At 73.5% G+C, this 54267-nt stretch carries 58 protein-coding genes and 1 pseudogene (2 of these 59 only partly in view); 33 read left to right on the top strand and 26 right to left on the bottom strand.

What is annotated here, in order from left to right; genetic code table 11:
- The 4 genes from ACQP26_RS16255 to ACQP26_RS16240 all read right to left on the bottom strand — a co-directional run.
- Positions 1-524: the 5' portion of a class F sortase gene (locus ACQP26_RS16255; protein ID WP_269705928.1), read on the bottom strand. Its footprint begins 118 nt before the window's first position; only the first 524 of its 642 coding nucleotides appear in the window; it begins with the start codon at positions 522-524; its stop codon lies off the left edge, out of view.
- A gap of 73 nt (positions 525-597) precedes the next feature.
- The gene (locus tag ACQP26_RS16250) at positions 598-1080 is read right to left on the bottom strand and encodes a hypothetical protein (protein WP_013286444.1); all 483 of its coding nucleotides are present in this window, start codon (positions 1078-1080) and stop codon (positions 598-600) included.
- A 240-nt stretch (positions 1081-1320) separates the two neighbouring features.
- On the bottom strand, positions 1321-1989 hold the full coding sequence (locus tag ACQP26_RS16245) for a response regulator (protein ID WP_433493252.1): 669 nt from the start codon (positions 1987-1989) through the stop codon (positions 1321-1323).
- Positions 1986-3089, bottom strand: coding sequence for a sensor histidine kinase (locus tag ACQP26_RS16240; protein WP_433493251.1), 1104 nt, complete (start codon positions 3087-3089; stop codon positions 1986-1988). The genes ACQP26_RS16245 and ACQP26_RS16240 overlap by 4 nt, the downstream gene beginning before the upstream one ends.
- Before the next feature lie 169 nt (positions 3090-3258).
- Between ACQP26_RS16240 and ACQP26_RS16235 the strand changes: the two genes are divergently transcribed.
- From ACQP26_RS16235 to ACQP26_RS16215, 5 genes are all read left to right on the top strand, one after another.
- The gene (locus ACQP26_RS16235; RefSeq protein ID WP_433493250.1) at positions 3259-3675 is read left to right on the top strand and encodes a DUF6069 family protein; all 417 of its coding nucleotides are present in this window, start codon (positions 3259-3261) and stop codon (positions 3673-3675) included.
- A gap of 198 nt (positions 3676-3873) precedes the next feature.
- Entirely contained in the window at positions 3874-4281 is a 408-nt protein-coding gene (locus tag ACQP26_RS16230; protein ID WP_269705936.1) for a YciI family protein, read from the top strand.
- 8 nt (positions 4282-4289) lie between these two features.
- A complete protein-coding gene (locus ACQP26_RS16225; protein WP_433496151.1) occupies positions 4290-5435 on the top strand; it encodes an RNA polymerase sigma factor in 1146 nt (381 codons plus the stop codon).
- 42 nt (positions 5436-5477) lie between these two features.
- The gene (locus ACQP26_RS16220; RefSeq protein WP_269705938.1) at positions 5478-6725 is read left to right on the top strand and encodes an MFS transporter; all 1248 of its coding nucleotides are present in this window, start codon (positions 5478-5480) and stop codon (positions 6723-6725) included.
- Positions 6726-6773: 48 nt separating this feature from the next.
- Entirely contained in the window at positions 6774-7958 is a 1185-nt protein-coding gene (locus ACQP26_RS16215) for a lycopene cyclase family protein (protein ID WP_433493249.1), read from the top strand.
- On the opposite strand, the gene ACQP26_RS16210 is transcribed toward ACQP26_RS16215, so the two are convergent.
- Both ACQP26_RS16210 and ACQP26_RS16205 read right to left on the bottom strand, forming a co-directional pair.
- A complete protein-coding gene (locus ACQP26_RS16210; protein WP_433493248.1) occupies positions 7955-9064 on the bottom strand; it encodes a serine hydrolase domain-containing protein in 1110 nt (369 codons plus the stop codon). The genes ACQP26_RS16215 and ACQP26_RS16210 overlap by 4 nt on opposite strands.
- A gap of 171 nt (positions 9065-9235) precedes the next feature.
- Entirely contained in the window at positions 9236-10018 is a 783-nt protein-coding gene (locus ACQP26_RS16205; protein ID WP_433493247.1) for a tyrosine-protein phosphatase, read from the bottom strand.
- A 70-nt stretch (positions 10019-10088) separates the two neighbouring features.
- On the opposite strand from ACQP26_RS16205, the gene rnhA reads away from it, so the two are divergent.
- Positions 10089-10658 carry a ribonuclease HI gene (gene rnhA, locus ACQP26_RS16200; RefSeq protein ID WP_433493246.1) on the top strand — a complete coding sequence of 190 codons (570 nt, stop codon included), beginning with the start codon at positions 10089-10091 and terminating at the stop codon, positions 10656-10658.
- On the opposite strand, the gene ACQP26_RS16195 is transcribed toward rnhA, so the two are convergent.
- The 4 genes from ACQP26_RS16195 to ACQP26_RS16180 all read right to left on the bottom strand — a co-directional run bounded on the left by ACQP26_RS16195 (position 10577) and on the right by ACQP26_RS16180 (position 12944).
- The gene (locus ACQP26_RS16195) at positions 10577-10837 is read right to left on the bottom strand and encodes a hypothetical protein (protein WP_091418334.1); all 261 of its coding nucleotides are present in this window, start codon (positions 10835-10837) and stop codon (positions 10577-10579) included. The genes rnhA and ACQP26_RS16195 overlap by 82 nt on opposite strands.
- 108 nt (positions 10838-10945) lie before the next feature.
- Positions 10946-11182, bottom strand: a complete 237-nt coding sequence (locus tag ACQP26_RS16190) for a preprotein translocase YidC (protein ID WP_269705949.1) — start codon at positions 11180-11182, stop codon at positions 10946-10948.
- A 343-nt stretch (positions 11183-11525) separates the two neighbouring features.
- Positions 11526-12410 (bottom strand): pentapeptide repeat-containing protein, encoded by an 885-nt coding sequence (locus ACQP26_RS16185; protein ID WP_433493245.1) that lies wholly within the window; start codon positions 12408-12410, stop codon positions 11526-11528.
- A 132-nt stretch (positions 12411-12542) separates the two neighbouring features.
- Positions 12543-12944 (bottom strand): SSI family serine proteinase inhibitor, encoded by a 402-nt coding sequence (locus tag ACQP26_RS16180; protein WP_269705952.1) that lies wholly within the window; start codon positions 12942-12944, stop codon positions 12543-12545.
- Between the two features lie 408 nt (positions 12945-13352).
- Here ACQP26_RS16180 and ACQP26_RS16175 point away from each other — a divergent pair, with 408 nt between their 5' ends.
- The 5 genes from ACQP26_RS16175 to ACQP26_RS16155 all read left to right on the top strand — a co-directional run bounded on the left by ACQP26_RS16175 (position 13353) and on the right by ACQP26_RS16155 (position 19385).
- A complete protein-coding gene (locus ACQP26_RS16175) occupies positions 13353-14360 on the top strand; it encodes an ABC transporter permease (RefSeq protein ID WP_269705955.1) in 1008 nt (335 codons plus the stop codon).
- Between the two features lie 58 nt (positions 14361-14418).
- On the top strand, positions 14419-16164 hold the full coding sequence (locus ACQP26_RS16170) for an ABC transporter substrate-binding protein (protein ID WP_433493244.1): 1746 nt from the start codon (positions 14419-14421) through the stop codon (positions 16162-16164).
- Positions 16165-16227: 63 nt separating this feature from the next.
- Entirely contained in the window at positions 16228-17217 is a 990-nt protein-coding gene (locus tag ACQP26_RS16165; RefSeq protein WP_281577776.1) for an ABC transporter permease, read from the top strand.
- A 15-nt stretch (positions 17218-17232) separates the two neighbouring features.
- A complete protein-coding gene (locus ACQP26_RS16160; protein WP_433493243.1) occupies positions 17233-18297 on the top strand; it encodes an ABC transporter ATP-binding protein in 1065 nt (354 codons plus the stop codon).
- Complete coding sequence (locus ACQP26_RS16155) at positions 18294-19385, top strand: ABC transporter ATP-binding protein (protein ID WP_433493242.1); 1092 nt, start codon at positions 18294-18296, stop codon at positions 19383-19385. The genes ACQP26_RS16160 and ACQP26_RS16155 overlap by 4 nt, the downstream gene beginning before the upstream one ends.
- An 18-nt stretch (positions 19386-19403) precedes the next feature.
- On the opposite strand, the gene ACQP26_RS16150 is transcribed toward ACQP26_RS16155, so the two are convergent.
- Entirely contained in the window at positions 19404-19973 is a 570-nt protein-coding gene (locus ACQP26_RS16150; protein WP_281577779.1) for a GNAT family N-acetyltransferase, read from the bottom strand.
- 59 nt (positions 19974-20032) lie between these two features.
- Entirely contained in the window at positions 20033-20737 is a 705-nt protein-coding gene (locus ACQP26_RS16145) for an SDR family oxidoreductase (protein WP_433493241.1), read from the bottom strand.
- Between the two features lie 93 nt (positions 20738-20830).
- Here ACQP26_RS16145 and ACQP26_RS16140 point away from each other — a divergent pair, with 93 nt between their 5' ends.
- Positions 20831-21070: a hypothetical protein gene (locus ACQP26_RS16140; RefSeq protein WP_433493240.1), complete on the top strand. Its 240-nt coding sequence runs from the start codon at positions 20831-20833 to the stop codon at positions 21068-21070.
- A gap of 47 nt (positions 21071-21117) precedes the next feature.
- Here the strand turns inward: ACQP26_RS16140 and ACQP26_RS16135 are convergent, their stop codons facing one another.
- Both ACQP26_RS16135 and ACQP26_RS16130 read right to left on the bottom strand, forming a co-directional pair.
- Positions 21118-21825: a B3/B4 domain-containing protein gene (locus ACQP26_RS16135; protein ID WP_433493239.1), complete on the bottom strand. Its 708-nt coding sequence runs from the start codon at positions 21823-21825 to the stop codon at positions 21118-21120.
- Positions 21826-21860: 35 nt separating this feature from the next.
- Complete coding sequence (locus ACQP26_RS16130; RefSeq protein WP_269705971.1) at positions 21861-22469, bottom strand: LysE family translocator; 609 nt, start codon at positions 22467-22469, stop codon at positions 21861-21863.
- Between the two features lie 29 nt (positions 22470-22498).
- On the opposite strand from ACQP26_RS16130, the gene ACQP26_RS16125 reads away from it, so the two are divergent.
- Positions 22499-23983, top strand: coding sequence for a PLP-dependent aminotransferase family protein (locus ACQP26_RS16125; protein WP_433493238.1), 1485 nt, complete (start codon positions 22499-22501; stop codon positions 23981-23983).
- A 51-nt stretch (positions 23984-24034) separates the two neighbouring features.
- On the opposite strand, the gene ACQP26_RS16120 is transcribed toward ACQP26_RS16125, so the two are convergent.
- Complete coding sequence (locus ACQP26_RS16120; RefSeq protein WP_433493237.1) at positions 24035-25033, bottom strand: helix-turn-helix transcriptional regulator; 999 nt, start codon at positions 25031-25033, stop codon at positions 24035-24037.
- 112 nt (positions 25034-25145) lie between these two features.
- Positions 25146-25421 (bottom strand): hypothetical protein, encoded by a 276-nt coding sequence (locus ACQP26_RS16115; RefSeq protein WP_433493236.1) that lies wholly within the window; start codon positions 25419-25421, stop codon positions 25146-25148.
- A gap of 131 nt (positions 25422-25552) precedes the next feature.
- Here ACQP26_RS16115 and ACQP26_RS16110 point away from each other — a divergent pair, with 131 nt between their 5' ends.
- Positions 25553-26008 (top strand): hypothetical protein, encoded by a 456-nt coding sequence (locus ACQP26_RS16110; RefSeq protein WP_433493235.1) that lies wholly within the window; start codon positions 25553-25555, stop codon positions 26006-26008.
- Here the strand turns inward: ACQP26_RS16110 and ACQP26_RS16105 are convergent.
- The gene (locus ACQP26_RS16105; protein ID WP_269705981.1) at positions 25983-26663 is read right to left on the bottom strand and encodes a TetR/AcrR family transcriptional regulator; all 681 of its coding nucleotides are present in this window, start codon (positions 26661-26663) and stop codon (positions 25983-25985) included. The two genes, ACQP26_RS16110 and ACQP26_RS16105, sit on opposite strands and share 26 nt — an antisense overlap.
- A 116-nt stretch (positions 26664-26779) precedes the next feature.
- On the opposite strand from ACQP26_RS16105, the gene ACQP26_RS16100 reads away from it, so the two are divergent.
- The 5 genes from ACQP26_RS16100 (at position 26780) to ACQP26_RS16080 (ending at position 32127) form a co-directional block, all read left to right on the top strand.
- Positions 26780-28276 (top strand): flavin-containing monooxygenase, encoded by a 1497-nt coding sequence (locus ACQP26_RS16100; protein ID WP_433493234.1) that lies wholly within the window; start codon positions 26780-26782, stop codon positions 28274-28276.
- Positions 28269-29291, top strand: a complete 1023-nt coding sequence (locus tag ACQP26_RS16095; RefSeq protein WP_281577787.1) for an SDR family NAD(P)-dependent oxidoreductase — start codon at positions 28269-28271, stop codon at positions 29289-29291. The genes ACQP26_RS16100 and ACQP26_RS16095 overlap by 8 nt, the downstream gene beginning before the upstream one ends.
- The gene (locus ACQP26_RS16090) at positions 29288-30127 is read left to right on the top strand and encodes an alpha/beta fold hydrolase (RefSeq protein WP_433493233.1); all 840 of its coding nucleotides are present in this window, start codon (positions 29288-29290) and stop codon (positions 30125-30127) included. Before ACQP26_RS16095 ends, ACQP26_RS16090 begins: the two co-directional genes overlap by 4 nt.
- A gap of 69 nt (positions 30128-30196) precedes the next feature.
- Positions 30197-30847 carry a GntR family transcriptional regulator gene (locus tag ACQP26_RS16085; RefSeq protein WP_269705988.1) on the top strand — a complete coding sequence of 217 codons (651 nt, stop codon included), beginning with the start codon at positions 30197-30199 and terminating at the stop codon, positions 30845-30847.
- A complete protein-coding gene (locus tag ACQP26_RS16080; RefSeq protein ID WP_433493232.1) occupies positions 30844-32127 on the top strand; it encodes an MFS transporter in 1284 nt (427 codons plus the stop codon). Before ACQP26_RS16085 ends, ACQP26_RS16080 begins: the two co-directional genes overlap by 4 nt.
- Positions 32128-32154: 27 nt before the next feature.
- Here ACQP26_RS16080 and ACQP26_RS16075 read toward each other — a convergent pair whose 3' ends face one another.
- Positions 32155-32568, bottom strand: a complete 414-nt coding sequence (locus ACQP26_RS16075; protein ID WP_269705992.1) for a hypothetical protein — start codon at positions 32566-32568, stop codon at positions 32155-32157.
- Positions 32569-32707: 139 nt separating this feature from the next.
- Here ACQP26_RS16075 and ACQP26_RS16070 point away from each other — a divergent pair, with 139 nt between their 5' ends.
- The 5 genes from ACQP26_RS16070 to ACQP26_RS16050 all read left to right on the top strand — a co-directional run bounded on the left by ACQP26_RS16070 (position 32708) and on the right by ACQP26_RS16050 (position 37542).
- A complete protein-coding gene (locus tag ACQP26_RS16070; protein ID WP_073829418.1) occupies positions 32708-33796 on the top strand; it encodes an S-(hydroxymethyl)mycothiol dehydrogenase in 1089 nt (362 codons plus the stop codon).
- Positions 33793-34422, top strand: a complete 630-nt coding sequence (locus ACQP26_RS16065) for an MBL fold metallo-hydrolase (protein WP_433493231.1) — start codon at positions 33793-33795, stop codon at positions 34420-34422. Before ACQP26_RS16070 ends, ACQP26_RS16065 begins: the two co-directional genes overlap by 4 nt.
- 117 nt (positions 34423-34539) lie before the next feature.
- Positions 34540-35640 carry a DUF3626 domain-containing protein gene (locus tag ACQP26_RS16060; RefSeq protein WP_433496150.1) on the top strand — a complete coding sequence of 367 codons (1101 nt, stop codon included), beginning with the start codon at positions 34540-34542 and terminating at the stop codon, positions 35638-35640.
- Positions 35641-35850: 210 nt separating this feature from the next.
- Complete coding sequence (locus ACQP26_RS16055) at positions 35851-36591, top strand: hypothetical protein (protein WP_269705996.1); 741 nt, start codon at positions 35851-35853, stop codon at positions 36589-36591.
- Positions 36592-36990: 399 nt separating this feature from the next.
- A complete protein-coding gene (locus ACQP26_RS16050) occupies positions 36991-37542 on the top strand; it encodes a hypothetical protein (RefSeq protein WP_269705997.1) in 552 nt (183 codons plus the stop codon).
- Positions 37543-37594: 52 nt separating this feature from the next.
- Here ACQP26_RS16050 and ACQP26_RS16045 read toward each other — a convergent pair whose 3' ends face one another.
- A complete protein-coding gene (locus ACQP26_RS16045; protein ID WP_433493230.1) occupies positions 37595-38512 on the bottom strand; it encodes an alpha/beta hydrolase family protein in 918 nt (305 codons plus the stop codon).
- A complete protein-coding gene (locus ACQP26_RS16040) occupies positions 38509-38850 on the bottom strand; it encodes a hypothetical protein (protein WP_433493229.1) in 342 nt (113 codons plus the stop codon). The genes ACQP26_RS16045 and ACQP26_RS16040 overlap by 4 nt, the downstream gene beginning before the upstream one ends.
- Before the next feature lie 71 nt (positions 38851-38921).
- Here ACQP26_RS16040 and ACQP26_RS16035 point away from each other — a divergent pair, with 71 nt between their 5' ends.
- A complete protein-coding gene (locus ACQP26_RS16035) occupies positions 38922-39479 on the top strand; it encodes a helix-turn-helix domain-containing protein (protein WP_433493228.1) in 558 nt (185 codons plus the stop codon).
- On the opposite strand, the gene ACQP26_RS16030 is transcribed toward ACQP26_RS16035, so the two are convergent.
- Together ACQP26_RS16030 and ACQP26_RS16025 are read right to left on the bottom strand one after the other, a co-directional pair.
- Complete coding sequence (locus tag ACQP26_RS16030) at positions 39452-40906, bottom strand: MFS transporter (RefSeq protein WP_281577793.1); 1455 nt, start codon at positions 40904-40906, stop codon at positions 39452-39454. The two genes, ACQP26_RS16035 and ACQP26_RS16030, sit on opposite strands and share 28 nt — an antisense overlap.
- A 71-nt stretch (positions 40907-40977) precedes the next feature.
- Positions 40978-41214 (bottom strand): hypothetical protein, encoded by a 237-nt coding sequence (locus ACQP26_RS16025; RefSeq protein ID WP_013286401.1) that lies wholly within the window; start codon positions 41212-41214, stop codon positions 40978-40980.
- 136 nt (positions 41215-41350) lie between these two features.
- Between ACQP26_RS16025 and ACQP26_RS16020 the strand changes: the two genes are divergently transcribed.
- The 3 genes and pseudogenes from ACQP26_RS16020 to ACQP26_RS16010 all read left to right on the top strand — a co-directional run bounded on the left by ACQP26_RS16020 (position 41351) and on the right by ACQP26_RS16010 (position 43121).
- Positions 41351-42496 carry a geranylgeranyl reductase family protein gene (locus ACQP26_RS16020; RefSeq protein WP_281577794.1) on the top strand — a complete coding sequence of 382 codons (1146 nt, stop codon included), beginning with the start codon at positions 41351-41353 and terminating at the stop codon, positions 42494-42496.
- A gap of 141 nt (positions 42497-42637) precedes the next feature.
- A pseudogene (locus ACQP26_RS16015) lies at positions 42638-42850 on the top strand (DUF2785 domain-containing protein); the annotation flags it as partial.
- A gap of 127 nt (positions 42851-42977) precedes the next feature.
- Complete coding sequence (locus ACQP26_RS16010; protein ID WP_281577795.1) at positions 42978-43121, top strand: hypothetical protein; 144 nt, start codon at positions 42978-42980, stop codon at positions 43119-43121.
- A gap of 10 nt (positions 43122-43131) precedes the next feature.
- Here the strand turns inward: ACQP26_RS16010 and ACQP26_RS16005 are convergent, their stop codons facing one another.
- Positions 43132-44166, bottom strand: coding sequence for an NAD(P)-dependent alcohol dehydrogenase (locus tag ACQP26_RS16005; protein WP_433493227.1), 1035 nt, complete (start codon positions 44164-44166; stop codon positions 43132-43134).
- A 90-nt stretch (positions 44167-44256) separates the two neighbouring features.
- On the opposite strand from ACQP26_RS16005, the gene ACQP26_RS16000 reads away from it, so the two are divergent.
- A complete protein-coding gene (locus tag ACQP26_RS16000; RefSeq protein WP_269706014.1) occupies positions 44257-44442 on the top strand; it encodes a hypothetical protein in 186 nt (61 codons plus the stop codon).
- Between the two features lie 39 nt (positions 44443-44481).
- On the opposite strand, the gene ACQP26_RS15995 is transcribed toward ACQP26_RS16000, so the two are convergent.
- Positions 44482-46272: a bifunctional metallophosphatase/5'-nucleotidase gene (locus tag ACQP26_RS15995; RefSeq protein WP_433493226.1), complete on the bottom strand. Its 1791-nt coding sequence runs from the start codon at positions 46270-46272 to the stop codon at positions 44482-44484.
- A 151-nt stretch (positions 46273-46423) separates the two neighbouring features.
- Here ACQP26_RS15995 and ACQP26_RS15990 point away from each other — a divergent pair, with 151 nt between their 5' ends.
- A complete protein-coding gene (locus ACQP26_RS15990; protein WP_269706019.1) occupies positions 46424-47326 on the top strand; it encodes an SDR family oxidoreductase in 903 nt (300 codons plus the stop codon).
- 63 nt (positions 47327-47389) lie between these two features.
- On the opposite strand, the gene ACQP26_RS15985 is transcribed toward ACQP26_RS15990, so the two are convergent.
- Together ACQP26_RS15985 and ACQP26_RS15980 are read right to left on the bottom strand one after the other, a co-directional pair.
- Complete coding sequence (locus ACQP26_RS15985; RefSeq protein ID WP_281577799.1) at positions 47390-48040, bottom strand: nucleotidyl transferase AbiEii/AbiGii toxin family protein; 651 nt, start codon at positions 48038-48040, stop codon at positions 47390-47392.
- Positions 48037-48363: a hypothetical protein gene (locus ACQP26_RS15980; protein ID WP_013476750.1), complete on the bottom strand. Its 327-nt coding sequence runs from the start codon at positions 48361-48363 to the stop codon at positions 48037-48039. Before ACQP26_RS15980 ends, ACQP26_RS15985 begins: the two co-directional genes overlap by 4 nt.
- A 938-nt stretch (positions 48364-49301) precedes the next feature.
- Between ACQP26_RS15980 and ACQP26_RS15975 the strand changes: the two genes are divergently transcribed.
- The 3 genes from ACQP26_RS15975 to ACQP26_RS15965 form a co-directional block, all read left to right on the top strand.
- The gene (locus ACQP26_RS15975; protein WP_281577800.1) at positions 49302-49889 is read left to right on the top strand and encodes a hypothetical protein; all 588 of its coding nucleotides are present in this window, start codon (positions 49302-49304) and stop codon (positions 49887-49889) included.
- 299 nt (positions 49890-50188) lie between these two features.
- The gene (fdh, locus tag ACQP26_RS15970; RefSeq protein WP_269706029.1) at positions 50189-53512 is read left to right on the top strand and encodes a formate dehydrogenase; all 3324 of its coding nucleotides are present in this window, start codon (positions 50189-50191) and stop codon (positions 53510-53512) included.
- Positions 53505-54267, top strand: partial view of a 4Fe-4S dicluster domain-containing protein gene (locus ACQP26_RS15965; RefSeq protein ID WP_433493225.1) — the 5' portion only. It continues 281 nt past the right edge of the window; the window shows 763 of its 1044 coding nt (coding positions 1-763); it begins with the start codon at positions 53505-53507; its stop codon lies beyond the right edge, outside the window. Before fdh ends, ACQP26_RS15965 begins: the two co-directional genes overlap by 8 nt.

Below are 54267 nucleotides of genomic sequence, written 5' to 3'. Positions count from 1 at the left end.
CGCGCGGTGGGGAAGCGCTCCTTCGGGTACGCCCCGACGCCGTCCACTGTGAACGTCGCGGTGCGCCCGTCGGCCCGCAGCACCCGGATCGTGTCGCCGGGGCGCAGCCGGCCGAGGTCGAAGAAGACCGCCGGGCCGTGCTGCGAGTCGACGTGCCCGACCAGCACCGCGTTGCCGGCCTGGCCGGGGGCGGGACCGGGGTGGTACCAGCCGGTGACCTCGGGGCGTTCCAGCGGCGGCACCTCGAGCGCACCGTCCGCGTCGGTGGCGACCGGGACGATCTCGGCGTCGACGCCGATGCGCGGGACGGTGACCCGCACCGGCGTGGACCGGGGGAGCGGCGGGCCGGCCGTACCGGGGCGTTCGGTGGCGGGCGCGGCGGAGGCGCCGGGCTGCGGTGGTGACGCCGACGTGGTGCCGAGCCCGGCCGAGACCAGCCCGGTGCCGGTGGCGGCGGCGACGGTGACGGCGGTGACCAGGACGGCGGTGTGCAGGCGCGAGCGGCGCTGCGACTCCGACAGCATCCCACCTCCGTTCGACGGGGACGCGGCGCCCGCGCCGGAGCATCCGGCGCGGGCGGACCGCTCGGCGTGCTTCTCAGGCTGCGGCGTCCGCGCGGCGGCGGCGGATGACCGCGTACGCGCCGCCGGCGAGCGCCCCGGCGGCCAGGACGCCACCGGCGATCAGCACTCCGGTGTCGCCGTCGCGTCCGCCGCCACCGGCCTGCGCGCCGCCGATCGGCGTGACGGTGAACGTGGCGCTGCCGCCGTCGCTGCCGTCGCCGCACGTGGTGGCCACGGTGTACGTGCCGAGCGTGAACCCGGCGGTGAACAGTTCGGCGCTCAGGCCACCGCCCGCGGCCGCCGTGGTGGACCGGACGTTCTGGTCCCGGTCCGGGCCGGTGACCCGGAAGATCGCGTCACCGGCGTTCGGGTTGCACGTGGTGGTCAGCACGACGGTGCCGCCGACCGGGGTGGTGGCGGGTGAAACTCTGGTGTCCGCCAGCGCGGCGGCCGGGAGCAGCAGTGCGCCGAGGCCCACGCCGAACGCCGCCGATCCGAGAAATGACTGTGCCTTCATCCGCGTCTTCCCTCACTTTTCGTCCGCTGTAGGCGTGGGACGTCGTTCGGGTGGCCAACTCCGTGACGAGCACCGGTGTGGCCAACACTAGGAGGGTTGCGGCGGTCACTGGGGGTAATTGAGAAATCTTCGTTGCCGTCCGGTGTGCTCCCTGCCGCCACCGGAGGGTGGACATGCCGGGCCAGGCCGGACGGCGTGCCGTCCCGCTTCGCCGCGTCTGGGGCCGCTGTCCGGTTCGCCCTACCGGGCCGGCGGCTCCGGCCGGACCAGGCCGGTGTCGTACGCGAGCACCACCGCCTGGATCCGGTCGCGCAGGCCCAGCTTGGCCAGGATCGCCGACACGTGTGTCTTCACGGTGGCGGTGCTCAGGTGCAGCCGGGCGGCGATCTCCGCATTGGACAGTGCCCGCGCGGTGAGCGTCAGCACCTCCCGTTCGCGGGCGGTCAGCACGGCGAGCGCGTCACCGGCAGGCGTGGCCGCGGGCAGCCGGTCGGCGTACCGGTCCAGCAGCCGCCGGGTCACCGTCGGCGCGAGCAGCGCCTCGCCCCGGGCCACCACGCGTACCGCCTCGGCGAGGTCGGCCGGGCGGGTGTCCTTGAGCAGGAACGCGCTCGCCCCGGCGCGCAGCGCGGCGTAGACGTGCTCGTCCAGGTCGAACGTGGTGAGCATGACCACCCGGGCCGGGTTGCCGGCGGCCACCAGGTCGCGGGTGGCGGCGATGCCGTCGCGGCGGGGCATCCGCACGTCCATCAGCACCACGTCCGGCTTCGTGCGGGTCGCTACCTCGACGGCCTCGACGCCGTCGGCGGCCTCGCCGACCACGCTCAGGTCGGGGCGCGCGTCGAGGACGGTGCGCAGCCCGGCGCGGATCAGCTCCTGGTCGTCGGCGACCACCACCCGCACGGTCACCGGTCCGCCCCGACCGGAAACCGCGCGTGGACCCGGAATCCGCCGGCCGGCAGCGGGCCGGCGTCGAGCGTGCCGCCGAGCAGCCGGGCCCGCTCCCGCATGCCGACGATGCCGCGCCCGGTGGACGTACCGGGCCGGCGGGCGGGTGCCGGGCCGTCGTTGACGACCTCCAGCCGCAGCACCCCGTCGCCGTAGCGGACGTCGACGTCGGCACGGGTGGCGTGCCCGTGGCGCAGCGCGTTCGTCAGCGACTCCTGCACGATCCGGTACGCCGACAGCTGCACCCCGCCGGGCAGCGCCTCGCCGTCGCCGTCGCGCCGCAGCGTGACCGGCAGGCCGACCGCCCGTACCGCGTCGGCGAGCGCGTCGAGCTGTGCCAGTCCCGGCTGCGGTCCGTCCGGATCGGATCCGTCGTCGAGGGCGAGCGCGTGCAGCATGGCCCGCAGCTCGGTGAGCGCCGACCGGGCCGCTGTGTCGATCGCGGCGAGCGCGGCGCGGGCCTGCTCCGGCTGCTCGTCGAAGACGTCCTCGGCGGCGGCGGCCTGCACGGCGATGACCGCGACGTGGTGCGCGACCACGTCGTGCAGCTCCCGGGAGATGCGCTCCCGTTCGGCCGCGCGGACTTGCCGTTCGCGTTCGCAGCGCCGCTGCGCCTGGCCGCGCTGCAACTCGCCGAGCGCCCACGCCAGGTCCAGTGCGATCACCGCCAGCAGCAGGTCCCGCCAGCCGCCGGTGAGCAGCTTCCACGGCGTGGGCGCCATCAGCAGACCGAGCGCGACGAGCGAGTAGCGCGGTGGGCGCAGCCGGGCCACGTACGCCATCGGGATGGCGACCAGGCCGAGCCAGCCGAGCTGCGGGCAGAGCGCCTCCAGGCCGACGCCCGCCAGCGCGGCGACGGTGAGGGCGTACCCCGGGTGGCGCCGGATCCACAGCAGACAGCTGGCCTGCGCGACGGCGAGGCCGACCGCGACGGCGGTCCCGCCGGTCGTGTCCGGGCCGGCGTCGGAGGCCAGCAGCGCGAGCAGGCACACGGCGAGGCTGACGGTGGCGATGCCGCCGTCGAGCAGCAGCAGGAACCGGGTCCGGGACGCGCACCTCATGTCCGGATGCTAGGCCGCCGGGTCGCCGCTTCTCATCGGTCGCCAGACGGAGATCCGGGCCGGTGCTCGGTCCGGGGACCGAGCCGGGAACCGCTCCGCGGCCCGATCCGCGCGGCGGCCCGCCGGACCTAGCGTCCCCGGTAGTCGTCCCGAAGTGGAGGAGTCACCGATGGAGACCACGATCCCGACCGTCGCCACCCGCCCGAATCGCCGCCGGGACCGTCTGCTCACCGTGCTCGCGGCGTCCGCCGCCGCGCTGCTGGGCTGGGTTCTTGCGGTGCCGGTGGCCGGCGTGGAGCTGGTCGCGCGTACCGGCTCGACCGACCAGCGGGTGACGCCGGTGGCCGTGGTGGTGAGCGCGCTGCTCGCCGGGCTGGCCGGCTGGGCGCTGCTGGCCCTGCTGGAGCGGCTGACCGCCCGGGCCCGGACCGCCTGGACGGTGGTCGCGGCCGTGGTGCTGCTGGTTTCCCTCCTCGGGCCGCTCGGCGGGGGAGTGGGCGGGGCGGCGACGCTGACGCTCGTGGCGCTGCACCTGGTCGCGGGCGCGGTGCTGATCACCGGCCTGCGGTGGACCGCCGCCGGGTGACGGGCGGCCCCGGGCCGCCGCGACGGGGGGCGGCCGGCCCGGGGCCTCCTGGAGAACTAGCCTCCTAGGACGCCCTACGGGACGTGCGGCCAGGCACCCGGAAATTTCTCCGCCACCGATGTCGAGAACGGACGGGCAGCGTCGTCCCCGGAGTGAACGCGGCCAGAATGGGCCGCACCACTGCACGAGGAGACACTCATGAAGTACCTGCTCCTGAAGCACTACCGTGGCGGCCCCACCCCGGTCACCGACATGCCGATGATCGACAAGTGGACGCCGGAGGAGATCTCCGCGCACGTGACCTACATGCAGGAGTTCGCGGCGCGGCTGCAGGAGAGCGGCGAGTACGTCGACGGTCAGGCGCTCGCCCCGGAGGGCACGTTCGTCCGCTACGACGGCGAGGGACGCCCCCCGGTCACCGACGGTCCGTTCGCCGAGACGAAGGACCTCATCGCCGGCTGGATGGTGATCGACGTGGACAGCTACGAGCGAGCGCTCGAACTGGCCGCCGAGCTGTCGGCCGCGCCGGGGCAGGGCGGCAAGCCGATCCACGAGTGGCTGGAGCTGCGTCCGTTCCTGACCGCACCGCCCACCATCACCGAGTGACCCGTCCGATGGACGAGGTCGCGCTGCGCAGCCTCATCCCGGGCGTGCTCGGTGTCCTCGTCCGCCGCGGAGCCGACTTCGCGGCGGCCGAGGACGCCGTACAGGACGCGCTGATCGAGGCGCTGCGTGTCTGGCCGGCCGACCCGCCCCGCGACCCGTTGGGCTGGCTGGTCACAGTGGCGTGGCGGCGGTTCCTGGACGCGGTCCGCGCCGACGCCGCCCGGCGCCGACGGGAGGACCTGATCGAGGAAGAGCCGCCGCCCGGCCCGGTGCCCGCCGTGGACGACACGCTGCGGCTCTACTTCCTCTGCGCGCATCCGTCGCTGAGCCCGTCGTCGGCCGTCGCGTTGACGCTGCGCGCCGTCGGCGGGCTCACCACCCGGCAGATCGCGCAGGCGTACCTGGTGCCGGAGGCCACCATGGCGCAGCGGATCAGCCGGGCCAAGCGCACCGTCTCCGGGGTTCGCCTCGACCAGCCCGGTGACGTCGCCACCGTGCTGCGCGTGCTGTACCTGGTGTTCAACGAGGGCTACTCCGGCGACGTGGACCTGGCCGCCGAGGCAATCCGGCTCACCCGCCAACTCGCCGCCGCGATCGACCATCCCGAGGTGGCCGGGCTGCTCGCGCTCATGCTGCTGCACCACGCCCGCCGGGCCGGCCGGACCGCGCCCGACGGCAGCCTGGTGCCGCTGGCCGAGCAGGACCGCAGCCGGTGGGACACCACGCTGATCGCCGAGGGCGTGGGCATCCTGCAGACCGCGCTGTCCCGCGACCGGCTCGGCGAGTTCCAGGCCCAGGCCGCGATCGCGGCACTGCACGCGGACGCGCCCACCGCCGCGGAGACCGACTGGGTGCAGATCGTCGAGTGGTACGACGAGCTGGTGCGCCTGACCGGCAACCCGATCGCCCGGCTCAACCGGGCGGTCGCGGTCGGCGAGGCGGACGGCCCGCGCGCCGGGCTGGCGGCGCTCGCGGCGCTTGACGACACGCTGCCCCGGTACACGGCGGTGGTCGCGTACCTGCACGAACGCGACGGCGACCCGGACCGGGCGGCCGCGTTGTACGCGGAGGCGGCCCGTCGCGCGCCCAGCCTGGCCGAACGCGACCACCTGAACCGGCAGGCGGCCCGCCTCAACTCCCGCCGCCCCGGATAAACCGGTCGGCCACGTACGTCGCCGCTGGTAGGTTGCCTCGCCGTGACGGGGGAACGGCTGGGCGGGCGCTTCGCCCGACTGTGGACGGCGAGCACGCTGTCCGCATTGGGAAGTGGGATGGCGACGGTGGCGGCGCCGCTGTACGTGGCGTCGATCACCGACGATCCGCTGGTGGTGTCGGCCGGGGCGGCGGTGTCGTGGCTGCCGTGGTTGCTGTTCGCGCTACCCGGTGGCGTGCTGGCGGACCGGGTGGACCGGCGGTGGCTGATGGTGGTCATCGACTGGGTGCGGGTCGCCGCGCTGGTCGTGCTGGCGGTGGCGATGCTCGCCGACCGGGCCGGGATCGCTCTGCTCTACGCGGTGCTGTTCGTGGTGAACACCGGCGAGGTGGTGTTCCGGACCGCCGCGCAGGCGGTGCTGCCGGCGGTGGTGCCGCGCTCGATGCTGGAACGCGCCAACGGCTGGCTGGGCGGCGGCACCCAGGTGATGCAGAACATGATCGCCGGCCCGCTCGGCGGGTTCCTGTTCGTGCTGGCGGCGTCGCTGCCGTTCGCGCTCAACGCCGGCACGTACGCGCTCAGCGCCGTCCTGGTGGGGTTGCTCGCCGGGACGTACCGTGCCGGGCCGGCGCCGGACGAGCGGCGGTCGGTACGGGCGGAGGTCGCGGAGGGGTTCCGCTGGCTGTGGCGGCAGCGGCTGCTGCGCACCATGACCGTGCTGATCGGCCTGCTCAACGTCACGCTCACCGCCGCGGTGGCGGTGCTGGTCCTGCTCGCCGGGGAGCGGCTGGGCCTCGGCTCGGTCGGCTACGGCGCGTTGTTCACCTGCATGGCGGTGGGCGGGGTGCTCGGCTCGCTGGTGGGGGACCGGCTGATCGCCGCGATCACGCCCACCTGGACGGTGCGGACGGGGCTGCTGGTCGAGGCGGGACTGCACCTGGCGCTCGCCGCGTCCCGCAGCGCGGTCGTGGTCGGGTTCGCGCTGTTCGCGTTCGGGGCGCACAGCGCGCTGTGGAACATCGTGGCGAACTCGCTTCGGCAGCGGCTCACGCCGCCGGCGTTGATGGGCCGGGTCGGCAGCACCACGTTGTTCGTCGCGGCGGGCGGCAACTGCGTCGGCGCGCTGCTCGGTGGCGTGGTGGCGGCCCGGTTCGGCATCACCGCCCCGTACTGGGTCGGTTTCGTCGTGGCGGTCGCGGTGATCGCCGCGACGTGGCGGGTCTTCGACCGGGCGACGGTGGCCGCCGCCTACGCCGATCCGGCCCCGCAGAAGCCCGCGCCGGTGGCCTGAGCGCGGGGCGGCCGGGGCCGCCGGAGGCCGATGTGGCAGCGTGGCCGGATGCACGCATCCTTCCCGGTCGACGTCGACCTCGCGCTGGTCGGCGGCGGCGGCGCCGCGTCCCTGGTCCTGGCCGCGCTGGACCGGCACGGCGTGACCGGGCTGCGGGTCGCGGTGGTCGACCCGGTGCACAAACGCGGCCAGGACCGCACCTGGGCGTTCTGGGGCCTGCCCGGCGACGATCTCGACCCGCTGTTGAGCGCGAGCTGGTCGCAGGTCGACGTGGTCACGCCCGCCGCCCGCCGCGTCCTGTCGCTCGACCCCCTGCGGTACGGCATGCTGCGCTCCGCCCCGGTCTACGACCGGGCTGCCGAGGCCGAGCGGCGGCTGGACGCGGTCCGGATCAGCGCCCCGGCGGGGGAACTGCGCGACGACGGTGAGCGGGTCACGGTCCGCGACCCGGACGGCCGGGACCTGGTGCGGGCCGGCTGGGTGCTCGACTCGCGGCCACGGCGGCCGAGGCGGCCGGGACGTACCAGCTGGTTGCAGCACTTCCGCGGCTGGTGGCTGACCGCCGACCGGCCGACGTTCGACCCGCAGCGGGCGGTGCTGATGGACTTCCGCACCCCGCAGCCGCAACGCGGCGTCTCCTTCGGGTACGTGCTGCCTGTCGACGACCGGTTCGCGCTCGTCGAGTACACCGAGTTCGGGCCGGAACTGCTCGACGACGCGGGCTACGACGCGGCGCTGCGCGGGTACGCCGACCTGCTCGGCCTGGACCTGACCGCGCTGCGGGTGCGGGAGGTCGAGAACGGCGTGATCCCGATGACCGACGGCCCGTTCGAGTCCCGCCCGAGCCCCCGGGTGGTGCGGCTGGGCACCGCGGGTGGGGCGACCCGCCCGTCCACCGGCTTCACGTTCTCCGCGATGCTGCGCCAGGCCGACCAGGTGGCCCTGGCGCTCGCCGCCGGCCGTCCGCCGGTGCCGGCGCCCGCGTACCCGGGACGGCACCTGTGGATGGACGCGGTGGCGCTGCGCGCGCTGGACCGGGGGCACGTCGGCGGGGTGGAGTTCTTCGAGCGGCTGTTCGACCGCAACCCGCCGGAGCGGGTGCTGCGGTTCCTCGACGGCGTGACCAGCCCGGCGGAGGACCTGGCGGTGATGCGGTCCAGCCCGCTGCTGCCGATGACCGGCGCGGTGCTCGGCGACGCGGCCGGCCGGCTGCGCGCCCGCCTGCGCCGCTAGCCGGTCGCCTCGGCGACGCGGTCGCGCACCAGCGTCCGCAAGCCCTCCATCGGGTCGCCGTCGCCCGCGCCGAGCCGGTTGCGCACCGCCGCCACCGTCAACCCCAGTTCGGGGTACGCGAACGCGAGGCTGCCGCCACTTCCGGCGGTGCCGAACGATCCGTCGTCCTCGACCGCGTACCCGAGCCCGAACGTGCTCTCCTGCGCGAACACCCACTCCGGCGCGCGTACCGCCGGGGCGGACACCTCCCGCATCCGCTCGGCGGAGATCAGCCGCACCCCGTCGACCGGGCCGAGCAGCGCCGCGTACATCCGGGCCACCGCGCGGGCGCTCATCGTGCCGACCGACGGCACGTCGGCGCGCAGCACGTCGGGGCGGGAGCCGATGACGGTGTCCGGCCGTACGGCGGGTGGGGCCACCGCGTCGAAGTGCGGCAGGTTGGCCCCGGCCCAGGTCATCAGCGCGGACAGGCCGGCGTCCTCCAGCCGGGCCAGGCGGGGCAGGTCCGCCTCCGGTACGCCGAGGAACAGCTCCCGGTCCACGCCGAGGGGCCCGGCCACCTCCTGCGCCAGCACCCGCGAGATCGGCGCGCCGGTGACCCGCCGGACCACCTCGCCGAGCAGCCAGCCCCACGTCCACGCGTGGTACGCGAGCCGCTCGCCGGGTGCCCACAGCGGCCGCGCGTCGGCGAGCAGGTCGCACATGCGCGTCCAGTCGGTGAAGTCCTCCGGCGTGACGTCGGCCGGCAGCGCGGGCAGGCCGGCGGTGTGGGTGAGCACGTGCCGCAGCGTGATGCCGCCCTTGCCGTGCCGGGCGAACTCCGGCCACACCGCGGCGAGCGGCAGGTCGTAGTCAAGGCGTCCCCGCTCGGCCAGCACGTGCACCACGGTGGCGGTGAGACCCTTGCCGGTGGAGACGGCGTGCACGGGCGTGTCGGCGGTCATCGGCCTGCCGGTGGTGGTGTCGGCGAGCCCGGCCTGCTCGGTGAGGATCGCGACCCCGTCCAGGTACGCGGCCACCTGCACGCCGGTCTCCCGGCCGGAGGAGACCAGCTCGTCGATCGTCGCCCGTACCTCGGCCCGCAGGCCGTCCCACCGCGTGTCCACGATCTCGCAGCGTGCCAGACCGGCGTGCCGTCCGTCGCATGCTTTTCCGTGGCCCGGCGGCTCGGTGCCAGCACCGGCGCTCGTGGGTGGCGTCGTCACCCCGATCGGCGCGGTGGCGCCCGGCTGTCTGCTCGGCGATGCCCGGCGGCTCGGTGCCGGCCGTCGGCGGCCTCAGCGGGCGACCGGCGTCGGCGCGCCGGTTCCCTGGGCGGGCAGCGGGTTCGTGTCGCCGGTGAGCAGCCGGGCGCGCAGCGCGGCGATCGTCTCCTCGCCGACGCCGAGCCGGCCGGTCACGTAGCCGCGCACCGAACCGTGGGCGGCCCGCAGGTCGGCCAGCGCCAGCCGGATGATCTCGGCCGGGGCCCGCCCGTACGCCGGCCAGCCCGGCGTCGCGCCGCCGTTGCGGTCCCGCCACTCGGCGACCAGCCGGTCGGTGGCGTGCTCGGTGAGCGCGAAGTCCGCGGCGATCTGGTCGTCGTCCACGTCGAGCACTGACAGCACCAGCGCGGCGAGCAGGCCGGTGCGGTCCTTGCCGGAGGCGCAGTGGAACACCAGCGGATGCTCGCCGTCCGCGATCACCTCGATCGCCCGGCGCAGCTCGGCCACGCCGTCCTCGGCCACCTCGGCGTACCGGTCGGCCAGGTAGCGCCACGGGTCCACGCCGGGGTCGATGTCGGCCTGCACGTACGGCCGGTGCTCGATGCTCAGGTTGTGCCAGGTCACGCCGAGGCTCTCCGGCGCCCGGCCGCGGCCGGCGATCTCCCACGGGTACCGCAGGTCGATCACGGTGCGGACGCCGAGCGCCGCGAACCGTTCCAGGTCGTCACCGGCGAGCTTGGCCAGCGAGTCGGAACGGTAGAGCCGGCCCCGGGCGACGGTGCGGCCGTCGCCGGTCCGCCAGCCACCCAGGTCACGGAAGTTGCAGAGGGTGGCGAAGTCCGGGGGAGTGGTCATCCCGGCACGCTAGCCGGGCACGGCGGGTCCTGTGGTCCCGCGCGCTCGCGTACCCGGTAGGTTGCCGGGCATGGCGGAGGCGGAGACCGGCCGGGTCGTGGAGATCTGGACCGACGGCGCGTGCAGCGGCAATCCCGGGCCCGGCGGCTGGGGCGCGGTGCTGCGCTGGGGCGGGCACGAGCGGGAGCTGTGCGGCGGCGAGGCCACCCCGACGACGAACAACCGGATGGAGCTGACCGCTGCCATCCGGGCGCTGGAGAGCCTCACCCGCCCGGTCACGGTACGCCTGCACACCGACAGCACGTACGTCCGTAACGGCATCACCGGCTGGCTGAACTCGTGGAAGCGCAACGGCTGGCTGACCGCCGCGAAGCAGCCGGTGAAGAACGCCGACCTGTGGCAGGCGCTGGAGGCGGCCTGCTCCCGGCACGACGTGACCTGGCTGTGGGTCAAGGGGCACAACGGGCACCCGGAGAACGAGCGCGCGGACGCGCTGGCGAACCGGGGCATGACCGAGGCGCGGGGCGCCAGCGCGGCCGCCACCACCCCGCGCGCGCGTCAGCGCAGCGGCCGGCCCTCCTCGATCTCCTCCGGCTCCTCGGACGGATCGCCGGTGCCGGAGACGGCCGCCACGTCGTAACCGGCGCGGCTGACCTCCCGTGCCGAGCGCCGGTCCTCGGCGGGCAGGTCGGCGAAGTCGTCACCGGTGTCGTCGGTGGTGTGCAGGGACTCGCCCGGCGGGCGCAGGGACGCCTCGTACGCGGTAGCGCCGTCGGGTTCGTCGCCGGCGGCGCGGCCGAAGGACTGTTCACTGGTCATGTCGCACTCCTGCCCGCAGCGGGTGACGGCAAACGTTCGGGTCGCCCGAGCCCTGGCGACGGGCCCGGTTCGTTCGGTGGCCCGGGTTCGGCCGGTGCTCGCGCCCGGTCAGCGGGCCGCGTCCGGGTGGGTCGGCATCGAGGAGCCGCCCGAGCTGCTGCCGGAGGCGCCGCCCGCCATGCCGGATCCGTTGTCCTCGGTCACCTCGTCCGGTTTCGGCGTGCCGGGGGCGGGCGCCGGCACGTCGGTGTCCGCTGCCGTCTGCACCAGCGGAACCTGCCCGGCCTCGTCCTCGGCGTGCGCCGGGTCGACCGGCTCCTCACCGTCGCGTGCCCGATACCCCACCGGTGGCCCCTCCCGTCGGTCGACGTCGTCCGCGCCGCCTACCCCACCCCACCCCCACCAAACCCACGCGCCTCCGCCCGGTCCCGGCGTCGCAGTTGACCAAGGACTTTGTGTCCCGATCCAGCCCTGAACCCCGACCCAAACTCCTTGATCACCGCCGAGGTGGCCCTGGCGGGCCGGCCGAGGGGGTGATCAAGGAGTTTGTGGCCTGGCGGCGGGCGGAAATGGACACAAAGTCCTTGATCGTCGCGGTGCGGGGGTGGGGTGGGAGCGGGTGCCAAGATGCGGGCGGGCCGGGGGTCGGCGTGAGTGGCGTCGGCGGCGGGGGCGCGCGTGGGTGGCGTCAGCGGGGCTGGCGGCGGCGCTGCCGGGGCTGGGGGCGGGCCGGGGTCAGCGTCAGGGTCCAGTGGGCCGGGCGGCGTAGCCCCGGCGGCAGGACCGTGCGGTGGTCGCCGCGCGCGGCGTCGAGCTGCGACTGGTGCGTGAACAGGCACTCGCTCAGGTCCGCGCCGCGCAGGTCGGCCCCGCGCAGGTCCGCGCCGGTCAGGTCGGCGGCGCCGAGGCGTACGCCCCGCAGGTCGGCCCCGATCAGGCAGGCGCCCCGCAGGTTCGCCCCGGCCAGCGGGGTACGGCGCAGGTCCACCCCGATCAGCATCGCACCCCGGCGGTCCGGCCCGGCCTTTCCGGCGCGGGCCCGCTCGGCGGCGCGGGACAGCAGTCGGTTGGCCCGGTCCCGGTGTGCGTCGACGTCGAGTGCGAGCAGCTCGTCGGGGGTGCCGTCGGTGAGCCGGCCGGTCTCGTCCAGCGCGGCGGCCAGCTCGTCGCGCAGCGGCCCGGGCGGGGTCAGGCGTACCGCCTCGGTCAGGTACCACAGCAGCTCGTGCAGCGGCCGCAGCACCGCGAAGCTGTCGAACATCCGTTGCGCGGTGGCCGGGTCAGCCCGCCAGTCGCGGCCGGCGAACGTGTGCCCGGTGAGGTGCTGTCCGGCGCCGAAACAGTCGAACACGGTGCAACCGGGGAAGCCGCGTTCTCGCAGCTCGGTGTGGATGCCGCAGCGGAAGTCGGCGCCCAGGTTCGGGCAGGGCCGCCCGGCGGGCTTGTCGATGGCGAAGTCGGCCGACGCGGTGAACGCCGGCGCGACGCAGCAGACCCCGGCGCAGCGCGAACAGTCCGCCCGCAATTCCCGCCCGCCGCCCGCCACGCCCGACTCCACCACCACGGTCCCCATTCTCCGCACCCACCCCGCCCACCTGCCCACCCACCCCACCCCGCCCACTCCGTCGATCATGAGGTTGACGGCGACAAACCGGACCGGGACCGCCGCCAACCTCATGATCAACGCTGAAGGGGTGGGGTGGCGTCAGAAGGTGAAGAGGGAGGCGGTGGTGCGCTGCATCAGGCAGGCGTTGGCGAACGTCCGGGTGTAGGCGACCGGGCGGTTCTGCCAGAAGCCCACGGCGCGGGCGACCACCGGGGCGTACTGCGACGTGCACGGCGCGCCGTCCACGTCGAGCGCGTCCAGGTCACCGTCGACACGGGCGACGAGCCGGCAGGCGGTGATCGGGTCGGGGTGCAGGCCGCCGGTCGGCCCGCAGGTCAGCACCGTGGCGCGCACGCCGGCGCCGTCGTCGACGGTGAGCAGCAGCACCGAGGGGGTCTGCGGGCCGGGGCGCGGCGCGGCCTGCGCGGGGGAGGCCGGCGCGGCGAGGCCGCCGAGCGCGGCGGCCAGGGCCAGTGCGGCGGTACGTCGGGCGAAGGGCATGGGTGGTCCTTCCGTCGGGGCCCCGGGTGAGGGCCGGTGGACGGCCCGGTACGTCGTGCGAACCGGACCGCCGAGAACCCTAGGTGGACGGTGTGAACGCGAAGCGTCACGAAGTGTTACGACGGTCGACCGCGACGCCCGTCCGCTGTGACATCGGCGTACGGGAATGCCCGAACGGCTGACAACCGCCCGAGTGCCTTGCGGCAACGCATTCCGAATTCGCGAAACGCCTGCCTGAAAGGCTGACAACCGAATCGCGCCGTTATTGCGCCGATGCATTCCGTGCGCCGGATCGTTGTCAATGCGCGACAACCGGAACGGCCGTTACCGGAACGATTCTTTTCGGCGTACCCAAGCGCTTTACCGTCGGGTGGCAGGGCGTTTTCGTCCCCGTCGGGAGGACTGCTCATGAGCGAACTGTCGTACCCACCGGCCGTCCCCGGCCCCGACGTCGAGGCCGTTCCCGGCCCGCCCGGCCGGCCCGGCGAATTCGTCGGCCGGTCACCCGGCCGGCTCGCCTGGATGCGGCTCAGACGCGACCGTACGGCCCGGGCCAGCGCCGTCACACTCGCCGTCGCCGCCCTGGTCGCGCTCGGCGCGCCACTGCTGGGACGGCTCACCGGAATCGACCCGACCGACAAGTTCGTCGACCGGCTCAACGATTTCGGAATGCCGATCGGGTACGCCGGCGGAATCAGCTCCGACCATTGGCTCGGACTCGAGCCCGGCAGCGGCCGGGACATCCTGATGCAGCTGGTCTACGGCCTGCGGACGTCGTTGTTCATCGCGTTCGCCTCGGCGCTGCTGGCCTCCGGAATCGGTGTCGCGGTCGGTGTGCTCGCCGGGTGGGCCAGAGGCTGGCTGGACGGCGTCGTCAACTGGCTGATCGACCTCACGCTCGCGTTCCCGTTCCTCATCTTCGCCCTCGCGGTCATCCCGATCCTGCAGGACCGCTTCTACTCCGACCGGGAGGCGCCGTCGCCCGCGTTCCGGGTGGCCCTGATCGTCGCCACCTTCGGCCTGTTCAGCTGGACGTACACCGCGCGGCTGGTCCGCGGCCAGGTGATCTCGCTGCGGGAGCGCGAGTTCGTCGAGGCGGCCCGGGCCGCCGGTGCCGGCACCGCGCACATCCTGCTGCGGCAGCTGCTGCCGAACATCTGGGCGCCGATCCTGGTCACCGTCTCGCTGATGGTGCCGCAGTTCATCGCCATCGAGGCGGCGTTGGCGTTCGTCAACATCGGCGTCACCGAACCCACGCCCGACCTGGGCCGCATGATCTTCAACAGCATCGGCTACGTCGCGAGCGACCCCTGGTACACCCTGTTCCCCGGGTTGACGGTCTTCCTGCTGGTCCTGGCGTTCAACCTGCTCGGCGACGCGCTGCGCGACGCGCTGGATCCCCGCTCCACCCGGTAGTCCCCACGGCCATCAGTGCCCGGCCGGCGGGGGCCGCCGGGCAGGAAGGGAGCACATCGTGCGCGCACGAACCCGGACACTGACAGGTGTCCTCGCCGTGGCGGCGCTGGCCGCCGCCGGCTGCAGCCCCACCACCGACGACGGTGGCGGTGACGACCAGAAGACCAAGACCCAGAGCGGCTCGATCTCGTACGAGGCCGCCGACAACCAGGGCCCGGCGAAGCCGGTCGACGGGGCGAGCCGCGGCGGCACCCTCACCGTCATGCAGCCGGCCGACTTCGAACACCTCGACCCGGCCCGCAACTACGTCAACGTGCAGCAGGTCGCCGGCGGGATGCTGTACCGCCCGCTCAACGGCTACAAGGAGGACGGCAGCGGCAAGCTGCTGCTCGTCGGTGACCTGGCCACCAACCCCGGCAAGGACGTGAACGGCGACTGCAAGGTCTGGGAGTTCACGCTGCGCGACGGCGTGAAGTACGAGGACGGCACGCCGGTGAGCAGCAAGGACGTCGCCCACGGCATCGCCCGGTCGTTCGCGGCGAACCTCAACGAGGGCCCGCACTACATCCAGCAGTGGCTCTACCCGGGCGGGGCGTACAACGCCACCTACAAGGGACCGTACGACGGTGGCAAGCCGGTGCCCGACGGCGTCACCACACCCGACGACCGGACCATCCGGTTCACGTTCCCGCAGCCGCACTGCGACCTGCCGTACGCGGCGGCGCTGCCCACCAGCGCGCCCGTGCCGGCGGCGAAGGACACCCGCGCCAACTACGACCTGCGGCCGTTCTCGTCCGGGCCGTACCGGGTGAAGACCTACCAGCGCGACGTGGCGCTGGAGCTGGAACGCAACCCGAACTGGGATCCGGCGACCGACCCGATCCGCAACGCGTACCCGGACGCGATCCGGATGACGTTCGGCCTGGAGCAGGCCCAGATCGCCGAGCGTCTGGTGGCCGACGGACCGGCCGACCAGGCGTCGCTGAGCTGGTCGGACGTGCCGCCGTCGGTGCTGCCCCGCACCACCGGCGCGAGCGTCGCCGATCGGGTGGTGCGCGGTCCGACGCAGTACAACTGGGTGCTCAGCATCAACACCCAGCGGGTCACCGACCTGAGCGTACGGCGGGCGCTGAACTACGCCGTCGACAAGGACGCGCTGCTCAAGGTGCTCGGCGGGCAGGCGGCCGGCTCACCGGCCACCACGCTCATGTCACCCACCACCGCCGGGTTCGTCCCGTACGACGTGTTCAACGCCCCGGTCACCGGCGACAAGGCCAAGACCGCCGAACTGCTCGCCGGCAAGCGGCCGAAGCTGGTGCTCGCCCACTCCAACCTGGAACTGCGCACCCAGCAGGCCGAGGCGCTGCGCAAGAACCTCACCGACATGGGCTTCGACATCGTGATGAAGCCGATCGACAACAGCAGCTACTACGACGAGGTCGGCCGCAAGGACAACCCGTACGACATGTACCTCACCGGCTGGGGCTCGGACTGGCCCACCGGCTCCACTGTCATCCCGCCGGTCTACGACGGACGGGAGATCGTGGCCGAGGGCAACCAGAACCTGTCGTACCTCAACGAGCCGTCGGTCAGCGCGGAGATCGACCGGGTCCGCACCCTGCCGGCCGCGGAGCAGGACGCCGGCTGGATGGCGCTCGACCGCACGATCATGGAGAAGTACGCCCCGGTCGTGCCCTGCTACTACGACGCCACCTACGAGCTGCACGGCTCGAAGGTCGGCAACGCCTTCCTCAGCGACGCGTTCGGGATCATCTCGCTCAACGGCATCTACGTGAAGAAGTGACAGCCGCGTGGGGGCGGCTGCCACGGCGGTCGCCCCCGCGCCCACACCGGGGGAGGTGCTCCCGTGCTCCGTTTCGTCGTACGGCGGCTGCTCGTCGCCGCCCTGACCCTTGTCGTCATCAGCCTTGTCACGTTCGGTCTGTTCTTCGCGGTGCCGAGCAGCCCGGCGAAGGTGATGTGTGGCAAGAACTGCACGGCCGAGGACATCGCCCAGGTCGAGCGCCGCCTCGGCATCGACCAGCCGCTGCCCCGGCAGTACGCCGACTTCGTCGGCGGCGTGTTCGCCGGCCGGACCTACGGCGAGGGCGACTTCCGGCAGGACTGCCCGGCGCCCTGCCTGGGTTACTCGTTCCGCAACAACCAGCCGGTCACCGAGATCGTCGCCCAGCGGGCACCGGTGACGTTCAGCATCGTCCTCGGCGGCGCCGTGCTCTGGCTCGGCCTCGGCGTCTCGCTGGGCATGGTGTCGGCACTGCGCCGGGGTACGGCGTTCGACCGCGCCGCCATCGGCGTCACGCTGGCCGGGGCGTCCATGCAGGTGTACTTCTTCGGGCTGATCCTGCTCTACCTGCTCGTCTACTCCACCGGCCTGCTGCCGTTCCCCAGCTACACCCCGCTGACCGAGAGCCCGCTGCGCTGGGCGGCCGGGCTGCTGCTGCCCTGGATGACGCTGGGCTTTCTCAACTCGGCGCTGTACGCCCGGCTGTCCCGGGCCCAGATGCTGGAGACGCTGTCGGAGGACTTCGTCCGTACCGCCCGGGCGAAGGGGCTGCCCGCCCGGAAGGTGCACACCCGGCACGCGCTGCGGGCGGCGATCACGCCGATCGTGACGATCGCCGGGCTGGACATCGGCACCAGCCTCGGCGGCACGTTCATTACCGAGACCATCTTCGGCCTCCAGGGTCTCGGCAAGGCGACAGTGGAGGCGGTGCAGTTCCTCAACCTGCCGGTGGTGATGGCGACGGTGCTGCTGGCCGCGGTGTTCATCGTGGTCGCCAACATCGTGGTCGACGTGCTGTACGCGGTGATCGACCCACGGGTCCGGCTGAGCTGACGGGAGGGAACGGACATGGTGGAGCTTCCGGCGCCGCGTCGCGGCGAGGGCCCGTACCTGCGGGTCGAGGACCTGCGGGTGCGGTTCGACACCGAGGACGGTGTGGTGCGGGCGGTGGACGGGGTGTCGTTCGCGGTGGAGCGGGGTCGCACGTTGGGGATCGTGGGGGAGTCCGGTTCCGGTAAGAGCGTCACGTCGCTGGCGATTCTCGGTTTGCACAACGCGAAGCGCACGGCCATCTCGGGGGAGATCTGGGTGGGTGGGCGTCAGCTGGTGGGGTTGGGTGAGGAGGAGGTGCGGCGGCTGCGGGGCCGGGACATGGCGATGATCTTTCAGGATCCGTTGTCGGCGTTGCATCCGTACTACTCGGTGGGTAGGCAGATCGCGGAGGCGTACCGGGTGCATCACCCGAGGGCCGGGAAGCGGGAGGCGCGCAGCCGGGCGGTGGACATGCTGGGGCGGGTGGGGATTCCGCAGCCGGCGAGGCGGTTCGAGCAGTTTCCGCACGAGTTCTCCGGTGGGATGCGGCAGCGGGCGATGATCGCGATGGCGCTTGTGAACGACCCGGATCTGCTGATCGCCGACGAGCCGACGACGGCGTTGGATGTGACGGTGCAGGCGCAGATCTTGGATCTGCTGGCGGATCTGCAGGAGGAGTTCCGGTCGGCGATCGTGTTGATCACCCACGATCTGGGTGTGGTGTCGCAGGTGGCTGATGACGTGTTGGTGATGTATGCGGGTCGGGCGGTGGAGCACGGGAGTGTGGAGCGGGTGTTGCGGGCGCCGCAGCATCCGTACACGTGGGGGTTGTTGTCGAGTGTGCCGTCGTTGCACGGCGACGCGGACGCGGACCTGCTGCCCATTCCCGGCAACCCGCCGAGCCTGATCAACCTGCCGCCGGGGTGCGCGTTTCATCCGCGTTGCCGGTGGGCCGGGGTGAACGGCGACCGGTCCCGCGCGGAGGTACCGGAGCTGGGCACCGCTGGTGCGCCGGGTCATCTGGCGGCGTGTCATCTGCCGGTAGCGGCGCGGGAGCGCATCTACCGCGACGAGGTCGCACAGGTGGGGGTGGCCCGATGAACACGGTGGCGAACGGGCAGGTGCCGGTGGTGGGCGTCTCGGGGGCGGGAAGCGACGCGGGCGGCGCGGCCCGGCTCGCGGCGGAGCCGCTGCTGTCGGTGCGCGGTCTGACGAAGCACTTCCCCGTCCGGCAGGGCCTGCGTGCCACGGGTGCGGTGCGGGCGGTCGACGGGCTGGACTTCGACGTGCGCCCCGGCGAGACCCTCGGCCTGGTGGGGGAGTCGGGCTGTGGGAAGACCACGACCGGGCGGATGCTCGTGCGCCTGCTGGAGCCGACCGCCGGGTCGATCGCGTTCGCGGGGCGGGACATCACGCATGCGAAACGTGGTGAGTTGCGCGGGTTGCGGCAGGACCTGCAGATCATCTTCCAGGACCCGTACGCGTCGTTGAACCCCCGGCACACCGTCGGGCGGATCGTGGCGATGCCGTTGCAGGTCAACCGGATCACCCCACCCGGCGGCGTCAAACACCGCGTCCAGGAACTCCTCGAACTCGTCGGGTTGAACCCGGAGCACTACAACCGGTACCCGCACGAGTTCTCCGGCGGGCAACGCCAACGCATCGGCATCGCCCGCGCCCTCGCCCTGAAACCGAAACTCATCGTCGCCGACGAACCCGTCTCCGCGCTGGACGTGTCCATCCAGGCGCAGGTCATCAACCTGCTGCGCAGCCTGCAACGCGACCTGGACCTGGCGTTCGTGTTCATCGCCCACGACCTGGCCGTCATCCGGCACTTCTGCCACCGCGTCGCCGTCATGTACCTCGGAAAAATCGTCGAGATCGGCGACCGCGACACCATCTACACCCGGCCCCAGCACCCCTACACCAGGGCCCTGCTGTCCGCCATCCCCGACGTCACCACCCTCGGACCCGCCGGCCGCATCCGCCTCACCGGCGACGTCCCCACCCCACTCAACCCGCCATCGGGCTGCCGCTTCCGCACCCGCTGCTGGAAAGCCACCGACCACTGCGCCACCGAAGAACCCGCGCTGACCACCCGGGACGGCGGCACACAACTCACCGCCTGCCACTACCCGGAGAGGCAAACACCATTCGATGCGGTCATGGGAGCCGAGCCCGCACCTTGACCAGGGGACGCCGAGCGGTCACAGCGGTGACGGGTCGTCGCGCAGCCGGCTGTAGAGCCACCCGTCCCGCCAGGCGCCGGCCCGGAACTCACAGGCCCGCAAGACCCCCTCCAGTTGGAAGCCGGCCTTCTCCAGCGATCGCTGCTCGGCAACGTTCTCGGGATGGGTGCCGGCCTGGATGCGCTGCGCCGGGGTGTGGCTGAACAGGTAGTCGCAGAGCAGCGCCTGGGCCCGCCAGCCGAGACCCCGGCCGCGCCATTCGGGCAGCAGCACGATGCCGATCTCCCAGTACGGTGCCCGCCCGCCGTGCTGGCCCTGGCGATAGCTGAGGAATCCGGCCGCGACGTCGGGGGGCTCGACCTGGACGATCAGGCCGCCCACCTGCTCGCCGAGATAGCCGTCCTCGGCGAAGCGGCGGGCCGGCGCGGCGGCGTCCCGGAAGCCGGCCCAGTCGAGCCCGATCAGCCCGGGTTCGACAGCGAAACGGCGCAGCATCGCCAGGTCGTCCTCGGCCACCGGGCGCAGTCGTACGGTCGAGCCGGGCGCCTCGTGCACGACGCCGGCCACCAGCGGATCGGAACTCTGCATCCTCCGCACCGTAGTGACGGGCCGGGCCGCCCGCTGCCCCCGCGCCCGGCGGCTGACCGCTAGACGGAACGCCACGAATCAGAAGCGAGGGCAGACGCTTGCGGCCCCATCACCAGCATCCCCCCGTCCACCGCCCACGACGCCCCCGTCACGTACGCCGCCGCCGGCGAGGCGAGCATCGCCACCACCGCCGCCACCTCCCGCGCGTCACCGGGACGTCCCACCGGCACGCCGGGCCGGTGCTGCGTGAACGGGTCGACGTCCTCCTGCCCGGTCATCGGGGTGGCGATCTCGCCCGGCGCGACCGCGTTGACGGTGATCCCGTCGGCCGACAGTTCCTGCGCCATCACCTTCGTGAGCAGGCCGAGCCCGCCCTTCGCCGCGCAGTACGCCGACGAGCCGACCCGGGGCGCGTGCTCGTGCACGCTGGTGATGTTGATGATCCGGCCGCCCCGTCCGGCCGCGCGCATCCGCCGGGCGGCCCGCTGCGAGCACAGGAACGGGCCGTCCAGGTCGACCGCCAGCACCTCGCGCCACTTCGCCCAGCTCACGTCCACGAACGGCTCGGACAGGCCGGTGCCGGCGTTGTTGACGAGCACGCCCAGGCCGCCGAGCCGGTCGGCCAGCTCGTCGATGACCGCCGCCGCCTCGGGGAGCCGGGTCAGGTCCAGCTCGGCGAGCGCCACCGCGCACGCCTTGCCGATGCCGGAGTCCGCGCCGGTGACGATCGCGACGCGGTCGTAGTCCTCGTATCGTTCGGGCATGTCCGCGCACTACCCGCGGGCGGCGACCTCAACCGGCCGGACGACCCCGGCTCACCCGGCGGTTTCGTCGGACCCGCTCGCTAGGGTACGGGCGTGATCGCCGATGACTCCGATGCCGTGACAGTCCGCTTCCTGCGCATGATGCGTGCCGAGATAGGCGCCGAACGGGTGGGGGAGGATTCGCTCGGCCGCACCGCCGATCTCGCCCGGCGCTGGTGGGGCACCGGCGATGCGCGGCTCGCCGACGCCTTGCGGGAGCTGCACGGCGAGCCGGTCGCCCCGGCGGAGTTCGACGCGCTGATGGCGCGCGACCGGACCGACCCCGACGCCTGACCACGCCGGCGCCCGCGATCCGCGCGCCGTCGCCGAATCGGCCGGCGTCAGCCCGTCCGGACCGGCACGGCGAACCGGGGCGCGTCAGCGGTGAGCAGCGCCGTCCGCGACGGCACGCGCCACTGCTCGGCCAGCGCCGCGGCCAGCTCGTCCAGCATCCGGCGTACGGTCGGCGCCGCCCCCTCGTGCATCGCCTCGACCACCACCAGCACCTCAGCGGTGCCGGCCCGTACCGCTGACGCGCCGCTCTGCCGGTGGCACCAGCGCCGGGCGTGCGCGTGTCCGCCCTGGTCGGCGAAGATCACCTCGCCCGGCGCGGGTTGCTCGCTCTCCCCGCCGAGACCCAGGTAGGACTCGGTGCCGTCGGCCGGGCGTACGGTCAGGTCGCCGTCGATCCCTGCCAGGTCGAGCACTGCCACCGGGACGGCGTACCGGACCGAGAGCGCGTTGCCGAGGTCGACGAGCGGGTGCAGCCGGGGCAGGTCCCCGTCCCGCCGCAGGCGGCGCAGCAGCGACTCGGCGGCGCAGCGGTAGCGGGTCGGCGGGCAGCCCATCCGGGCGAACGCGCGACGCCACGCCTGGATCTCCGGGAAGCCACCCTCCGGCCCGGCGGCGAGCCGGTTCCGGGCGGCGCCGAGATATCCGGCCAGCAGCGGCGTGACGTCGGCGTCGGGCGTGACACCGGCGGCGTGCAGGACGCCGCAGGTCAGCTCCGGATAGGCCGACCAGATCTCGGGGGAGTGCCGGAAGCGCACGGGAAAGACTCCTTCTACGGGCGAGCGAGTACGGGTCAGGCGGTGAACGCGAGGCCGAGGCCCAGGGCGAGGAAGCTGCCGGCGAAGGCGTGCCGCAGCAGCGCGGTCAGCCGGGGCCGGGACAGCACCCGGCGGCGCAGCGCGCCGGCCAGGAGCGCGTACCCGGCGAACACCAGCAGTGTGACGGCCATGAACACCAGGCCGCAGGCGAGCATGCGCACGGTGGCGGCGGGCGCGTCCGGCGGCACGAACTGGGGCAGGAACGCCACGAAGAACACCGTCACCTTCGGGTTCAGCAGGTTCATCAGCACCCCGTCGCGGAAGACCGCCGCCGCCGGGCGCGGGGGCCGGTCGCCGTCGAGGGCGAACGCGCCCCGGTCGCGCAGCGCCGACCACGCCATCCAGAGCAGGTACGCCACACCCAGCCAGGTCACCACGCGGAACGCCGGGGTGCCGGCGCGCAGCAGGGCGGCCAGGCCGGTCACGGCAGCGATCACGTGCGGGACGAGACTGAGCGTGCCGCCGGCGGCAGCGGCCAGGCCGGCCCGGCGTCCGCCGGCCACGGTGGTGGCGAGCGTGTGCATCACCCCGGTGCCCGGCGTGATCGCGACGACGAGTGTGGTCAGCAGGAATGCGACTGTCATGCGGTCCAGCCTGTGGCCATAATGGTCCGATGGACAGGGCCAAAGCTGTCGTCATTGAGGAGTCCAAAGCGGCCGGTGCGGACTTCCTCCAGCTCGATGTCGGCGAGGCGCCGCCGGGTGGCCGCGCGGACTGGCTGGCCGCCCGCCTGCGATCGGCGATCGCCGACGGCCGCGCACCGGTGGGCACCCGCCTGCCGGCCAGCCGGGTGCTCGCCGCCGAGCTGGGTGTCTCCCGGGGCGTGGTGACCGAGGCGTACCAGCGGCTGGCCGAGGACGGGCAGGTGGCCGGGCGTGGCCGGGCCGGAACGGTGGTGGTCGCCTCGCCGGCCGCCGTGGTGACCCGGCCGCCCCGGCCGAGGAAAGCGGCCGAGGTGTTCGCCGGCCGGCCCGGCCTCGACGCCTTCGACGAGCTGCGCGCCGTACCCGCCGAGGTGGACCTGACGCCCGGCGTACCCGATCTGGCGGCCTTTCCCCGCGCGGCCTGGCTGCGGGCCGAACGCAACGTCCTGCACCGGCTGACGCCCGCCGCGCTCGGCTACGGCGACCCGGCCGGCACGCCCGCGCTACGGCTCGCGGTCGCGAACTGGCTGGCCCGCGGCCGGGGCATCCGAGCCGACCCGGCCGAGGTGGTGATCGTGTCCGGGGTCTCCCAGGCGCTCGGCCTGCTCGCGCGGGTGCTGCGCGATCGGGGTACGCACACCGTCGCGGTGGAGGACCCCGGCTCCCTCGGCGTACGGCAGCACCTGGCGTACTCCGGGCTGGCGACCCCGCCGGTCCCGGTGGACGACAGGGGCCTGTGCGTCGACGAGCTGGAGCGGTCCGGCGCGCCGGCCGTGCTGCTCACCCCGGCGCACCAGTTCCCGACCGGGGTGGTGCTCGACGGGGACCGGCGCCGGCGGCTGCTGCGGTGGGCACGCGACGGCGGCCTGGTGGTGGAGGACGACTACGACGCCGAGCACCGCTACGACCGTCCGCCGGTACCGGCGCTGCGGGGCATGGCGCCGGACCGGGTCTGCTACGTCGGCAGCATCTCCAAGCTGCTCGCGCCGGCCCTGCGGATCGGGTGGATGCTGGTGCCGCCCGCGCTGCACGCCGACGCGGTGGCCGTGAAGCGGGCGGCCGATCTGGGCAACGCGGCGCTGGCGCAGCTCGTCCTGGCCGAGCTGATGGAGTCCGGCGCGCTGGAACGGCACCTGCGGCTGCTGCGCCATCGGCACGTACGCCGCCGGGACGCGATGATCCGCGCGGTCGGCGCGTACCTGCCGGGGGCGGTGGTGCACGGCGCGGCGGCCGGGCTGCACCTGATGGTCACGCTGCCCGGCGACGTCGACGACCGGGCGTTGGCGGCGGCGGCGTTGCGCCGGGGCGTGAAGGTCCACCCGCTGTCGTGGCACGGCCAGCGCCCGCAGCCGCCCGGCCTGGTCCTCGGCTACGCCGCGACCCCACCCTCCGACATCGACAGTGCCCTCGCGACGGTGGCCGAGGCCCGTCGCGCCCTCACCCCGCCCCGCTGATCAAGGAGTTCGGGTACGAGTCGATCTCCTCCAAGGACACAAACTCCTTGATCAACGGGGAATGCGGGGGGCGGGCGGGGGTGGGGGGTAGAGGGCGGCCAGGGCGGCGGCGGTCTCGGCCAGGCGGGCGCGCAGCGTCTCCGGGGTGAGGACCTCCACGTCGGCGCCGAGCCGGAGCAGGTCGCCGTGCGCGTGGGTGAGCGACTCGATCGGGATGACCGCGTGCACCCAGCCGGCGGCGTCGGGCGGGCCGGCGCTCGCCTCGGCGGCGGCCACCACCACGTCGCTGCCGACCTCACGCAGCCGGGCGAACCCGCGCGGCGACAGCCGGATGCGCGCCTCGTCGCGGTGCAGCCCGGCCCGGAACTCCACCACGTGCGCGCGCCACCAGGCCGGCAGGTCGAACTCCGGTCGCTCGAACGTCTCCTCCAGTGGGGTCAGGTCGAGGATCTGGTTGACCCGGTAGGTGGCCGGGTCGGCGCGGTCCGGCCGGGCGGCGACCAGATACCAGCGCCCGCCCTTGAGGACCAGCCCGTACGGCTCGAGGACGCGGGTCGTCTCGCCCCGCCAGCCCCGGTACCGCACCCGGACCCGGCGCTGCCGCCACACCGCGTCGGCGGCCTCGGCCAGGTGTGGCGACGGGTCGCCGTCGGAGTACCAGCCCGGCGTGTCCAGGTGGAACCGCTGTTCCAGCCGGGCCGCCCGGTCGGCCAGCGGCGCTGGTAGCGCGGCCCGCAGCTTGAGCTGTACGGCGGCCACGACCGACTGGTAGCCCAGCTCGGCCGCGGGCCCGGGGAGCCCGGCGAAGAGCAGCCGGTCTGCCTCCTCGGCGGTCAGCCCGGTCAGCCGGGTCCGCCAGCCCTCCACGAGCCGGTAGCCGCCGTCGTGCCCGGCCTCGCCGTACAGCGGGATGCCGGCGGCGTGCAGCGCCTCCACGTCCCGGTAGATCGTGCGCGCCGACACCTGGAGGCGGGCGGCCAGGTCGGCGGCGGTGAGCCGGCCGTGCGCCTGCAGGAGCAGCAGGATGGACAGGAGTCGACTGGCCCGCATTCTGCTGACACTAGCTGTCAGGGGAGCGGTCCTAGCGTGCCCGCATGGCTTTTCACGACAAGGAGCTGACCGTGCCGGGGACCGTCGAGGTGGCCGGCCGGCACGTCAAGCGCTACCACATCGACCAGCCGGACCGCCGCCTCGAACCGCGTGTGGTCGACGCCGCGTACGCGTACGTGCCGAAGCTGCTGCCCGCCCCGGACGGCGCCACCCCGCCGGCGAGCTGGGTGGTGCTGCACCGGGGCGCCGACACCGGGGCGTACCTGCTGGCGTACAGCTGGTTCTTCGACAACGTGGTCGAGTGCCGCATCGCGATCGCCGGGCAGCCCGCGCTGGACTGCCCGGACGACGACCCGGCGCACTTCGTGGACCTGACCCGCCCCGGCATCGGCTGCGTCTGGGAACTGGGCGTGCTGGAACACGAGCGCGTCGCCTGGATCCGGCACGTGCTCGCGCCGGACCGGCCGGACCTCGCGGGCTACCTGCCGACGCCCGGGCGCAGGGGCCGGTGGGCAGCTGATGGGCGACTTCGACTTCCTCGTCGGCACCTGGGACGTGACCAACCGGCGCCTGCGGCAGCGGCACGTCGGCGCCGACGACTGGGACGAGTTCGCCGGTGTCAACGAGGCGCGCTCGTTCTTCGACGGCGCCGGCAGCTTCGACGAGATGCGCTGCCCGAGCCGGGGCTTCTCCGGCTCCACGGTGCGCGTCCGGAACCCGTCGACCGGGCTGTGGTCGATCTACTGGATGCACAGCGCGCGGGGCGTGCTGGAGCTGCCGCCGGTGGTGGGCCGGTTCACCGACGGCGCCGGTGAGTTCTACGCCGACGACACCGACGAGGGGCGGCCGGTGCGCTGCCGGTTCATCTGGTCGGCGATCACCGCCGACTCGTGCCGCTGGGAGCAGGCGTTCTCCACCGACGGCGAGCGCACCTGGGAGACCAACTGGATCATGGAGTTCCGCCGGACGGCGTGACCGGCGGCGTGGTGGTCCGGTAGATCGCGGTGAGCCACACGTCGAGCAGCACGTCGACCACGTCCCGCTCGGCCACCGCCGGGCCGTCCCCGGCGAACGTGGCGTACCAGACGCGCTCGTTCATCGAGTTCAGCGCGATGGAGAGGTCCCGGGCGGGCAGCCCGTCCGGGGCCGCGCCGCGGGCGCGTTCGGCCTCGATCGCGGCCTGCACCGCGCGGACCCAGCGTTCCAGCACCTCGGCCCAGAGCCGCCGCACCTCGGCGTTGGTGCCGCGCACCTGGGCGCAGGCCAGCACCACGTCCCGGTGCCCGCCGAACGTGGCGTGGAACCGGGCGATCAGCTCCCGCCAGTGGGCGCGCGGATCCTCGGCGAGCCGCTCGAACACGCCTCCGGCGGCGGCGTCGGCCTCCTCGGTGACCCGGTCGAGCAGCGTGAGCAGCACCGCGTCCTTGGACGGGAAGTAGAAGTAGAAGGTGGGCCGGGAGATCCCGGCGCCGCGGGCCAGGTCGTCGATGGAGATGTCGGCGAAGGGGCGCTGCGCCAGCAACCGCTCGGCCGTGGCCAGGATCGCGGTCTCCCGGTCGTCGCCGGTGGACCGGCCGGCCCGCCGCCCGCGCGTCGGCGCGGCGCCGGTCGGCGTACGGGCGGTCGTCATGTCGGCTGATGCTACACCCGCTCGACACCATGTCGATTCGACTCGACACGGTGTTGACTGCGGTCGACGGCGATGGATAGTGTCCGGTCCACCGCCGGTGCGAACGGGAGAAACCGATGGCCGCAGACCACGTCGACGTCCTCATCGTCGGGGCCGGCCTGTCCGGCATCGGCGCCGCCGTCCACCTCGGACACGAATGCCCCGGCAAGACCTACGCGGTGCTGGAGGCCCGGGGCGCCATCGGCGGCACCTGGGACCTGTTCCGCTACCCGGGCATCCGCTCCGACTCCGACATGTACACCCTCGGCTACTCGTTCAAGCCGTGGACCGACCCGAAGGCCATCGCCGACGGCGACTCCATCCGGGCGTACGTGCGCCAGACCGCCCGCGAGTACGACGTGGAACGGCACATCCGCTTCCACCACCGGGTGGTGCGCGCCGAGTGGGACAGCACCACCGCGCGCTGGACCGTCCACGCCCACCGCGACGACACCGGCGAGGACGTCACCCTCACCTGCGGGTTCCTGTTCACCAACTCCGGCTACTACCGCTACGACTCCGGCTACACGCCGCGGTTCCCCGGCGTCGAGCGGTACGCCGGCACGCTCGTGCACCCGCAGCACTGGCCCGAGGACCTGGACTACGCCGGCAAGCGGGTCGTGGTGATCGGCAGCGGCGCCACGGCCGTCACACTGGTCCCGGCCATGGCCGAGCGGGCCGCGCACGTCACCATGCTCCAGCGCTCACCCACGTACGTGATCGCGCTGCCCTCGCGCGACCCGTTCGCCGACGCCGCGCGGCGCTGGCTGTCCCCGAGGACCGCGTACGCGGTGGCCCGGTGGAAGAACGTCACGCTCGGCGTGGCCAACTTCCAGCTCAGCCGCCGCGCCCCCGGTGTGGTGAAGCGGTTCCTGCGCCGCGCCGCGAAGGGCCGCCTGCCGTCCGGGTACGACGTCGACAGGCACTTCTCGCCCCGCTACAACCCGTGGGACCAGCGCCTGTGCGTGGTGCCGGACGGGGACCTGTTCGCCGCGCTGAGCGCCGGGCGCGCGTCGGTGGTCACCGACACCATCGACACGTTCACCGAGCGGGGCATCCGGCTCGCCTCCGGTGAGGAGCTGCCCGCCGACGTGGTGGTCACCGCCACCGGCCTCAACCTGCTCGCGCTCGGCGGCATGACCCTCGCCGTGGACGGCGCCGAGGTCGACCTCGCCTCGACGGTGGCCTACAAGGGCATGATGCTGTCCGGCGTGCCGAACTTCGCCATGACCATCGGCTACACCAACGCCTCCTGGACGCTCAAGGCCGACCTCGTCGCCACGTACGTCTGCCGGCTGCTGCGTCACCTCGACGACACCGGCCGGCAGATCGTCACGCCGCTCGCCCCGGACACCGACGACCTCGAACCGATCATCGACCTGAAGTCCGGGTACGTGCTGCGTGCCGTCGACCAGCTGCCCAAGCAGGGGCCGCAGGCGCCGTGGCGGCTGCACCAGAACTATCCCCGCGACGTACGCCTGATGCGGCACGGCCCGCTCACCGACGGCGTACGGTTCGACCGCGCCGGCCGACCCGCCGCGACGGCCACCACCTCGGGAGGAACCGATGCGTGACCTCGTCCTCCCCGGCGGCACGGCGGTGCTCACCGGCGCGGCGAGCGGCATCGGCGCGGCGCTGGCGCACGGGCTGGCCCGGCGCGGCGCCGACCTGGTGCTGCTCGACCGGGACGCCGACGGCCTGGCCGCCACCGTCGCCGCGATCCGGGCCGCATACCCGGACCGGCAGGTGGAGACCCACGTGGTCGACCTGGCCGACGCCGACGCCACCGACCGGGTCGCCGCCGAGATCCACCGCGCGCACCCCCGGATCCGGCTGCTGATCAACAACGCCGGCGTGGCCCTGGGCGGGCGCTTCGACGAGGTCACCCTGGAGGAGTTCCTCTGGGTCATCGAGATCAACTTCCGGGCGGTGGTGCGCCTGACCCACGCGCTGCTGCCCGCGCTCAAGGCCGAACCCGGCGCCCACCTGGTGAACGTGTCCAGCCTGTTCGGCCTGATCGCGCCCGCCGGGCAGGCCGCGTACGCGGCGAGCAAGTTCGCCGTGCGCGGCTTCACCGAGGCGCTACGGCACGAACTCGTCGACGACGGCATCGGCGTCACGTCGGTGCACCCGGGCGGTATCCGCACCCGGATCGCCGCCAGCGCCCGCGTGGGCAGCGGCGTCTCCCGGGAGGAGTACGAGGCCGGGCGCAAGCAGTTCGAAAAGCTGCTGACCATCGACCCGGCGGTCGCCGCCGAGGTGATCCTGCGCGGGGCGCAGCGACGCCGCGGCCGGGTGCTCATCGGCTGGTCGGCGAAGCTGCCCGACCTGCTCGCCCGCGTCGCGCCGGCCGGATACGGCAGGGTGCTCGCCCTGGGCATGCGCCCGTCCCGCCCGGCGGCGGCCGTCACCGAGGCGCCGGCGCCACGGACCGAGGCGCCCGCCGGCCGGGCCGGCGCCGACGTGCCGGTCGGCGGGGCCGAGGTGCCGGTCGGCGGGGCCGAGGTGCCGACCAGCGGGGCCGACGCGCCGGTCCCGGCCGCCCGGACCGGCGAGGAGGCCGCGCGGGAACCCGGACGCACGGCGTGACAGTGGCCCTGCCGCCGGCCGGCGAGCGCACCGTCGACGGGCGGCGCGTGCGTTGCCGGATCAGCGGCGACGGCCCGCCCGTGGTGCTGCTGCACGGCATCGGCCGTACCCTCGACGACTTCACCGCCCTGCACACGGCGCTGGCCCGCGACCACCTGGTGCTCGCGGCGGACCTGCCCGGGCACGGTGGCTCCGCGCCGCTGGACGGCCCGCACACGCTTGCGGCGCTGGCCGCCGCGGTGGCCGGCTTCCTGGACTCAGCCGGGGTGACCGGCCCGGCGCACCTGGTCGGCAACTCCCTCGGCGGGGCGGTGGCCATGCGCCTGGCCGCCGACGAACCGCAACGCGTCGCCAGCCTGGCGTTGCTCAACAGCGCCGGCTTCGGCCGCGAGGTGACGGTGGCGCTGCGGCTGCTCGCGGTACGCCCGCTGGCCCGCCTGCTGCTGCGTCCCGATCCGAGGATCATCCGCCGGACCGAGCGGGCCATCTTCTTCGACCCGGCGTACGTCACCGAGGAGCGGCTCGCCCTCGCGCTCGCCGTGGCCGGGCAGCCGCACGCGGCCCGGGTGATGCTGGAGCTGGTCCGCGACCTGGGCACCTGGCGTGGGGTACGCCCGCAGTGGCGCACCGACCTGCTCGACGCGGTGGCCGCGCTCGACCTGCCCACCCTGCTCGTCTGGGGTGAGCGCGACCTCATCCTTCCCGCCGCGCACCTGGCGTACGCCCGCACCCGGCTGCCGGGCGCGCGCAGCCACCTGTTCCGCGACACCGGGCACATGCCGCAGATCGAGCGGACCGCCGAGGTGGAGGCGTTGCTGCGGGAGCTGTGGGCCTGACCGTGGCCCGCGCCACTGTCCCGGCCCGCGCCGGACCGCCCGGGCGACCGGGGGAGCAAGCTTAGATACATGACGCATCCCAGCCGGACCGCGCCGTCCGCCGCCGAGCGGGCGTACCGGCACCTCAAGCAGGCGATCCTCGAACAGGTCTACCCGGGTGGCCAGCTCGTCAGCGAGGGCGAGATCGCCGAGGCGACAGGGGTGTCCCGCACGCCGGTCCGGGAGGCGCTGCTGCGGCTGGAGACCGAAGGGCTGGTCCGGCTCTACCCGAAACGCGGCGCGCTGATCCGGCCGGTGTCGGCCCGGGAGATCGCCGACGTCATCGAGGCGCGCCGGCTGGTCGAGCTGCACGCCGCCGACCGGGTCTGGCCGCGCCGCGCCGCGCTGCGCGCCGACCTGGCCCGCCGGCTGGACGAGATGCGCCGCGCCCACGCCGCCGGTGACCTCACCGCGCTGATGGCCGCCGACCGCTCGTTCCACGCCGCGGTGGTCGAGGCGGCCGGCAACGAGATCCTGGCCGAGCTGTACCACCGGCTGCGCGACAGGCAGCTGCGGATGGGTGAGGCCAGCTTCCGGCTCTCGCCCGGCTGGGCCGAGGTCGCCCTCGCCGAGCACGCCGGTCAGCTCGCCGCGCTCGACGGCGACGACCCGCAGGCGTGGCACGACGCGGTCGCCGCGCACATCGACACCGCCGCGCGGATGCTCGGGACGCTGCGGTGAGCGGCGGTCGCCGGCCCGCCGCCCTGGTGTACGCGGTAGCCGTCACCGCCTACCTGACGGCCGTGTTCCACCGCAGCTCCCTCGGCGTGACAGGGGTCGACGCGGCGGAACGCTTTCACATCAACGCCGCCGCGCTCGCCACGTTCTCCGTCGCCCAGCTCGCCGTCTACGCCGCCATGCAGGTGCCGGTCGGGGTGCTGCTGGACCGCTACGGCTCGCGCCGGCTGCTGCTGGCCGGCGGCGCGCTGATGGTGGCCGGGCAGCTCCTGTTCGCCGTCGCCACCGACGTACCGGCCGCGGTCGCCGCGCGGGTGCTGGTCGGCCTCGGTGACGCGATGACGTTCATCAGCGTGCTGCGCATCGTCGCGTTCTGGTTCCCCGGCCGCCGCAACCCGCTGCTGGTGCAGCTCACCGGCACCGTCGGCCAGCTCGGCGCGGTGCTCGGCGCCGTACCCCTGGTGCTGCTGCTGCACCGCGCGGGCTGGACCCCGGCGTTCCTGACCGCCGCCGCGCTCGGCGCGACGGTGCTGCTGATGGTCCTCGTCGCGGTACGCGACACCCCGCACGCCGAGCACGCCACCGCGCTCGCCCCCGACCTGGCCACGGTGCGCCGCCAGCTCGCCGACGCCTGGGCCGAGCCGGGCACCCGGCTGGGCCTGTGGACGCACTTCGTCACGCAGTTCTCCGGCTCGGTGTTCGCGCTGCTGTGGGGCTACCCGTTCCTGGTGCAGGGACAGGGCTTCTCACCCACGGCGGCGGCCGGGCTGCTCACCCTGATGACGATGGTGACGCTCGTGTGCGGGCCGGTGCTCGCACACCTGTGCGGCCGCTACCCGTTCCACCGCTCGGTGCTGGTCTTCGCCATCACCGCCGCCACCGCCGGGATGTGGGCGGTGGTGCTGGCCTGGCCCGGCCCGGCGCCGCACGCGTTGCTGGTGGCGCTCGTCGTGGTGCTCGCGGTCAACGGACCCGGTTCGATGATCGGGTTCGACTACGCCCGCACGTTCAACCCGGTGCACCGCATCGGCAGTGCCACAGGCATCGTCAACGTCGGCGGCTTCGTCGCCTCGATCGCGCTGATCCTGGCCGTCGGCCTGGTGCTCGACCTGGCCACCCCGGCCGGGCGGGACGCGCCGCCGCTGTCCGCGTTCCGCTGGGCGTTCGCCGTGCAGTTCCTGCTCTGGGCGCTCGGCGCGGCGCAGGTGCTGCGCTACCGCAACGCCGCCCGTCGCCGGCTCGCCGGCGAGCGGGCCGTCGCGGCGGCCCCGGCGACGGCCTGAGGACGCGGGCAGCCCGGCGCGACCGGCTCAGGGCCGGTGCCGCACCAGCGAGTCGAGCACCAGGGTCAGCCCCGCGCCGACCAGCCACACGTCCTTGGCCAGGCCGATGCCCTCCTGGCTCGGCCGCAGGCTGGTGCCCTCCCGCATGCCGGGCGTCTTCAGGTAGAGCTGCACCAGCCCGGCGCCGAACGCGGTGAGCGCGGCCCCGGCCAGCAGCGACGGCACGAACGGCGCGAGCAGCGCCGCGCCGAGCGCCGTTTCGCCCCGGGACAGCAGCTTGGCGAACCGGTCCGGCGGGATCTGCCGCAGCTGCGGCATCGCGCCGACCGCCATGCCGTGCATGCCCGCGGCGGCCTCGCCCTCCAGGGCCCGCTTGCCCAGCCCGGAGTTCAGGATGTACGCGCCGATGGCGACCCGCAGCGGCGCATGCGACAGCCTCATGATCACTCCCGTCCCACCAGGTAGAACCGGCACACCGGGTACCCGGTCATGACCAGGACAATCCGGCGGCCTTCATTGGTTCGCGGGTCATGATCAGCGGTAGGTTCGGGGTGCAGAAGCACGCAACAAGGGAGGCACTGTGAGCCAGGAAGTCCGGGGAGTCGTGTCGCGGCGCAAGGGCGCGCCCGTGGAGGTCACCACCATCGTGGTGCCGGACCCGGGGCCGGGCGAGGCGGTGGTCCGCATCCAGTCGTGCGGCGTCTGCCACACCGACCTGCACTACCGCGAGGGCGGCATCAACGACGACTACCCGTTCCTGCTCGGCCACGAGGCCGCCGGCATCGTGGAGCAGGTCGGCGACGGCGTCACCGACGTGGCCCCCGGCGACTTCGTGGTGCTCAACTGGCGCGCGGTCTGCGGCCAGTGCCGGGCCTGCCGCCGCGGGCGCCCCTGGTACTGCTTCGCCACCCACAACGCGACGCAGAAGATGACGCTCACCGACGGCACCGAGCTGACCCCGGCGCTCGGCATCGGCGCGTTCGCCGAGAAGACGCTCGTGCACGCCGGGCAGTGCACCAAGGTCGACCCGTCGGCCCGGCCGGCGGCCGTCGGCCTGCTCGGCTGCGGCGTGATGGCCGGTCTCGGCGCGGCCATGAACACCGGCAACGTGACCCGGGGCGACTCGGTCGCGGTGATCGGCTGCGGCGGCGTCGGCGACGCGGCGGTGGCCGGCGCGGCCCTGGCCGGCGCGACCACGATCATCGCGGTGGACACCGACTCCCGCAAGCTCGACTGGGCGCGCAAGTTCGGCGCCACCCACACCGTCAACGCCTCCGAGGACGACGCGGTGGAGGCCATCCGCGCGGCCACCGGCGGCTTCGGCGCCGACGTGGTGATCGACGCGGTCGGCCGTCCGGAGACCTGGAAGCAGGCGTTCTACGCGCGCGACCTGGCCGGCACCGTCGTGCTGGTCGGCGTGCCGACCCCGGAGATGACCGTCGACCTGCCGCTGCTGGACGTCTTCGGCCGCGGCGGCGCGCTCAAGTCCAGCTGGTACGGCGACTGCCTGCCCAGCCGCGACTTCCCGATGCTGACCGAGCTGTACCGGCAGGGCCGGCTGGACCTTGACGCCTTCGTCACCGAGGAGATCGCCCTCGACCAGGTCGAGGAGGCGTTCAACCGGATGCACCACGGCGACGTGCTGCGCTCGGTGGTGGTCTTCCCGTGACCGCCCGCGTCGACCACGCCGTCACCTCCGGCACGTTCTCGCTGGACGGCCAGACGTTCGACGTGGACAACAACGTCTGGGTGATCGGTGACGACGCCGAGTGCGTCGTCCTCGACGCGCCGCACGACGTGGCCGCCATCCGCGAGGTGATCGGCGACCGGCGGGTGGTCGCGATCGTGGCCACCCACGCCCACGACGACCACGTCCGCGTCGCGCCCGAGCTGGCCCGGGCCACCGGCGCGCCGGTGCTGCTGCACCCGGCCGACCGGGTGCTGTGGGACATGGTGCACCCGGACACGGCACCGGACGGCGAGCTGACCGACGGGCAGACGATCAGCGTCGGCGGCACCACGCTGCGGGTGCTGCACACCCCGGGCCACAGCCCCGGCGCGTGCAGCCTGTACGCCCCCGACCTGGGCGCGGTCTTCACCGGCGACACCCTGTTCGCCGGTGGACCGGGCGCGACCGGCCGGTCGTACAGCGACTTCGGCACCATCGTCGAGTCGATCCGTACCCGGCTGCTCACGCTCCCGCCGGAGACGGTGGTGCACACCGGGCACGGCGACGACACCACGATCGGCGCCGAGGCGCCGCACCTGGACGAGTGGATCGCCCGGGGCCACTGAGGACACGCCCGAGCGGGCCCGGCCGGAGTGATCCGGTCCGGGCCCGCTCGCGCGTCCCGGCCCTGGCGGGGCGCCGTCCCGGCCGGGAAACCGGGTGGCCGCGCGATGTCGGGCCCGGTGATACTCGGGCCCGTGCCCGTCGCCACCCTCACCGACGCCCAGTCCGCCGCGCTGCGCCACGTCCGCGACGTCGCGCTGCGCGACCGCCCGGCGGCGCTCGCCGTCATCGCCCGCCACCTCGCCGCCTCCGGCACCACCTACCGGTACGAGGAGGTCGTCGCCGCGATCACCGGGTACGGGCGGCTGACGCTCAACTTCCACCCGGACCGGGTGCTGCGCGACGGCCGCACAGTGGTCGAGGCCCTCGAGGAGGAGGGCGTCTACCGCAGCCAGTTCGAGACCGGCATCTCCAACGGCGGGCTGACCGCGTATCCGGGCGGCGACCGGGACGTGTGGGAGCAGGCGATGTTCGGCGGCGCGTACCAGCGTGCCGGCGTTCTTCCGGCGGAGCGCCCGAAGTACGGCGGCCTGAACCTGCTCGACCACGCCGACGGCGCGTGCCCCCGGTTCGGCTCCTGCCACCTGCGGCTGCGCCCGGAGGTGCTGGCCCGGGCCACGTTCACCTTCGGTGACAGCCACGTCGAGCCCACCGAGTTCGGCACCGTCGACGTCTTCGAGCCGGTGTTCGCGGCGCTGCTGACCGCCACCGCCGGTACCGGCGTCGCCCTAGGTGTGGCCGGCACGGACACCGGCACGCTGCTGCGGGCGTTGCTGCGCCGCCGGGAAGGGGAGTCCGGCCGGGTCGGCCGGGCGCTGGACGACTACATCGAGGCGCAGGTGCACGGCGAGATCAACCTGTCCCGCGACGTCGAGGCGCTCGTGGTCGACCCGTCGTTCCGGGGCACCGACGTGGGACGGCGCCTGGAGGGGATCGCCGCGCGGCACGGCCTGGCGCTGCGCTTCCACCCCGGGTTCGTGCTGCCGGTCGACGGGGTGGACGCCGAGTTCCGCGGCCCGGACATCCCGCCGCTGGCGGTACGGGTGGCAGCCGAGTTCGGGCGGCCGGGGGAGCAGCTGCACGCGGCGCTCGTCGGCCGGGCCGCCGCGTCGGTGGTACGCGAGCCGCAGCGCTGGGCCGACCGGGGGCCGGCGGCGGTAACCCTGCAGCACCTCAAGCAGCTCTGGCACGTCCTGGTCCGGTTCGGCGGTCCGGCCTGATCGTCCCGGTCCGCCCCTGAGCGGCCCTGCTGCCCGGAATCCCGGGTGACCTGGACCGCAGCCTCGGCCCTGCCCGGCATTTCCGGAATGACCGACACTGCGGGCTCGTTGTGTCCCCCGTACCGCCGGAACCCAAACACCTACCCGGCGGTAGTCCCTCGAGGGGCGCTCACCCCGGAGCGCGTCGTAACGATCGAAAGGGCAACCATCGTGAAGCAGCACTTCACTCGATGGCTCCCCGCCATCGCGAAGACCGCCGTGGCGAAGAACGCCGTCACGAAGACCGTCGCCGTCGCCAAGAACCGCCGTGCCGCGCTGAGCGTGGCGGGCGTGGCCGTCCTGGGCGGCCTGGCCGTCGGACCCGTCGCCGTGGCCGCACCGGTCACCAGCGGGCCGCACGCCGGCGCCAAGGCCGCCATCGACCTGGCCACCGGCAAGAAGACCTCCACCGAGGCGGTCAAGCCCGGCCAGACCACCGGCCTGGACAAGGTGCCGACCCGGGCCGACCGGCCGGCCAAGGAGAAGCTCGTGCCGCACGGCGTCGAGGGCGCGCAGTCGCGCATCCCGCTCGACGACGCGCAGCTCGACAACGCCAAGGCTATCGTCGAGGCGGCCAAGGAGACGGGCGTGGGGGAGCGGGGCGCCGTGATCGGCGTCGCGACCTCGCTGCAGGAGTCGAAGCTGTACAACCTGGGTCACCTCGGCGCGTACAACGACCACGACTCGGAGGGCCTGTTCCAGCAGCGCCCGTCGTCCGGTTGGGGCACGTCCGAGCAGATCACCGACCCGGAGTACTCCAGCAAAGCGTTCTTCAACGCGCTGAAGAACGTCGGCGGCTGGCATGAGCTGCCGCTGACCACCGCCGCGCAGACCGTCCAGGTGTCCGCCTACCCGTACGCGTACGCGCAGTGGGAGGAGCAGGCGGCGGACATCGTCCAGCAGGTCTGGTGACCCACCCGTAGCGAACGGCCGGCCCCTCCCGGGGGCCGGCCGTTCTCGTCGATCTTGGACTTCTGGCACCTCGCAGACCTCGGATAACGGACATCCTGGGCGCCACAACTCCAAGATCGGCGGGGAGGGGGCGGGATGGGCGGACCTGTGGGCGGGGTGTCGGGTTCGGCTGTGGTGGGCGGCACTCCGTGGGCGGAATCGGGGGCGGGTGGGCGGCGTTGTAACCCGGTGCGCGACCGCAGCGGCGCCACCGAGCGCCCGACGGGAATGGCCCGGGGCCGCCGGTCGTTGCAGATGCGCCCGGCACGCCCCGCGCTGCCGGATCCCCCGAGAACCTCATGAGCGCCTGACGGTGCCCGCGCATCCCCCCGATGCGTCGACCCCCGAACGGAGCCCACCATGAACACGATCCTGCGCAAGAGCATCCTCGGTATCGCCGGTCTCGCCTTCACCGGTGGCGTGTTCGCCGGTCCGGTCGCCGCCCACGCGGCGGAGACCGCCACGCCGGCCGCCGTCGCGGTCCAGGGCGTGAGCCCGCAGGGTACGCAGTCGCACGTGGACCTGAACGACGAGCAGCTCGCCAACGCCAAGGCCATCATCGCGGCCACCAAGAAGGCGGGCATGCCCGAGCGGGCCGCGGTCGTCTCGATCGCCACCGCGCTGCAGGAGTCGAAGCTGGAGAACCTGGGTCACCTGGGTGACCGCAACGACCACGACTCGCTGGGCCTGTTCCAGCAGCGGCCGTCCAGCGGCTGGGGTACGCCGGAGCAGATCACCGACCCCGAGTACTCGACGCTGGCGTTCCTCAAGGGCCTCAAGCAGGTCGACGGCTGGCAGGACATGCCGCTGACCGAGGCCGCGCAGACCGTGCAGGTCAGCGCCTACCCCGACGCGTACGCGCAGTGGGAGAAGCAGGCCGCCGAGATCGTCGCCGAGCACTGGAACAAGTAAGACCCACACGAGAGGCCGGCACCCGATCCGGGTGCCGGCCTCTCGTGTGCCCTCAGCCGCTGTGCGCGGCGAGCCACGACAGCACCGGTTCGACCACCGACGGGTCCAGCGGCTGCTTCGCCTCGTCCCGGTACGCCCGCAGCGACGGCGGGCCGGGCAGGCGGCGCAGCACGTGGGTGACGTCGGGCAGCACCTGGGTCTGCACCGGCCCGCCCGCGTGCGCCGCGACGACCGGCAGGTCCGCCGGGGCGGTCTGGAGGTCCTTGTCGCCGGTGAGCGCGAGGATCGGGGCGTCGATCCGGGCGAGGTCCGGCCGGGGGTCGTAGCGCAGGAACTCCCGGAACCAGCGGGCGTTGAGCCGCTGCCCGCCGACCCACGCCACGTCCTTGTCGGTGGCGAGGATCTTCTCGTGGTTGCGGGTCACCTTCGCCACCAGGTCGGTGCGGGTGAGCCGGAGCACCAGGCGTACCGGCGCGGGCAGCGTGGGCAGCAGCCGCCCGGCCTGCCAGCGCAGCACCTCGGCGCCGGCGCGTCCCGGCGCGGAGAGCAGGACCAGTCCGGCCACCGGGACGCCGCGCGCGGCGAGCGCGACAGCGGTGAGCGCGCCCTCGCTGTGCCCGACCAGGAACATCCGCCCGGCGTCCACGGCCGGGTCGTCGCGCAGCGCCGCGAACACCGCTGCCGCGTCGTCGACGTTGTCGTGGAAGCCGGTACGCAGGAACTCGCCGCTGCTCTCGCCGACGCCCCGCCTGTCGTACCGGGCGGTGGCGATCCCGGCTCCGCTCAGCGCCGCGGCCAGGTGCCGCTGGATTCCCAGGGGCAGGCGGCGGTGGTCCCCGTCGCGGTTGATCGGCCCGGAGCCGGGCAGCAGCAGCGCCACCGGGTGCGGCCCGGCGCCGTCGGGCAGCGTGAGCGTGCCGGACAGCCGGTGCTCGCCCGAGTCGACGGCGAGCGGACGGTCGATCGTCACGGCAGCACCGCCGCGGCCAGGGCGGTGGCGTCGTCGGCGCCGATGAGCAGGGAGTCGTACGCCTGGCCGGTGAGGGTGATGCGGACGGCCGGCTGGCCGCCGCGGACGCTGACGAACTCCTTGCCGGCCCGGCCGCGCCAGGTGCCGACGTTGCGCGTGCGGGGGACGCCGAGGCCGGGTGCCCGGATGCCACGGGTGGCGCGCGCCCCGTCGGGCACGACGACGGCGCCGGTGACGGCGGATCGGGGGAACGACAGGTCGCCGCGCAGGGCCCAGATCTTCTCGGCGGGGGTCAGCCGGACGTCGATCCGGTCGGGGGTGAGGTCGATGGTGGCCATCGGCGAACTCCTCGCTTCTGTTATCGTCAGTGAGAACATTACCGGAGGCGATAACAAAAAGGGGAGCCACTGTGGCACTCGACACCGTGGAGCTGCTGATGCACCCGGTCCGGCTGCGCATCGTCCAGGCGTTCCTGGGCGGCCGTACGCTCACCACCACCGACCTGCGCACCGAACTGAGCGACGTACCGCCGGCCACCCTCTACCGGCAGGTCGCCACGCTCGCCGACCACGGCGTGCTGCACACGGTGGCCGAGCGGCGGGCCCGCGGCGCGGTCGAGCGCACCTACCGGCTCGTCGAGGCCGCCGCGTCGGTCGGCCCGGACGAGGCACGGGCCATGAGCCCGCAGCGGCACCGGCAGGCGTTCCTCACCTTCGTCGCGGGTCTGCTCGCCGACTTCGACGGCTACCTCGACCGCGGCGACGCCGACCTGGTCCGTGACGTGGCCGGCTACCGGCAGAACGCGTTCCACGCCACCGACGCCGAGACCGCCGACTTCGTCACCCGGCTCCGGGAGTTGTTCGCCGAGTACGCGTCGCTCGGCCCCGGACCCGGCCGCACCCGGCGGCTGCTCACCACAGTGCTGCTGCCCGCCGCCGATCAGGAGCGGCCCGCGGACCGCCGGTGACCGAGCACGATGTCCGCCACGGCGGCGCCGAGCGCCAGCACCACGATCCCGGCGGCGAGCAGCAGTGAGTGGCGGAACGCCGTACTCCAGTCGCCGCGGTCGTCGGCGAGTGTGGAGAAGAACAGCGCGCCCACCGCGGCGATGCCGGCGGCCGACCCGATCCGCTGCCCGGTCTGCAGCATCCCGGCGCCGCTGCCGGCCATCGGCACCGGCACCTCGGACAGCGTGAGCGTCTGGTTCGGCGCGATCACCAGGCCGCTGCCCAGCCCGGCGACGAGCAACGGCAGCGCGGTCCGCAGCGGCACGTTCTCGTGCGGCCCACCGGCCAGCACCAGGTCGGTCGCGACCAGCCCGACCACCACGGCGAGCAGGCCGATTCCCACGAGCGGACGGCCGTACCGGGTGACCACCCGGCCGCCGAGCGCGGAGGCGAGCGCCGAACCCAGCGCGAACGGGGTGATCGCCAGGCCCGCCACCAGCGCGCTGTAGCCGAGGCCCATCTGGAGGTAGAGCGTGAAGATGAAGAAGATCGCGGTGAACCCGGCGAAGTAGATCAGGCCGATCAGCGCCCCCAGCGTGTACGAGCGCACCGTGAACAGCCGCAGGTCGAACAGGGGCTGGGCGCGGCGGGCGTACCGGTGCTCCCAGAGCGCGAACCCGGCCAGCAGCAGCAGGCCGACGGGGATCAGGAGCCACTTGCCCGGGCCCCGCCACTGCTCCCGCTGCACCAGCGGCAGCAGGATCACCGTCACCCCGGCGCCGAGCAGCAGCACACCGACCGGGTCGAGCCGGCCCCGACCGGCGGGATTCGTCGCCCGGGCCGGCATCAGCCGCCAGCCGAGCAGCATCGCCACGATCCCGACCGGAATGTTCACGAAGAACACCCACCGCCAGCCGTGTTCGGCGCCGCCGAGCTCGATGAGCAGCCCGCCGAGCAGCGGGCCGACGGCGGTGGAGATGCCGATCGTCGCGCCCAGCAGCCCGAACGCCCGGCCCCGGTCCGCGCCCCGGAACAACTCCTGGATCATGCCGCTGACCTGGGGGTTGACCACACCGGCGGCAGCGCCCTGGACGAGCCGGGCGACGACCAGCCACTCCGGCGAGCGGGCCAGGCCGGCCAGCGCGCTGGTCAGCGTGAACAGGCCCACCCCGACCACGAACGCGGTACGCCGCCCGCGCGCGTCGCCGAACCGCCCGGCCGGCACCAGCACCAGGCCGAACGTCAGCGCGTACCCGGACAGCACCCACTGCAGGTCGCTCGGCGTGGCGTGCAGCGCCCGGTCGATCGACGGCACCGCGACGTTGACGATGCTGACGTCCAGCAGCGTCATGAACGCCGCGATCAGGCCGACGCTCAGCGCGCGCCAGCGGCGCCGGTCGTCGTACCCGGTGGCAGGCACCGCCGTCGACGACCGGCCCTCGCTCATCGTGCCCCCCACTGACCGTCGATCATCCGACTCCGATCGCTACCCGGCACCCGGTGGGGCAAACGACCCGATCACGCCATCTGGCGCGCGCACCACCGGGGCCCGAAGTCCAGGCCGGACATCGGGGAGTCCTCGCGATGCAGCAGCCCTCGCTCGGTGAGCGAGTGCAGCGGCTCGCGCAGCTCCTCCTCGGTCATCCCGGTCTCCTGGGCGATCAGGTCCGGGTAGGGGACGTGTCCCTGCACCTCCAGCGCGGACACCGCCTGGTAGACCCGTTCCTCGACCGCAGACAGCTGGACCTGAGGCATCGCTTCCCTCCTCGGCGTGGACCGCCCGACCCGCGGACGGCCGGCGACCGGCGGTTACCCGGGCGGGCGGCGATGATGCCCACCCGAACGACTGTCGTACCGGCGCTCCCGCGAAACGGTGCCCTAGGCTGCACCAGTGATCATCTGGGATCTGGTCGTGGTCGGCGGCGGGCCGGCCGGACTCTCCGCCGCGCACGCCGCCGCCCGGGCCGGCGTCCGCACGCTGGTGGTCGAACGGGCCACCCATCCCCGGTACAAGACCTGCGGTGGCGGCCTGATCGGCACCTCGCTCGTCGAGGCCGCCGACCGGGTCGAGGTGCCCGCCCACGACCGGGTCGACCGGGTCACGTTCACCCGCGACGGGCGACGCGCGTTCACCCGCCGGCACCCCGCGCCGCTGGTCACCATGATCCGCCGGGAGGAGTTCGACGACCGGCTGCGCGCCGCCGCCGTCGCCGCCGGGGCGCAGGTCCGCGAGGGCGTCGCGGTCCGCGCCGTCGAGCAGGACACCGACGAGGTACGCCTGCGTCTGGCCGGCGGCGAGACGGTACGCGCGCGTGCCGTGATCGGCGCGGACGGCTCCTCGGGTGTGACGGCACGCCACGTCGGTGTCCGTTTCCGCCAGGTCGACCTCGGGCTGGAACTGGAACTGCCGGTGGAGGGCGCCGAACGGGAGCGCTGGCGCGGCCGGGTGCTGCTCGACTGGGGGCCGCTGCCCGGCTCCTACGCGTGGGTGTTCCCCAAGGGCGACCGGCTCACGGTGGGTGTCATCTCCGCCCGGGGCGACGGCGACCGCACCCGCGCCTACCTGCGCGACTTCACCGCCCGGCTCGGCCTGTCCGGGGTGACGCCGGAGCACGACTCCGGTCACCTGACCCGCTGCCGCACCGGGGACTCTCCGCTGCGCCACGGCCGGGTGCTGGTCGCCGGGGACGCCGCCGGGCTGCTGGAACCGTGGAGCCGGGAGGGGATCAGCTACGCGCTGCGCTCGGGCCGGCTGGCCGGTGAGGCGGTGGCCGCCGGTGACCTCGACGCGTACGCCCGGGAGGTCGACCGGCGGCTGGTACCCGAGATGCGCGCCGGGCACCGGCTGCTGGAGACGTTCGAGCGGCGGCCCGACGTGTTCCACGCGATGCTCGCGAGCCCGCCCGGCTGGCGGATGTTCGTGCGGTTCTGCCAGGGGCGGGCGAGCTTCGCCGAGATGCTCGACCGGCGGCCCGTACGCGCCGGGCTGGCGCTGCTCGACCGCCTGCCCGCGAGGGCGCGGGCAACCGCCGGTTAGCCTGACCCGGTGACCGACTGGGATCTCGTCTGCGAGCGCGACTACGCGGTGCCGGACGGCCGCGACCTGGACGACCTCGTCGCCGAACTCGCCGCCGCGCTGCGCGATCCCGACCCGGCGGTCCGGGACGGCGCACCGTACATGGTGCTGCGCACCTGGACAGCCCGGGACGTCATCGACGCCGACCACCGGGCGAAGCTGGGCGCGATCATGGCCGAGCGGTTCACCGACCCGGAGATCCAGGCCCGCACGTTCGCGCCGCTGGTGCTCGACATGATCGTCAGCCGGGGTGACCTCGATCCGGCCTGGCTCACCGCGTTCCGCGCCTGGTACCCGGCCGAGACGGACCTGCGCGGGTACGACGCGAAGCTCGGCTGGCTGCACGCGGTGGCCCACGGCGCCGACCTGCTGGCTGGACCCGGTCGCGGCGAGCTACGCCGCGCTGCCCCGGGGCACCACCCCGGCCCACGCCTCGAACAGCATGCGGACGCTGCGGGCGCTCTACGTGCTGCTGGACACCGGGATCGGGCTGCGCCGCCACGACGAGCCGCTGCCGCAGCCGCACCGGGACGCGGTCAAGGCACGCCTGGCCGAGGTGCTCGCCCCGGTCTTCCAGCACGGCTGAGGAGCCCCGGTCAGGGGACGATGACGGCCCGCCCGTGCACGTCGCCCCGGCGCAGTGCCTCGTACGCCTGCGGCGCCTCGGCGAGGGGGAACGTCTGCACGTCGGCGCGCAGCCGGCCGTCGCGGGCCAGCGCGATCACCTCCTGCAGTTCGGCCCGGGTGCCCCAGAACGGCACCACCACACCGGCCTCGAACGGCACCGGTGGCGGCTCGTCGGCGACCGGCCGTACCGGCAGCGTGCCGCCGGCCAGGCCCACCAGCAGGATCTGCCCGCCGGTGGCGACGACCTGACGGGCGGTGTCCAGTGTGGGCTGGGCGCCGACGAAGTCGAGGACCACGTCCGCGCCGTCCGGTGGCGGCCCGACCAGCTCGCGGATCTTGTCCACCGCGTCCGGGCCGGCCTGCACCGTGTGGTGGGCGCCGAGCCGGCCGGCCAGGTCCAGCGCCGCGGTGCTGGTGTCCACCGCGACGACCCGCACCGCGGTGGTGGCGAGCAGGATCTGCAACCCCATGTGCCCGAGCCCGCCGATGCCGATCACCACGCAGGTCGTGCCGGGCCGCAGCCGGGGCCGGGCCAGCTCCACCGCGTGGTACGGGGTCAGCCCGGCGTCGGTCAGCGGCGCCGCCTGGGTCAGGTCCATGTCGCCGATCGGCAGCAGCCGGGACACCGGCACCACCACGTACTCGGCCAGCCCGCCGTCGCGGCTGAGCCCGATGCCGCCGACCGGGGTGACCCGGCACCGGTTCTCCTCACCCCGCAGGCAGGCCCGGCACCGGCCGCAGCCGATGATCCCGTAGACCGCGGCCCGGTCGCCGGGCGACCAGCCGTCCACCCCGGCGCCGACCGTGTCGACGGTGCCGGCGATCTCGTGTCCCAGCGTCATCGGGGTCGGGAACACCCCGGCCGGCGCCTCGAGGATGTGCAGGTCCGAATGGCAGGCCCCGACCGCGCCGATGCGCAGCAGCACCTCACCGGGGCCGGGCTGCGGTGTGGGCACCTCCGTGTGCTCCAGCACCCCGGGTGCGGTCATCCGTACTGCGCGCATGTCTCCTCCACCTCGTCGGGTCGTCGCGGCGGCATACCCGTGCCGTGACGGTTGATGCGCTGACGGGAGGGGCGGGCGCACAATGCGGTCATGACCGAGCCGGCCGAGTCGTTCACCGACGAGGAGTACGCGTTCCTGCGGCACGTCCGCTTCGGCGAACTGCCGGCCCGGGTACGCCCGGACGACCTGACGGGGTCCGTGGAGACCGAGACCCCGCCGGACCGGCCGGACCCGGTCGGCGGGGAGTCGGAGTGGCACCTGCGGGCGGGCGGCTGACGAGGCCCGGGCACCCGCCCGGACCCCGCCCCCGCACGGTCAGAAGACCGGCACGCCCTCGCGGACCAGCTTCCAGTTGGGCACGAAGAAGTCGGCCGGGTCGATGACGCCCTTGGCCTGCGCCCAGTCGATGAGCAGCTGGCGGATCTCCTGCTGGGCGTTGTAGACCTGGGTCTTCACGATGCCCGGGAAGTTGCCGCCGCCGCTGCGCCGGTAGTTGTTCACCGCCACCACGAACCGGGCGTCCGCCGCGACCGGGGTGTCCGTGCTGGCCAGTACCAGGCGGGTGATCCGCCGGCCGACCGGCTCGGCGATGTCGATGTCGTAGTCGACGCCGGAGAACACGTCGTAGTTGTAGTCCGGCACCGCCGGGTCGCTGATCGTCTCCGGGTTCACCGGCGCACCCGCCGGCAGCGTGACGAAGTACTTCGCCGAGTACTCCAGGTACGCCTTCACCTCGGCGCCGGTCAGCACGACCGCCTCCAGCGTGTTGTCGTACACGTAGAGGCCCGCCACGTCGCGGATGCGCACGTCGCCCTGCGGGAACACCGCGGTACGGCTGAACGGCGCGGCGATGGACAGCACCGGCAGGCCCGCGTACTCGCCGCCCGCGAGGGCCTCGGTGACCACCTCGGTCTGGACGTGGTTGATGAAGTCCAGGATCGGGGTGTCCTTGTACCGCGACTCGGCGGCGGACAGCTCCACGCTGGACTGCGCGACGACGCGGTTGACGTACTCCACGGTCGTGGCGTGCTGGCCGCGCACGGCCGCGAGCACCGCCGGGTCCTCGGCCACCGTGTTGGTGTTCAGCGTGGTGGCCGACTTGGCGGTGACCGTCCAGCGGCCCTTCTCCCGGGCCAGCGTGAAGTCCATCCGGGTCAGCCGCTGGCCCCACTTCGACGGCTCCGAGGTGAGGACCCGCTCGCCGGTGGTGAGGTTGGTGACGAACTTCTCCGGCACCTCGTTGTGCGCGTGGCCGAACAGGATCGCGTCGATGCCGGGCACCTGCTCGGCGATCAGCGCGGTCGGGTTCTCGTTCGGCAGCTCCGGGCCGTAGCTCGAGGTGCCGCTGTCGCCGCCGTGCGCGGAGATGACGACCAGGTCGGCGCCGCGGCGGCGCATCTCCGGCACCCACTTCGCGGCGGTGGCGACCATGTCGGCGAAGACCAGGCGGCCCTCGACGTTGCCCTTGTCCCAGATGGCCACGCCGGGGTTGGTCAGGCCGAGGATGCCCACGCGCAGCTTCGGCGCGCCGTGCCCGCCGAGCTTGACCTCCTTGATCACGTACGGGAGGAACGCCGGCTTGCCGGTCTTCGCGTTGAGCGCGTTCGCCGCGAGGGCCGGGAAGCCGAGCTGCTCGATCCAGGTGGCCAGCAGCGGCAGGCCGTAGTTGAACTCGTGGTTGCCGAGCGTCACCGCGTCGTACCGGAGGATGTTCATGGCGCGGGCCATCGGGTGCGTCTCACCGGTGGTGGTGATCGGCTCCTGCTTGGCGTAGTACGTCGCCAGCGGCGTGCCCTGGATCGTGTCACCGGCGTCGAGGACCAGCGTCGCCTTGCCCTTGCGCTCGGCGCGGATCTGGTTGACCAGGGTGGCGAGCTTCGCGACGCCGACGTCGTTGTGCTTGCTGTCGTCGAACTCCGCGTCCTTGTAGTAGTCCCAGTTGTAGACGTTGCCGTGGGTGTCCGACGTGCCGAGGATCGTCAGGTCCCAGGTCTTCGGCTGCTTCGGCTTCGCCTCGGCGGGCGCGCCGGCCAGCAGGGGAGCGGTCGCGGCGGCGGCCGCGACGGCCAGCACCTGGCGCCGGGAGGCGCCGGAGGAGGAGGTCATGAGGTGCCTTTCCGAATGGGGGTACGCGCCTTGTGGGCGCCGTTGCGCACCATAACCACCACATGTCGCCTGCGCCACACCGGCCCGAATTGTTTCCCTTCCGGTCACACGCCGCTGTTTTCGTGCCGGTCACCGGGGTAGGGGCGCATCCATGAGCGAGGACCAGTTCACCCAGCAGCACCCGGCCGAACAGTACGGACAGCGCGACGGGCAGCCGTCGCAACAGCAGACGCCGCCCGGCAACGAGCAGGAGATGGGGCCGAAGCCCGACCACGGCGAGGAGTCGTACCGGGGCAGCGACCGGCTCAGCGGCAAGCGCGCGATCATCACCGGCGGTGATTCCGGCATCGGCCGGGCCGTCGCGATCGCCTTCGCCCGCGAGGGCGCCGACGTGCTCGTCACGTATCTCGCCGACGAGGAGGAGAAGGACGCCCGGGAGACGGTCGCGCTGATCGAGCAGGCCGGGCGCACCGGCGTCGCGGTGCGGTGCGACCTGCGCGAGGAGGCCAACTGCCGCGCCCTGGTCGACCAGGCGCTGCGCGACCTCGGCGGCGTCGACATCCTGGTCAACAACGCGGCGTACCAGATGTCGCAGGACAACGGCCTGCTCGACATCACCACCGAGCAGTTCGACCGGGTCTTCAAGACCAACGTGTACGCCATGTTCTGGCTCTGCAAGTTCGCGGTGCCGCACATGAAGGAGGGCTCGACGATCATCAACACGTCGTCGATCCAGGCGTTCGACCCGTCGCCGCAGCTGCTCGACTACGCCACCACCAAGGCAGCCATCGCCAACTTCACCAAGGCGCTCGCGCAGAACCTCGCCGAGCGGGGCATCCGGGTCAACGCGGTCGCGCCCGGTCCGATCTGGACGCCGCTGATCCCGGCCACGATGCCGGAGGAGAAGGTGAAGCAGTTCGGGACCGACACGCCGCTGGGCCGTCCGGGTCAGCCGGCCGAGCTGGCGCCCGCGTACGTCTACTTCGCCTCGCAGGAGTCCAGCTACGTCACCGGCGAGATCCTCGGCGTGACGGGTGGCCGCCCGACGAAGTGAGCCAGCCCCGGCTGGTGCCGTCGTGGCCTTCCGGTCCCGCCCTCGGCCGCCTGGTTCCGCTGCTCAGCGGGGCCAGGCGGCCATCCGGCGGCGGACCTCGGCGATCTGCGGCGCGTCCAGGCCGTAGCGGGTGAACCGCCTGTCGGCCAGCCCGTCGAGATAGCGGCCCGCGGCGCGCACGTCCTCGTCGTCCAGCGCCGGATCGACCTGCCGGGCCAGCTCCAGCAGCTCCGCCACGTTGTACCGGTCCAGCGCGGCGGAGACGTCGATGTAGTCGCGTACCTCCCGCCGGTTCACCAGCGCGGCGGTCTTGTTCGCGATCAGGTCCCGCACGTCCATGACCGGGCCGAGGTCCATCACCACCGGGCTGCGGTGGCGGTCCAGGCGGGCCAGGCTCAGGCGGATCTGCCGGCCGTCCCGGCTCACCACGAAGTCCCGCAGGTCCCGCTCGAAGCCGTCGAACACCTCGCCCAGCCCGCCCGGGTCCACCTCGGCCACCCGGTACCCGGCCCGTTCCAGCGCCGCGCGCACCCCGTCGGCCGCCGCCGCGGCGGCGCCCTCCACGTCGGCGAACAGGTCGACGTCCTCGGTGGGGCGGGTGACCAGTCCGTGCGCCGCCCAGGCGACGCCGCCGCCGAGCACGAAGCGGTGCGGGCCGGCCGCGGCGAGCGCCACCCGGGCCACCTGCCGGTAGAAGTCGTGCGGATGGGTCACGCGGCGCGCAGGCTCCGGTGCCGGCCCTCCCAGGCCAGGCGTACGCCCCGAGGCAGGTTGAGCAGCGGCCACAGGCGGCGCAACGTGCCTGCGTGGATCAGCTCGCGCAGGTCCTCCACCCGGGTCGTCTCGCGCAGCACGTTCTCGTACATCCAGAGCAACTCGTCCGGGTCGCCCAGGTCGAACGCGCGTTCGCTGCTCCACATCAGGCGTACCGGCAGCTCGACGATGCCGGTGGTGGGACCGGTCAGCTCGTCCAGGGTGCGCGCCACCACGGCGGGTCGCCCGGGACGGGCGAGGTACGCGTGCGCGCTGACCGACATGGCATCAGGGTAACCCCAACCCGGCCCCTTCCCCGCGTCCCTTCCTCACCTCCCCTCCGCCCCCTCCCCGCCCCCTTGTCGCGTCGATCATGAAGTTGACGGCACGGGGTGTCCGTTTTGTCGCCGTCAACCTCATGATCGACCGCCCGCTTGTCGGCAGCGCTCCCGCCGGAGATCTTGGAAGATTTGGGCCCCCATGAGGGCCGGTTTCTTCCAAGATCTCCGACGGTGGGGTGTGCGCCGAGGCCTGCTCGCGTCGGTGCCCGCCCTGCCAGATGGAGATCTTGGTACGTCCTCGCCCTTGTGGGGGCCGTTCCGTACCAAGATCTCTCGCCGGCGAGCCCTCCACCGAGATCGGCGACATCCGCTCGGGGCCTGCGGGCCTGCCGTCGGCCGCCCGACCTTCCAGTCGATCATGAGGTTGGCGGCGGCAAAACGGACACGAGGTGCCGTCAACTTCATGATCGACGCGGCAGGGGTGGCCCGGGCGTTGGCGGGCGCGACGTGGGGCGGGATGCGGCGAGACGGGCGTGCGCGAGCGGCCGGTGGGTGCGTCGGTCGGAGTAAAGAGCGGGCGTGTCCGTTGTGTGCCGGGTGCCGGGGACACCTTGCGCCGGGTGTCGGGTTCTGGGGTGGTGGGGGACACCCGGGTGGCGGAATCCGGGGCGGGGCCGGGGCGTTATACCTGGTGAACGACCGCAGCAGCACCCCCGGCGCCCCCGGCAGGCGGGGCGGCGGAACCCGGGAATGACCCCGGGCCGGCGGTCGTTGAACATGGCTCCGGCGCCGCCAGTGAGCCCCGTACGCCACCCCCCGGCGCGGGCCGCGTGAGCAGGACGCCGGAGATCCCCCCAAGAACCTCTCTTGAGCGCCTGACGGTGCTCGCACCCGCCCCGAACCCCCTCGGCGCGGGCGTCGACCCCCGAACGGAGCCCACCATGAACACGATCCTGCGCAAGAGCATCCTCGGTATCGCCGGTCTGACCGTCGCCGGTGGCCTCGCCGCCGGTCCTCTCAATCACGACGCCGGCACCCCGGTGCGCGACACGGCCGTGACCACCACCCAGGCCGCCGCGAAGCTGGACAGCGCCGCGCTGATCCCGCACGGCGTGCAGGGCACCCAGTCCCACATCGACCTGAACGACGAGCAGACCGCCAACGTGAAGGCGATCATCGCGGCGACGAAGAAGGCCGGCATGGACGAACGCGCCGCGGTCGTCTCCATCGCCACGGCGTTGCAGGAGTCGAAGCTGGAGAACCTCGGCCACCTGGGTGACCGTAACGACCACGACTCGCAGGGCCTGTTCCAGCAGCGTCCGTCGAGCGGTTGGGGCACGGTGGAGCAGATCACCGACCCCGAGTACTCCACCACCGCGTTCCTGAAGGGTCTGAAGCAGGTCGACGGCTGGAAGGACATGCCGCTGACCGTCGCCGCCCAGACCGTCCAGGTGTCCGCTTACCCGGACCACTACGCCCAGTGGGAGCAGCAGGCCGCCGACCTGGTGGCCGAGCACTGGAACAGCTGACCCGGCGGTGACCGGGGTCACGACGAGCGAGCGGAAGAACCGTGACCCCGGTACCGTTGTGCAGAGCGTCGGTGTGTCCAGTGTCCCCGGGCCTCACCTAAATTGCCTTCGCGGAATACCGTTCGGCTGGAGCCGCGTCGCGCCACTCGCCGAGAGGCGACATGCACACCGACGCCCAGAGCCGCCCCGGCCATCCGGCCGGGGCGGCTCTGTCTGTGGGATCGAGTCGCACGCCCCGGTTCGCTGGCCTAGGGTTACAGGCAGAGGTGAGCCGTTCTCGACGGAGAGGGGGTGCGCGGATGGGGTTCAAGACGTTCATCCAGGGGTGGCCGGTCTACCGGCAACTCACCGGCACCGACCCGCTCGGTCGCGGCGCCGCCGCCCAGTCGGCGCGCTCCGCCGAGTTGGCCCCCCGCACCGAGACCGCCGACGGCATGGCCCGCTCGGTCTGCCCGTACTGCGCGGTCGGCTGCGGGCAGCGGGTCTTCCACTCCGGCGGCAAGGTCACCCAGATCGAGGGCGACCCGGACAGCCCGATCTCGCGCGGCCGGCTGTGCCCGAAGGGCTCGGCCAGCAAGAGCCTGGTGACCAGCCCGCTGCGCCCGACCACGGTCCGCTACCGCCGGCCGTACGCGACCGAGTGGGAAGACCTCGACCTCGACGTCGCGCTCGACATGATCGCCGACCGGATCCTCGCCGCCCGCGCGGAGACCTGGGAGGACGTCGACGACGAGGGCCGACCGCTGAACCGGACGCTGGGCATCTCCAGCCTCGGCGGCGCGACGCTGGACAACGAGGAGAACTACCTCATCAAGAAGCTGTTCACGGCGATGGGGGCACTCCAGATCGAGAACCAGGCCCGTATTTGACACTCCGCCACCGTCCCCGGTCTGGGGACCAGCTTCGGTCGCGGCGGCGCGACGGACTTCCAGCAGGACCTCGTCAACGCTGACGTCATCGTCATCCAGGGCTCGAACATGGCCGAGGCCCACCCGGTGGGCTTCCAGTGGGTGATGGAGGCGAAGAAGCGCGGCGCGAAGGTCTTCCACGTGGACCCGCGGTTCACGCGTACCAGCGCGCTCGCCGACACGTACCTGCCGATCCGCGCGGGCACGGACATCGCGCTGCTCGGCGGCGTGGTGCGCTACATCCTGGAGAACGAGCTGGACTTCCGGGAGTACGTGCTGGCGTACACCAACGCGGCCAACATCGTCAGCGAGCAGTTCGCCGACACCGAGGACCTGGACGGCCTGTTCTCCGGCTACAACCCGGACACCGGCTCGTACGACCACACGAGCTGGCAGTACGAGGGCCAGGAGGACAGCGCCCGGATCCGGGGCACCGGCAAGGAACGTGACTCGGCCTCCGGGCTGGAGCACGAGTCGCACGGCGAGCCGGTGCCGCCGCAGGCGCCACGGGACGAGACGTTGCAGCATCCGCGCTGCGTCTACCAGATCCTGAAGCGGCACTTCGCCCGCTACACCCCGGAGATGGTGGCCCGGGTGTGCGGCATCCCGGAGGAGAAGTTCCTGGAGCTGGCGCGCGCCTGGACGGAGAACTCGGGCCGGGAACGCACCGGCGCGCTCGTCTACTCCGTCGGCTGGACCCAGCACAGCGTCGGCGTGCAGTACATCCGCACCGGCTCGATCATCCAGACGCTGCTGGGCAACATGGGCCGCCCGGGTGGTGGCATCCTGGCGCTGCGCGGGCACGCCAGCATCCAGGGCTCCACCGACATCCCGACGCTGTTCAACCTGCTGCCCGGCTACCTGCCGATGCCGCACCACGCCGACCACCCGACGTTCGACGAGTGGGTGGACAGCATCCGGCGCCCGGGCCAGAAGGGCTTCTGGGGCAACTCGCGTGCGTTCGCGGCGAGCCTGCTGAAGGCGTACTGGGGTGACGCGGCGACGCCGGAGAACGACTTCTGCTACGGCTACATGCCCCGGATGACCGGCGACCACGGCACGTACCAGCAGGTCCTGAACATGATCGACGGCAAGGTGAAGGGCTACTTCCTGCTCGGCCAGAACCCGGCGGTCGGCTCGGCGCACGGCCGGGCCCAGCGTCTCGGCATGGCCAACCTCGACTGGCTCGTCGTCCGCGACCTGTTCATGATCGAGAGCGCCACGTTCTGGAAGAACAGCCCGGAGGTCGCCACCGGCGAGATCGTGCCGGAGGAGTGCCGCACCGAGGTGTTCTTCCTGCCGGCGGCCTCGCACGTGGAGAAGGAGGGCACGTTCACGCAGACGCAGCGGCTGCTGCAGTGGCGAGAGAAGGCCGTCGACCCGCCGGGCGACGCCCGCTCCGAGCTGTGGTTCTTCTACCACCTGGGCCGCGTGCTGCGGGAGAAGCTGGCCGGCTCCACCGAGCGTCGCGACCGCGCGCTGCTGGACCTGGCCTGGGACTACCCCACGCACGGTCCGCACGCGGAGCCGAGCGCCGAGGCGGTGCTGAAGGAGATCAACGGGTACGAGGTGGCCACCGGTCGCCCGCTCAACGCGTTCGGCGAGGCCCGCGACGACGGCTCCACGGCGATCGGCTGCTGGATCTACTCCGGCGTCTACGCCGACGGGGTGAACCAGGCGGCCCGCCGCCGGTCCCGGCACGAGCAGGACTGGGTGGCGGCCGAGTGGGGCTGGGCGTGGCCGGCGAACCGCCGCACGCTGTACAACCGCGCCTCCGCCGACCCGGAGGGCCGGCCGTGGAGCGAGCGCAAGAAGTACGTCTGGTGGGACCCGGAGGCCGGCGAGTGGACCGGCTACGACGTGCCGGACTTCGAGAAGACGAAGCCGCCGTCGTACCGGCCGCCCGAGGGTGCCTCCGGTCCGGCCGGGCTCGCCGGTGACGACGCGTTCGTCATGCAGGGCGACGGCAAGGCGTGGCTGTACGCGCCGACCGGTGTCCTGGACGGCCCGCTGCCGACGCACTACGAGCCGGCCGAGTCGCCGATGCGCAACCCGCTCTACGGTCAGCAGGCCAACCCGACCCGCAAGATCTACGAGCACCCGGTCAACCGGATGAACCCGAGCCCGCCGGAGCCGCACAGCCAGGTCTTCCCGTACGTGTTCACGGTCAGCCGCCTCACCGAGCACCACACGGCCGGTGGGATGAGCCGTACCGTGCCGCGCCTGGCGGAGCTGCAACCGGAGATGTTCGTCGAGGTGTCCCCGGAACTGGCCGGCGAGATCGGCCTGGACCACCTGGGCTGGGCGCACCTGATCAGCGGCCGCGCGGTGATCGAGGCGCGGGTGCTGGTCACCGACCGGCTCACCCCGCTGCGGGTGGACGGCCGGATCATCCACCAGGTCTGGCTGCCGTACCACTTCGGCACCGAGGGTCTGGTCACCGGCGACTCGGCGAACGACCTGTTCGGCATCACGCTGGACCCGAACGTCCTCATCCAGGAGAGCAAGGTCGGCACCTGCGACATCCGGCCCGGCCGTCGTCCCACCGGCCCGCCGCTGCTCGACCTGGTCGGCGACTACCAGCGGCGGGCCGGGATGACGCCGGACCGGAAGATCCCCGTGGTGACCACCGACGCCGGCGGCGGGGACGACGCCGCCGGCAGCACCGACGAGCGGTCGCCCGCCGCGCACCAGGACGGGGAACCGGATGCCTGACGCCAACAGCCTGTACGGCCCGCTCGACCCGGCCCCGGACGCGGGCTGGGTCGACGCGCCGCCCCGGATGGGTTTCTTCACCGACACCAGCGTCTGCATCGGCTGCAAGGCGTGCGAGGTGGCCTGCAAGGAGTGGAACGGCGTCCCGGACTCCGGTTTCGACCTGCTCGGCATGTCGTACGACAACACCGGCGCGCTGACCGCGAACTCGTGGCGGCACGTCGCGTTCATCGAGCAGCCCCGCCCGGCCGGGCACCGCACGCCGCCGTTCGCCGGCGACCCGACCGGCCCGGCGATCAGCCCCGCGTCGGCCTCGGTCGGCGCGGGCACGGCCCCCGACACCGGTACGAACCCGGGCCTGCCGCCGGGACAGCCGGAGGCGGCGGCGCGGATGGCCGCCGGTCCGGAGTTCCTCGGCATGCCCGGCACCCAGCCGCCCGGGCGGGCCACCGGCGTGGAGAGCCGCACCGACTTCCGCTGGCTGATGATGTCCGACGTGTGCAAGCACTGCACGCACGCGGCCTGCCTGGACGTGTGCCCGACCGGTTCGCTGTTCCGCACCGAGTTCGGCACGGTGGTGGTGCAGGAGGACATCTGCAACGGCTGCGGCTACTGCATCTCCGCCTGCCCGTACGGCGTGATCGACCAGCGCAAGGGCGACGGCCGGGCGTGGAAGTGCACGCTGTGCTACGACCGGATCGGCGCGGGCATGACACCCGCCTGCGCGCAGGCCTGCCCGACCGAGTCCATCCAGT

Source organism: Micromonospora sp. CA-248089 (assembly GCF_050948515.1).
GTDB lineage: Bacteria > Actinomycetota > Actinomycetes > Mycobacteriales > Micromonosporaceae > Micromonospora.
This window is presented reverse-complemented; position numbering and strand designations above follow the sequence as displayed.

Bases quoted from the DNA above. Each gene is read 5' to 3' on its own strand.
- ACQP26_RS16125 (WP_433493238.1), top strand. From the start codon at position 22,499: ATGGACAGGGCCAAAGCTGTCGTCATTGAGGAGTCCAAAGCGGCCGGT.
- ACQP26_RS16130 (WP_269705971.1), bottom strand. From the start codon at position 22,469: ATGACAGTCGCATTCCTGCTGACCACACTCGTCGTCGCGATCACGCCG.
- ACQP26_RS16085 (WP_269705988.1), top strand. From the start codon at position 30,197: ATGACGCATCCCAGCCGGACCGCGCCGTCCGCCGCCGAGCGGGCGTAC.
- ACQP26_RS16005 (WP_433493227.1), bottom strand. From the start codon at position 44,166: ATGCGCGCAGTACGGATGACCGCACCCGGGGTGCTGGAGCACACGGAG.
- ACQP26_RS16030 (WP_281577793.1), bottom strand. From the start codon at position 40,906: ATGAGCGAGGGCCGGTCGTCGACGGCGGTGCCTGCCACCGGGTACGAC.
- ACQP26_RS16095 (WP_281577787.1), top strand. From the start codon at position 28,269: ATGCGTGACCTCGTCCTCCCCGGCGGCACGGCGGTGCTCACCGGCGCG.
- ACQP26_RS15990 (WP_269706019.1), top strand. From the start codon at position 46,424: ATGAGCGAGGACCAGTTCACCCAGCAGCACCCGGCCGAACAGTACGGA.
- ACQP26_RS16150 (WP_281577779.1), bottom strand. From the start codon at position 19,973: ATGCAGAGTTCCGATCCGCTGGTGGCCGGCGTCGTGCACGAGGCGCCC.
- ACQP26_RS16115 (WP_433493236.1), bottom strand. From the start codon at position 25,421: ATGCCGGGGCGGGTCAGGTCCACGAAGTGCGCCGGGTCGTCGTCCGGG.
- ACQP26_RS16000 (WP_269706014.1), top strand. From the start codon at position 44,257: ATGACCGAGCCGGCCGAGTCGTTCACCGACGAGGAGTACGCGTTCCTG.
- ACQP26_RS16105 (WP_269705981.1), bottom strand. From the start codon at position 26,663: ATGACGACCGCCCGTACGCCGACCGGCGCCGCGCCGACGCGCGGGCGG.
- ACQP26_RS16050 (WP_269705997.1), top strand. From the start codon at position 36,991: ATGAACACGATCCTGCGCAAGAGCATCCTCGGTATCGCCGGTCTCGCC.
- ACQP26_RS15975 (WP_281577800.1), top strand. From the start codon at position 49,302: ATGAACACGATCCTGCGCAAGAGCATCCTCGGTATCGCCGGTCTGACC.
- ACQP26_RS16235 (WP_433493250.1), top strand. From the start codon at position 3,259: ATGGAGACCACGATCCCGACCGTCGCCACCCGCCCGAATCGCCGCCGG.
- ACQP26_RS16180 (WP_269705952.1), bottom strand. From the start codon at position 12,944: ATGCCCTTCGCCCGACGTACCGCCGCACTGGCCCTGGCCGCCGCGCTC.
- ACQP26_RS16145 (WP_433493241.1), bottom strand. From the start codon at position 20,737: ATGCCCGAACGATACGAGGACTACGACCGCGTCGCGATCGTCACCGGC.
- ACQP26_RS16075 (WP_269705992.1), bottom strand. From the start codon at position 32,568: ATGAGGCTGTCGCATGCGCCGCTGCGGGTCGCCATCGGCGCGTACATC.
- rnhA (WP_433493246.1), top strand. From the start codon at position 10,089: ATGGCGGAGGCGGAGACCGGCCGGGTCGTGGAGATCTGGACCGACGGC.
- ACQP26_RS16205 (WP_433493247.1), bottom strand. From the start codon at position 10,018: ATGACCACTCCCCCGGACTTCGCCACCCTCTGCAACTTCCGTGACCTG.
- ACQP26_RS15980 (WP_013476750.1), bottom strand. From the start codon at position 48,363: ATGTCGGTCAGCGCGCACGCGTACCTCGCCCGTCCCGGGCGACCCGCC.
- ACQP26_RS16110 (WP_433493235.1), top strand. From the start codon at position 25,553: ATGGGCGACTTCGACTTCCTCGTCGGCACCTGGGACGTGACCAACCGG.
- ACQP26_RS16010 (WP_281577795.1), top strand. From the start codon at position 42,978: ATGCGGACGCTGCGGGCGCTCTACGTGCTGCTGGACACCGGGATCGGG.
- ACQP26_RS16160 (WP_433493243.1), top strand. From the start codon at position 17,233: ATGGTGGAGCTTCCGGCGCCGCGTCGCGGCGAGGGCCCGTACCTGCGG.
- ACQP26_RS16250 (WP_013286444.1), bottom strand. From the start codon at position 1,080: ATGAAGGCACAGTCATTTCTCGGATCGGCGGCGTTCGGCGTGGGCCTC.
- ACQP26_RS16230 (WP_269705936.1), top strand. From the start codon at position 3,874: ATGAAGTACCTGCTCCTGAAGCACTACCGTGGCGGCCCCACCCCGGTC.
- ACQP26_RS16240 (WP_433493251.1), bottom strand. From the start codon at position 3,089: ATGAGGTGCGCGTCCCGGACCCGGTTCCTGCTGCTGCTCGACGGCGGC.
- ACQP26_RS16025 (WP_013286401.1), bottom strand. From the start codon at position 41,214: ATGCCTCAGGTCCAGCTGTCTGCGGTCGAGGAACGGGTCTACCAGGCG.
- ACQP26_RS16100 (WP_433493234.1), top strand. From the start codon at position 26,780: ATGGCCGCAGACCACGTCGACGTCCTCATCGTCGGGGCCGGCCTGTCC.
- ACQP26_RS16155 (WP_433493242.1), top strand. From the start codon at position 18,294: ATGAACACGGTGGCGAACGGGCAGGTGCCGGTGGTGGGCGTCTCGGGG.
- ACQP26_RS16175 (WP_269705955.1), top strand. From the start codon at position 13,353: ATGAGCGAACTGTCGTACCCACCGGCCGTCCCCGGCCCCGACGTCGAG.
- ACQP26_RS16040 (WP_433493229.1), bottom strand. From the start codon at position 38,850: ATGGCCACCATCGACCTCACCCCCGACCGGATCGACGTCCGGCTGACC.
- ACQP26_RS16195 (WP_091418334.1), bottom strand. From the start codon at position 10,837: ATGACCAGTGAACAGTCCTTCGGCCGCGCCGCCGGCGACGAACCCGAC.
- ACQP26_RS16120 (WP_433493237.1), bottom strand. From the start codon at position 25,033: ATGCGGGCCAGTCGACTCCTGTCCATCCTGCTGCTCCTGCAGGCGCAC.
- ACQP26_RS16225 (WP_433496151.1), top strand. From the start codon at position 4,290: ATGGACGAGGTCGCGCTGCGCAGCCTCATCCCGGGCGTGCTCGGTGTC.
- ACQP26_RS16215 (WP_433493249.1), top strand. From the start codon at position 6,774: ATGCACGCATCCTTCCCGGTCGACGTCGACCTCGCGCTGGTCGGCGGC.
- ACQP26_RS16185 (WP_433493245.1), bottom strand. From the start codon at position 12,410: ATGGGGACCGTGGTGGTGGAGTCGGGCGTGGCGGGCGGCGGGCGGGAA.
- ACQP26_RS15995 (WP_433493226.1), bottom strand. From the start codon at position 46,272: ATGACCTCCTCCTCCGGCGCCTCCCGGCGCCAGGTGCTGGCCGTCGCG.